At 45.0% G+C, this 57,671-nt stretch carries 50 protein-coding genes and 1 other RNA gene (2 of these 51 only partly in view); 21 read left to right on the top strand and 30 right to left on the bottom strand.

Annotated features, from left to right (window positions below; translation table 11 throughout):
* Both ABQ275_RS03915 and dnaK read right to left on the bottom strand, forming a co-directional pair.
* Window positions 1–2,568 carry the 5' portion of a 4-alpha-glucanotransferase gene (locus ABQ275_RS03915; RefSeq protein WP_349316964.1) on the bottom strand. Its footprint begins 45 nt before the window's first position, so 2,568 of the gene's 2,613 nt are visible here — the first part of the coding sequence; it begins with the start codon at window positions 2,566–2,568; the stop codon falls past the left edge of the window.
* Window positions 2,569–2,673: 105 nt separating this feature from the next.
* Window positions 2,674–4,578 (bottom strand): molecular chaperone DnaK, encoded by a 1,905-nt coding sequence (gene dnaK, locus ABQ275_RS03910; protein ID WP_349316963.1) that lies wholly within the window; start codon window positions 4,576–4,578, stop codon window positions 2,674–2,676.
* A gap of 321 nt (window positions 4,579–4,899) precedes the next feature.
* On the opposite strand from dnaK, the gene ABQ275_RS03905 reads away from it, so the two are divergent.
* Window positions 4,900–6,264 carry an OmpA family protein gene (locus ABQ275_RS03905; RefSeq protein ID WP_349316962.1) on the top strand — a complete coding sequence of 455 codons (1,365 nt, stop codon included), beginning with the start codon at window positions 4,900–4,902 and terminating at the stop codon, window positions 6,262–6,264.
* Between the two features lie 194 nt (window positions 6,265–6,458).
* On the top strand, window positions 6,459–8,387 hold the full coding sequence (argS, locus tag ABQ275_RS03900) for an arginine--tRNA ligase (protein WP_349316961.1): 1,929 nt from the start codon (window positions 6,459–6,461) through the stop codon (window positions 8,385–8,387).
* A gap of 272 nt (window positions 8,388–8,659) precedes the next feature.
* On the opposite strand, the gene ABQ275_RS03895 is transcribed toward argS, so the two are convergent.
* The 3 genes from ABQ275_RS03895 to lepB form a co-directional block, all read right to left on the bottom strand.
* Window positions 8,660–9,583 (bottom strand): tetratricopeptide repeat protein, encoded by a 924-nt coding sequence (locus tag ABQ275_RS03895; RefSeq protein WP_349316960.1) that lies wholly within the window; start codon window positions 9,581–9,583, stop codon window positions 8,660–8,662.
* Between the two features lie 87 nt (window positions 9,584–9,670).
* On the bottom strand, window positions 9,671–10,159 hold the full coding sequence (locus ABQ275_RS03890) for a cytidine deaminase (RefSeq protein WP_349316959.1): 489 nt from the start codon (window positions 10,157–10,159) through the stop codon (window positions 9,671–9,673).
* Between the two features lie 125 nt (window positions 10,160–10,284).
* A complete protein-coding gene (gene lepB / locus ABQ275_RS03885) occupies window positions 10,285–11,481 on the bottom strand; it encodes a signal peptidase I (protein WP_349316958.1) in 1,197 nt (398 codons plus the stop codon).
* A 176-nt stretch (window positions 11,482–11,657) separates the two neighbouring features.
* Between lepB and ABQ275_RS03880 the strand changes: the two genes are divergently transcribed.
* Window positions 11,658–12,536, top strand: coding sequence for a MerR family transcriptional regulator (locus ABQ275_RS03880; RefSeq protein WP_349316957.1), 879 nt, complete (start codon window positions 11,658–11,660; stop codon window positions 12,534–12,536).
* On the opposite strand, the gene ABQ275_RS03875 is transcribed toward ABQ275_RS03880, so the two are convergent.
* Window positions 12,533–13,180, bottom strand: coding sequence for an alpha/beta hydrolase (locus ABQ275_RS03875; protein ID WP_349316956.1), 648 nt, complete (start codon window positions 13,178–13,180; stop codon window positions 12,533–12,535). The genes ABQ275_RS03880 and ABQ275_RS03875 overlap by 4 nt on opposite strands.
* Window positions 13,181–13,185: 5 nt before the next feature.
* Entirely contained in the window at window positions 13,186–14,370 is a 1,185-nt protein-coding gene (locus tag ABQ275_RS03870) for a sigma-54 dependent transcriptional regulator (protein WP_349316955.1), read from the bottom strand.
* 253 nt (window positions 14,371–14,623) lie between these two features.
* Between ABQ275_RS03870 and ABQ275_RS03865 the strand changes: the two genes are divergently transcribed.
* Complete coding sequence (locus ABQ275_RS03865; protein WP_349316954.1) at window positions 14,624–15,436, top strand: serine O-acetyltransferase; 813 nt, start codon at window positions 14,624–14,626, stop codon at window positions 15,434–15,436.
* Between the two features lie 30 nt (window positions 15,437–15,466).
* Entirely contained in the window at window positions 15,467–16,351 is an 885-nt protein-coding gene (gene cysM, locus ABQ275_RS03860; RefSeq protein ID WP_349316953.1) for a cysteine synthase CysM, read from the top strand.
* 125 nt (window positions 16,352–16,476) lie between these two features.
* Here the strand turns inward: cysM and ABQ275_RS03855 are convergent, their stop codons facing one another.
* Window positions 16,477–17,460, bottom strand: coding sequence for a pyruvate dehydrogenase complex E1 component subunit beta (locus ABQ275_RS03855; RefSeq protein WP_349316952.1), 984 nt, complete (start codon window positions 17,458–17,460; stop codon window positions 16,477–16,479).
* Window positions 17,461–17,693: 233 nt separating this feature from the next.
* Between ABQ275_RS03855 and ABQ275_RS03850 the strand changes: the two genes are divergently transcribed.
* Window positions 17,694–18,302, top strand: a complete 609-nt coding sequence (locus ABQ275_RS03850) for a hypothetical protein (RefSeq protein ID WP_349316951.1) — start codon at window positions 17,694–17,696, stop codon at window positions 18,300–18,302.
* 137 nt (window positions 18,303–18,439) lie between these two features.
* Here the strand turns inward: ABQ275_RS03850 and ABQ275_RS03845 are convergent, their stop codons facing one another.
* The gene (locus ABQ275_RS03845) at window positions 18,440–19,612 is read right to left on the bottom strand and encodes an acetyl-CoA C-acyltransferase (protein ID WP_349316950.1); all 1,173 of its coding nucleotides are present in this window, start codon (window positions 19,610–19,612) and stop codon (window positions 18,440–18,442) included.
* 18 nt (window positions 19,613–19,630) lie between these two features.
* Between ABQ275_RS03845 and dnaG the strand changes: the two genes are divergently transcribed.
* A complete protein-coding gene (gene dnaG, locus ABQ275_RS03840; RefSeq protein ID WP_349316949.1) occupies window positions 19,631–21,709 on the top strand; it encodes a DNA primase in 2,079 nt (692 codons plus the stop codon).
* A 9-nt stretch (window positions 21,710–21,718) separates the two neighbouring features.
* Here dnaG and ABQ275_RS03835 read toward each other — a convergent pair whose 3' ends face one another.
* Window positions 21,719–22,219 carry a dihydrofolate reductase gene (locus ABQ275_RS03835; protein ID WP_349316948.1) on the bottom strand — a complete coding sequence of 167 codons (501 nt, stop codon included), beginning with the start codon at window positions 22,217–22,219 and terminating at the stop codon, window positions 21,719–21,721.
* Window positions 22,220–22,222: 3 nt separating this feature from the next.
* Entirely contained in the window at window positions 22,223–23,044 is an 822-nt protein-coding gene (locus ABQ275_RS03830; protein ID WP_349316947.1) for a thymidylate synthase, read from the bottom strand.
* 327 nt (window positions 23,045–23,371) lie between these two features.
* On the opposite strand from ABQ275_RS03830, the gene ABQ275_RS03825 reads away from it, so the two are divergent.
* Both ABQ275_RS03825 and ABQ275_RS03820 read left to right on the top strand, forming a co-directional pair.
* Window positions 23,372–26,368: a SusC/RagA family TonB-linked outer membrane protein gene (locus ABQ275_RS03825; protein WP_349316946.1), complete on the top strand. Its 2,997-nt coding sequence runs from the start codon at window positions 23,372–23,374 to the stop codon at window positions 26,366–26,368.
* A gap of 29 nt (window positions 26,369–26,397) precedes the next feature.
* A complete protein-coding gene (locus tag ABQ275_RS03820; RefSeq protein ID WP_349316945.1) occupies window positions 26,398–27,708 on the top strand; it encodes a RagB/SusD family nutrient uptake outer membrane protein in 1,311 nt (436 codons plus the stop codon).
* Between the two features lie 115 nt (window positions 27,709–27,823).
* Here ABQ275_RS03820 and ABQ275_RS03815 read toward each other — a convergent pair whose 3' ends face one another.
* The gene (locus ABQ275_RS03815; protein ID WP_349316944.1) at window positions 27,824–29,005 is read right to left on the bottom strand and encodes a proline dehydrogenase family protein; all 1,182 of its coding nucleotides are present in this window, start codon (window positions 29,003–29,005) and stop codon (window positions 27,824–27,826) included.
* 183 nt (window positions 29,006–29,188) lie between these two features.
* On the opposite strand from ABQ275_RS03815, the gene ABQ275_RS03810 reads away from it, so the two are divergent.
* Together ABQ275_RS03810 and ABQ275_RS03805 are read left to right on the top strand one after the other, a co-directional pair.
* Window positions 29,189–29,989, top strand: coding sequence for a FecR domain-containing protein (locus ABQ275_RS03810; protein ID WP_349316943.1), 801 nt, complete (start codon window positions 29,189–29,191; stop codon window positions 29,987–29,989).
* A gap of 42 nt (window positions 29,990–30,031) precedes the next feature.
* Window positions 30,032–30,877: a dienelactone hydrolase family protein gene (locus ABQ275_RS03805; protein WP_349316942.1), complete on the top strand. Its 846-nt coding sequence runs from the start codon at window positions 30,032–30,034 to the stop codon at window positions 30,875–30,877.
* Window positions 30,878–30,963: 86 nt separating this feature from the next.
* Here the strand turns inward: ABQ275_RS03805 and ABQ275_RS03800 are convergent, their stop codons facing one another.
* The 6 genes from ABQ275_RS03800 to ABQ275_RS03775 all read right to left on the bottom strand — a co-directional run bounded on the left by ABQ275_RS03800 (window position 30,964) and on the right by ABQ275_RS03775 (window position 37,179).
* Complete coding sequence (locus tag ABQ275_RS03800) at window positions 30,964–31,989, bottom strand: sugar phosphate isomerase/epimerase family protein (protein ID WP_349316941.1); 1,026 nt, start codon at window positions 31,987–31,989, stop codon at window positions 30,964–30,966.
* Window positions 31,990–32,143: 154 nt separating this feature from the next.
* A complete protein-coding gene (locus ABQ275_RS03795; protein WP_349316940.1) occupies window positions 32,144–33,016 on the bottom strand; it encodes an alpha/beta hydrolase in 873 nt (290 codons plus the stop codon).
* A gap of 37 nt (window positions 33,017–33,053) precedes the next feature.
* The gene (locus tag ABQ275_RS03790; protein ID WP_349316939.1) at window positions 33,054–33,644 is read right to left on the bottom strand and encodes a TetR/AcrR family transcriptional regulator; all 591 of its coding nucleotides are present in this window, start codon (window positions 33,642–33,644) and stop codon (window positions 33,054–33,056) included.
* A 66-nt stretch (window positions 33,645–33,710) separates the two neighbouring features.
* Window positions 33,711–34,415 (bottom strand): LytTR family DNA-binding domain-containing protein, encoded by a 705-nt coding sequence (locus ABQ275_RS03785; RefSeq protein ID WP_349316938.1) that lies wholly within the window; start codon window positions 34,413–34,415, stop codon window positions 33,711–33,713.
* A 33-nt stretch (window positions 34,416–34,448) separates the two neighbouring features.
* Window positions 34,449–35,666, bottom strand: a complete 1,218-nt coding sequence (locus ABQ275_RS03780; RefSeq protein ID WP_349316937.1) for a DUF4407 domain-containing protein — start codon at window positions 35,664–35,666, stop codon at window positions 34,449–34,451.
* A gap of 1 nt (window position 35,667) precedes the next feature.
* A complete protein-coding gene (locus ABQ275_RS03775; protein WP_349316936.1) occupies window positions 35,668–37,179 on the bottom strand; it encodes a histidine kinase in 1,512 nt (503 codons plus the stop codon).
* A 173-nt stretch (window positions 37,180–37,352) separates the two neighbouring features.
* Here ABQ275_RS03775 and ABQ275_RS03770 point away from each other — a divergent pair, with 173 nt between their 5' ends.
* On the top strand, window positions 37,353–37,760 hold the full coding sequence (locus tag ABQ275_RS03770; RefSeq protein WP_349316935.1) for a Dabb family protein: 408 nt from the start codon (window positions 37,353–37,355) through the stop codon (window positions 37,758–37,760).
* Between the two features lie 9 nt (window positions 37,761–37,769).
* Window positions 37,770–38,264 carry a DinB family protein gene (locus ABQ275_RS03765; protein WP_349316934.1) on the top strand — a complete coding sequence of 165 codons (495 nt, stop codon included), beginning with the start codon at window positions 37,770–37,772 and terminating at the stop codon, window positions 38,262–38,264.
* Between the two features lie 30 nt (window positions 38,265–38,294).
* On the opposite strand, the gene ABQ275_RS03760 is transcribed toward ABQ275_RS03765, so the two are convergent.
* Window positions 38,295–39,764 carry a sialate O-acetylesterase gene (locus ABQ275_RS03760; RefSeq protein ID WP_349316933.1) on the bottom strand — a complete coding sequence of 490 codons (1,470 nt, stop codon included), beginning with the start codon at window positions 39,762–39,764 and terminating at the stop codon, window positions 38,295–38,297.
* Between the two features lie 194 nt (window positions 39,765–39,958).
* Here ABQ275_RS03760 and ABQ275_RS03755 point away from each other — a divergent pair, with 194 nt between their 5' ends.
* Complete coding sequence (locus ABQ275_RS03755) at window positions 39,959–41,890, top strand: gamma-glutamyltransferase (RefSeq protein WP_349316932.1); 1,932 nt, start codon at window positions 39,959–39,961, stop codon at window positions 41,888–41,890.
* A gap of 46 nt (window positions 41,891–41,936) precedes the next feature.
* Here the strand turns inward: ABQ275_RS03755 and ABQ275_RS03750 are convergent, their stop codons facing one another.
* The 5 genes from ABQ275_RS03750 to ABQ275_RS03730 form a co-directional block, all read right to left on the bottom strand.
* The gene (locus tag ABQ275_RS03750; protein WP_349316931.1) at window positions 41,937–42,629 is read right to left on the bottom strand and encodes a hypothetical protein; all 693 of its coding nucleotides are present in this window, start codon (window positions 42,627–42,629) and stop codon (window positions 41,937–41,939) included.
* Between the two features lie 464 nt (window positions 42,630–43,093).
* The gene (locus tag ABQ275_RS03745) at window positions 43,094–43,852 is read right to left on the bottom strand and encodes a methyltransferase domain-containing protein (RefSeq protein WP_349316930.1); all 759 of its coding nucleotides are present in this window, start codon (window positions 43,850–43,852) and stop codon (window positions 43,094–43,096) included.
* Window positions 43,840–44,580: a DUF2071 domain-containing protein gene (locus ABQ275_RS03740; RefSeq protein ID WP_349316929.1), complete on the bottom strand. Its 741-nt coding sequence runs from the start codon at window positions 44,578–44,580 to the stop codon at window positions 43,840–43,842. The genes ABQ275_RS03745 and ABQ275_RS03740 overlap by 13 nt, the downstream gene beginning before the upstream one ends.
* Window position 44,581: 1 nt before the next feature.
* Window positions 44,582–44,971, bottom strand: a complete 390-nt coding sequence (locus tag ABQ275_RS03735; protein ID WP_349316928.1) for a DoxX-like family protein — start codon at window positions 44,969–44,971, stop codon at window positions 44,582–44,584.
* A 117-nt stretch (window positions 44,972–45,088) separates the two neighbouring features.
* Window positions 45,089–45,496, bottom strand: a complete 408-nt coding sequence (locus tag ABQ275_RS03730; protein WP_349316927.1) for a helix-turn-helix domain-containing protein — start codon at window positions 45,494–45,496, stop codon at window positions 45,089–45,091.
* A 105-nt stretch (window positions 45,497–45,601) separates the two neighbouring features.
* On the opposite strand from ABQ275_RS03730, the gene ABQ275_RS03725 reads away from it, so the two are divergent.
* Window positions 45,602–45,982 carry a nuclear transport factor 2 family protein gene (locus ABQ275_RS03725; protein WP_349316926.1) on the top strand — a complete coding sequence of 127 codons (381 nt, stop codon included), beginning with the start codon at window positions 45,602–45,604 and terminating at the stop codon, window positions 45,980–45,982.
* Between the two features lie 9 nt (window positions 45,983–45,991).
* Here ABQ275_RS03725 and ABQ275_RS03720 read toward each other — a convergent pair whose 3' ends face one another.
* Entirely contained in the window at window positions 45,992–47,614 is a 1,623-nt protein-coding gene (locus tag ABQ275_RS03720; protein ID WP_349316925.1) for a serine hydrolase, read from the bottom strand.
* 517 nt (window positions 47,615–48,131) lie between these two features.
* Between ABQ275_RS03720 and ABQ275_RS03715 the strand changes: the two genes are divergently transcribed.
* Entirely contained in the window at window positions 48,132–48,890 is a 759-nt protein-coding gene (locus tag ABQ275_RS03715; protein WP_349316924.1) for an AraC family transcriptional regulator, read from the top strand.
* A 159-nt stretch (window positions 48,891–49,049) separates the two neighbouring features.
* Window positions 49,050–50,195 carry an NAD(P)/FAD-dependent oxidoreductase gene (locus ABQ275_RS03710; RefSeq protein ID WP_349316923.1) on the top strand — a complete coding sequence of 382 codons (1,146 nt, stop codon included), beginning with the start codon at window positions 49,050–49,052 and terminating at the stop codon, window positions 50,193–50,195.
* An 84-nt stretch (window positions 50,196–50,279) separates the two neighbouring features.
* Here the strand turns inward: ABQ275_RS03710 and ABQ275_RS03705 are convergent, their stop codons facing one another.
* From ABQ275_RS03705 to ABQ275_RS03685, 5 genes are all read right to left on the bottom strand, one after another.
* Window positions 50,280–51,020, bottom strand: a complete 741-nt coding sequence (locus ABQ275_RS03705; RefSeq protein WP_349316922.1) for a hypothetical protein — start codon at window positions 51,018–51,020, stop codon at window positions 50,280–50,282.
* Window positions 51,021–51,075: 55 nt separating this feature from the next.
* Window positions 51,076–51,449: a transfer-messenger RNA gene (gene ssrA, locus ABQ275_RS03700) on the bottom strand.
* A 165-nt stretch (window positions 51,450–51,614) separates the two neighbouring features.
* On the bottom strand, window positions 51,615–52,964 hold the full coding sequence (rseP, locus tag ABQ275_RS03695) for an RIP metalloprotease RseP (protein WP_349316921.1): 1,350 nt from the start codon (window positions 52,962–52,964) through the stop codon (window positions 51,615–51,617).
* Window positions 52,965–53,051: 87 nt separating this feature from the next.
* On the bottom strand, window positions 53,052–54,218 hold the full coding sequence (locus ABQ275_RS03690; RefSeq protein WP_349316920.1) for a 1-deoxy-D-xylulose-5-phosphate reductoisomerase: 1,167 nt from the start codon (window positions 54,216–54,218) through the stop codon (window positions 53,052–53,054).
* Between the two features lie 89 nt (window positions 54,219–54,307).
* Window positions 54,308–55,804: a GH3 auxin-responsive promoter family protein gene (locus ABQ275_RS03685; RefSeq protein ID WP_349316919.1), complete on the bottom strand. Its 1,497-nt coding sequence runs from the start codon at window positions 55,802–55,804 to the stop codon at window positions 54,308–54,310.
* A gap of 394 nt (window positions 55,805–56,198) precedes the next feature.
* On the opposite strand from ABQ275_RS03685, the gene rplU reads away from it, so the two are divergent.
* The 4 genes from rplU to ABQ275_RS03665 form a co-directional block, all read left to right on the top strand.
* A complete protein-coding gene (gene rplU / locus ABQ275_RS03680) occupies window positions 56,199–56,501 on the top strand; it encodes a 50S ribosomal protein L21 (protein WP_349316918.1) in 303 nt (100 codons plus the stop codon).
* 51 nt (window positions 56,502–56,552) lie between these two features.
* Window positions 56,553–56,831, top strand: a complete 279-nt coding sequence (gene rpmA, locus ABQ275_RS03675) for a 50S ribosomal protein L27 (RefSeq protein ID WP_079468897.1) — start codon at window positions 56,553–56,555, stop codon at window positions 56,829–56,831.
* A gap of 64 nt (window positions 56,832–56,895) precedes the next feature.
* Window positions 56,896–57,315 (top strand): hypothetical protein, encoded by a 420-nt coding sequence (locus ABQ275_RS03670; RefSeq protein WP_349316917.1) that lies wholly within the window; start codon window positions 56,896–56,898, stop codon window positions 57,313–57,315.
* 132 nt (window positions 57,316–57,447) lie between these two features.
* Window positions 57,448–57,671, top strand: the 5' portion of a protein-coding gene (locus tag ABQ275_RS03665; RefSeq protein ID WP_349316916.1) for a helix-hairpin-helix domain-containing protein. The gene runs 1,465 nt beyond the window's last position; only the first 224 of its 1,689 coding nucleotides appear in the window; its start codon is at window positions 57,448–57,450; its stop codon lies beyond the right edge, outside the window.

The raw sequence follows: 57,671 nt of genomic DNA, 5'->3' as shown, positions 1-57,671 counted from the left end.
CGCTTTTACCGCCGGCACATTAATCCTTTCTTCATCCGGATGTTGTGCCGGTATATGGCCTGCTGCTGCGAGTAAATCCTGTATTTGAAATATACGCCACATGGCGTTAGCATGCAAGTGTTGTTGTATGATCTCCCTGATCAGCGTTGCATCTGCCTGTACAGGAGCAGGGGTATGGTGTTGCAGCACCTGCCGGTAATATTTTTGGGAGATGCCTGCATTTTCCAGCCACCAGCCACGGAGTGTACTCATATCATGGGTGGATGGCGTTAAAACAGACAGGTATGGCGCCTGGGAGATGTTGGCAAATGTAGCACCCGGCTCTTTGGGCATCCGCTGGATCTCCAGGCTTAGAATGCCCTGCGCTTTCATCACACCGGGTACACAATGCGGTACCATGCCCAGGTCTTCACCACATATCAGCATACGGGTAGCGCGTTTTATGACCGGGAGCTTGTGCATGGCTTCTTTTCGCCAGCAACGTTCCTGCCGTACATAAAAATAATGATGGTACAAGGTTGATAATTTCTCCTGTGTATCGTTATCCAACGCAGCAAAGGAGGCGGTAGCGGCCAGGTCGTAACGGGGGTGGTATATAGTTCTGCCCTTGTCAGTTACCTTTATCAGGAGTACGTCCGCAATCAGGTTATAGAGCGCCGTTTCCACCGCTTCCGGCAGTTGCAGCGCCTGTACTTTACGTTGGGTATCAAATGCCGGCAGCAACTTGTAGCACCCGTCACCAGCAGGTTCCAGGTAGGTTGTTTTCATGATGCCCGCATAATTTCCGAAGGCTTTTTCCAGCACTTCCTGCGTAATCCAGGGCCTGCAATATCTTTCTTCTTCAAAATCAATCCCGCGTTGCAGCATTTCTTCCCGGCTAACGGGAATGGCTGGATGAAAATATCCCAGTAGGCCCTGTACAGCGTCTTCGGGTATTTGCCAGATACGAAAGAAGCCCAGGATATGATCGATGCGGAAGGCGTCAAAATAAGCAGACATATGCCGGAGGCGCTCCTGCCACCAGTCGTAACCGTCTGCAGCCATCAGCTTCCAGTTATAGGTGGGAAATCCCCAGTTCTGCCCCTGCGTGGTGAAAGCATCCGGTGGGGCGCCTGCCTGCATGTCCAGGTGATATAGCTGTGGATTCATCCATGCATCCACACTGTAGCGGGCAACGCCGATAGGAATATCCCCTTTCAGTGCAATACCGCAACGGTGTACCGCTTCCACAGCATCTTTCAGTTGCAGGTGCAGGTGGTATTGTACAAAAAAATGATAGTGCGCTGCTTCCGCAGCTTTGGCATCTGTTATCACCAACCGGTTTATATCCGTATAATCGTATACGTTATACTCCGGCCATTCCGGATATACGCAGGTTTTATAGGTATCCCGCAGGTAACAGAATATCGCATACGGCAGCAGCCAGTGCTCATTGGCAGCAAACCACTGCCAGTAAGCGCGTGTTTGCAGCTGCTCTCCCCCCGCATCATATAAGGCTTTGAGATAGGCCAGCTTAAAGGAAAGCACGGCTTCATAGTCCACGGCATCCATTTCGTTGAGCCGTTCCCGTAATGAATCAAATTGTCGTTGCAGCGGATGCGTATCAGGAAGCCTCCCTACCAGTTGCAACCGGATGTACTGCGGGTGCAGGGCAAAGGAAGAGATAGCGGAATATGGATAAGAATCCCGCCACGAATAAGTACTGATCGTATCATTGACCGGCAGCACCTGGATGAGCTGTAGCCCTTGTTGCTGCGCCCATTCCGCCAGCCGGGGCAGGTCGGCAAATTCACCGGTACCAAATCCTTCATCGCTGCGCAGACTAAAAACCGGTACCGATACACCAGCGCCTTTCCATTGAGGATATTCCGTCCGCATAAAGCCATCATGCCGGATCACCTGTTGCCCGGTTACAGCAACAGTTGGCAGCTCCCGGTTATCCCCTGTTTCGTATTGCAGGAATGCTTTGGTAGCAAGATCCCAGATACCGTATTTATATTGCAACGGTATGTCCTGTACAGCTAACACCAGCGCAGCGGTAAACCAACCCTGGGCATCATATTCCATCAGCAGCGGCTGTGTGGTATCCCAACCGCCCAGTTGCGGGGCGCCGCCCAGCAGGCATACGGTCTGACTGGCGGGCAACAGGGGCGCCTGCACCCGGAATATATGCGTTGCCGTTAGGGTGCCTTCAATAGTGGCAGCGGGTCGCTGAAAAAAAACGCGGGTAAAAGGAGCGGTCAGCCACGCATGCTGTACCTGCGTGGGGGCATTCCAGGTGTCAGTGAAGATCAGCTCCTGGTGTTGTCCCGGAGTGATCCGGATCTCTCTCACGCTACCTTCATATTCCACTTCTTCCAGCTCTCTTAAAATATATTGGTATTGTAATGTAAAGGTATCGGCGGCAGCCAGTTGGATCTCTGTATACCACCATTCTTCGTTGAGCCACCGGAGTGGGTGTGCGTGTTGTGGCACGTCGTTACCCAACGCAGGTATGTTTCCGAGCAGGTACAGTTCCTGCCCGTGGTAAGTATGATAACGAAGATAAAACCGGATTTTCTGCTGCATCTGAACCCTGCTATATCAGAACAAATTAAGAAATAAACCAATAATACCGGCAACAAAAAAGCCTCCTGATATGAATCAGGAGGCTTTTGTTTATGAGTAGCTTAACTATTTCACTTCTTCAAATTCCGCGTCAGTTACGCCATCGTTAGCAGCACCTGGCTGGCCCTGTTGCTGGCCTGCATTTGCCTGTGCACCTTCGGGCTGACCCTGGGTGGCCTTGTACAGCTCTTCAGAAGCAGCAGTCCAGGCAGCTTCCAGTTCTGCAGTTGCAGTATCCAGTTGTGCGCTATCCTGAGATTTATGTGCTTCTCTCAGCTTGTTAAGGGCTGTTTCGATGGTTGCTTTTTTATCAGCAGGTAATTTCTCACCATATTCTTTGATCTGTTTTTCAGTCTGGAATATGAGGCTATCTGCTTTATTCAGCTTTTCGATCTGTTCGCGTTGTTCTTTATCGGATGATTCGTTTGCTTTCGCTTCCGCTTTCATCTTTTCGATTTCTTCTTTGCTCAAACCGCTACCAGCTTCGATCTTGATGTTCTGTGTTTTACCGGTGCCTTTATCCTTTGCAGTTACGTGCAGGATACCGTTGGCATCGATATCGAAGATCACTTCGATCTGTGGAACACCACGTGGAGCCGGAGGAATATCACCTAAAATGAAACGTCCCAGTGTTCTGTTCTGAGCAGCCATTGGCCTTTCACCTTGCAGTACATGGATTTCTACGCTAGGCTGACTATCAGCTGCTGTAGAGAATGTTTCTGATTTTTTGGTTGGGATCGTGGTATTGGATTCGATCAGTTTGGTCATTACACCACCCATTGTTTCGATACCGAGAGACAGTGGCGTAACGTCCAGTAACAGTACGTCCTTCACTTCTCCTGTTAATACACCACCCTGAATCGCAGCACCTAAAGCCACTACTTCATCCGGGTTTACACCCCTGTTTGGTTTCTTTCCGAAAAATTTCTCTACTACTTCCTGAATTTTAGGAATACGGGTAGAACCACCCACCAGGATAATTTCGTCGATTTCGGAAGTATTCATTCCGGCATCTTTCAGTGCTTTACGGCAAGGCTCCAGTGTTCTTTCCACCAGGCTGTCGCTCAACTGCTCAAATTTTGCGCGGGTTAATTTTTTCACCAGGTGTTTAGGAACGCCATCCACCGCTGTGATATAAGGAAGATTGATTTCTGTTTCTGAAGAAGATGACAATTCAATCTTGGCTTTTTCTGAAGCTTCCTTCAAACGCTGCCATGACATTGGATCTTTATGTAAATCTACTGCTTCGTCTTTCTTGAATTCATCTGCCAGCCAGTCCATGATCACTTTATCAAAGTCATCACCACCCAGGTGGGTATCACCATTGGTAGATTTTACTTCAAAAACGCCATCACCTAATTCCAGGATAGAGATATCAAATGTACCACCACCCAGGTCAAATACAGCGATTTTGCTGTCGTGATGCTTTTTATCCATACCATAAGCCAGTGCCGCAGCAGTAGGCTCATTTATAATACGGCGTACGGTTAAGCCGGCGATTTCACCTGCTTCTTTGGTAGCCTGACGTTGTGCATCGTTAAAGTAAGCCGGTACGGTGATCACCGCTTCCGTCACTTCCTGGCCTAAGTAATCTTCAGCCGTTTTCTTCATTTTCTGCAGGGTCATCGCAGAAATTTCCTGCGGCGTATAGTATCTGCCGTCAATATCTACACGCGTGGTGTTGTTGTCACCGCGCACCACTTTGTAGGACACGTGATCGATTTCACTGGACACTTCGTCAAAATGACGGCCCATAAAACGCTTCACTGACATAATGGTATTAACGGGGTTGGTTATAGCCTGACGCTTTGCAGGGTCACCTACTTTCCTTTCTCCGTTTTTCAAAAATGCCACTACAGATGGGGTTGTTCTTCTTCCCTCATCATTGGCAATCACCACCGGTTCGTTACCTTCCATAACGGCAACGCATGAATTGGTAGTTCCTAAGTCAATGCCTATTATTTTTCCCATAGTATTAAGATTCTCCTTTAGTTGTAAGTAAAAGTCGTATTTGTCTTACGTTTGTCAATGATTATGCCAAGCAAAAAAATATGAAATTATGTCAGTCAGGTGCCCTATATTTGATTCAGATATACTTTTAACGTACGGATCTTCTGGTTTTGTCATGCTACCCAAACCCTCAAATCTCAAAATCCGTCCATACGTAAAACAGTAAATACGTAAACAACACATCGTTCTTAACCTTCGCCCACCTTTTACAGCTATTCATTCCTGACCTCATCATTTACATTTTATCAGTCTAAGCAAATTGTGCAACCTAACCGTTATTTTATGAACAAATCCATTCTCTGGCAAGCTACATGCTTGCTCATGGCCGCCCTGCCCCTGACCGGCAATGCCCAGGACTTACCAGCTGCTACCCCCGCATCCTCCAACGTGCAGCTTTTTAACGGACCCAAAGACTTTAAAACATGGTCCATTGGCGTTAATGGTGGCGTATTGGCACCCGTTGCTCCCACTGGTGGCAGTAACGACTTCTCCAAATGGAAAGGATCAGCCGGGTATGGCGGCTATGTAAAATACCAGATCCTTCATTTCCTGGCCCTGCGGGCAGACTATGTAGGCGGAAAATTGCAGGCCGACAACAGCAAAGCCCTCGGCAATGGGTCGATGCCTGTCAGCCCCTACGAATCATATGAAACCAAATTAAAATGGTCCGGTACCCTGAATGCCGTGTTTAATATTACAACTGTCAACTGGTTGTTCCGCAAAAACTTCGTACTGCTGTATGGCTCTGTGGGCGGCGGTTTAGCCGGATATAGCCCTACCCTGACACCAACAGGAGGAGGCAGCACCTTCGATTATAAAGCCGATGGAAAGAGTATTAAAGAGCTGATCATTCCCGTTGGTGCAGGACTGAAATTCAGGCTCTCTGAATTTATAAACCTCGATCTGGGCTACACCATGTACTACACCGATGGTGACAACCTGGACGGTTATCCTAAACCCCCAAACAAGGATAAATACTCTTACGGCTACGCCGGACTGGAATTCGCATTAGGCACGAAAGGCAAGCCGCAACTGCAATGGCATAACCCTGCCGCTGCCACCTATGACGAGCTGGAAGCACAGAAAAAGGCTTTAAACACCGCATTGGACGCTGCCAATCAGAACAATGCCAGGTTGGCTGCTGATGTGGATAAACTGACAAAAGACAGCGATGGCGACGGTGTTTCCGACTTCTTCGATAAATGCCCCGGCACACCTGACAGTGCAAAAGTAGATGGCTCCGGATGTCCGCTGCCAGTTCCGGTAGTTCAAAAAGAAGAAAAAGTGGTGATCACAGAAGAAGATACCCGCATCGTGAAAGAAGCCATTCAGAACCTGGAATTCGACTTCGCCAAATCCAGCATCAAACCACATTCCTATGCGGCGCTGGACCGGGTAGCCGATCTCCTGAAACGCAAAAACCTCAATCTCAAACTGAGCGGACATACTGACAACGTAGGCAGCAAGGAACGTAACCTCGCCCTGTCAAGAGAAAGAGCCGAATCTGTAAAACAATACCTCGTGGAAAAAGGCGTAAACGCCTCCAAGATAGAAGCCGTAGGTTATGGCATGACACAACCTATCGCCAGCAACAAAACAGCTGCCGGCAGACAGAAAAACCGGAGAGTGGAGTTCACTATTTTTTAGGGGCCTTCAATAATATTTAGGGATTTATTGATTTACGTATTTAGGAATTTGAAATGCAGCGGAGATCTGGTATTGATCATTTCCGCTGCATTTCAAATTCCTAAATACGTAAATCAATAAATCCCTAAATTATTTCTGGAATCATCTATCCTTTATCTATACTATCTTTGCCCCTCGATTAATCATTTTTCAGCATGAGTGTTGTACAATCTATCAGAACGGCTGCCGCAGCCGCCATCAAATCACTTTACGATCAACAGGTAGCAGAAACAGATATTTCCATCAATATTACCAAACCTGAGTTCGAAGGCGAATATACCATAGTCGTTTTCTCTTTCACAAAATTCAGCCGGCAAAAACCGGAAGAAACCGCACAACGCATCGGCGAATACCTCGTCACCCACCACCCGGAACTGATTGCAGGATACAACGTAGTAAAAGGTTTCCTCAATCTCGGTATCAATAATACTTACTGGACACAGTTCCTGCAACAACATTATGCTAACGTAAACATAGGTATCCAACCCGCCAATGGCAAAAAAGTAATGGTGGAGTATTCCTCTCCCAATACCAACAAGCCTTTGCACCTGGGGCACCTGCGTAATAACTTCCTCGGATATTCCGTCTCGGAAATTTTGAAAGCCAACGGATATGAAGTCATCAAAGCCAACCTGGTAAATGACCGCGGTATCCACATCTGTAAATCGATGCTGGCCTGGCAGATCTTTGCGCATGGCGACACGCCGGAATCCAGTGGTATCAAAGGTGATCACCTCGTAGGTGACTACTACGTAAAATTTGAATCCGTACTGAAAGAACAAGCGGAACCCATCATAGACCGTGCATTGGAAAACGATTTCCAGGATTTTGAAAGCACAGAAATAGAAAAGCTGGAGAAGCTGGTAAATGCACTCCACAAGCCGGAAGTAAAAGCCGACAAAGAGAAATCTGCCAAGATTATGGATGACATCAAAGAGATGTCGCGTAACAGGGCCGAAATCATGCAACAGGCTAAAAGCATGTTGCAGCAGTGGGAAGCAGGTAACCCGGAAGTGCGTGAACTGTGGGCTACGATGAATAGCTGGGTATACAAAGGCTTTGATGAAACCTATAAGCGCCTGGGCATCGACTTCGATAAAATGTACTACGAAAGCGAAACCTATCTGCTGGGTAAAGACCTGGTAACAGAAGGATTGCAGAAAGGAGTACTGTTTAAAAAAGAAGATAATTCTGTATGGATAGACCTCACTGCCGATGGCCTGGATGAAAAGCTCCTGCTTCGTGGCGATGGCACCTCCGTATACATGACACAGGACCTGGGTACAGCGCGTTTGAAATACGAGGACTACCACATGGATCAGAGTATCTATATCGTGGCAGATGAACAGAACTATCACTTCAAGGTGTTGCAATTGATTTTGCAAAAGCTCGGGGAACCTTCTGCACCGGGCATCTTCCATCTCAGCTATGGCATGGTGGAATTACCACATGGCCGCATGAAAAGCCGGGAAGGCACCGTAGTGGATGCGGATGATATGATTGTGGAGATGGTTGTCACTGCCGAAGAAAAATCAGCGGCAGCCGGTAAAAAACATGCCGATTTTGCGGCAGACGAACTGGCAGCGTTGTATGAAACAATTGGCCTGGGTGCCATGAAGTTTTTCCTGCTGCGGGTAGATCCTAAGAAGAGAATGATCTTCAATCCGGAAGAGTCTATCGATTTACATGGATTTACAGCCACCTTTATTCAATATGCCCACGCGCGTATAAAATCTATTCTCCGCGATGCAGGTTCGGTAGCGGAGCTGCACAACTTCCATTATAGCGGCGATCTGTTGCCGCTGGAGAAACAACTGATTGTGCTGAACGAACAGTTTCCGGGCGTACTGGCAGAAGCCGGCCGTGAAATGAATCCGTCTGTTATTGCCAGTTATATATTCCAGTTGGCGCAGTTGTTCAACTCTTTCTACGCAGAAAAAGTTGATGGTGTGCCCACGCATTCCATTATAAAAGCGGAAAGTGAAGAGAAGAAAAAATTACGGTTACAATTGATCATGCTTACAGCACATACTATTGCGCAGGGCATGAAAATGCTGGGGATCAGGGTACCGGAGCGCATGTAATAAAACGTTCACCCAAAGAAGTAAAAAAGCAAAGATGGCAAAGGATTCTATCCCGCCATCTTTGCTTTTTTTGTTAATAAAAAAACGCTGCGGACCTGATGGTCCCGCAGCGTTAGCAGCTTGCAGCCGCCGTGGCCGAAACTGCTGAAGAAAATACCACAGTAAGCAGCGCAGCGAAAAAGGAGCTTGCCTATCCTTTATGCGCTGTTTTATATCCCTCTACACTGTGGCAAATATTATCTGTACAAAATTGTCTTGTTCTATGCTATCAGTTACTTTATGTTTGTCTTATCAAGGCCCAGGGACAGGGCTTTATCGCACAGGGCGCCGCCTTTCACTTCCTCACCATTACCTATATACGATTTTCCAAGCATAAACATAACAAAAGCATTTGTAGGTTGCAAATACAATACTTGTTCATATTGTAAGGAGGCTTCCTTAAAATTGCCTTTGTCGTACCAGGCACGTGCCAGGTTATACATGATCTGTTCATCACGGGGATTGATAGCCTGTGCTTTACACAAATAATCAATGCCTTTATCTGTTTGCTGTAACCGCAACCAGGTGACGCCTGTATTCAATAAAAACAGTGCATCCTGTTTGTAACCCAGTGCTGCGGCCTTTTCAAAAGAAGTGGCTGCAGCAGAAAAGTCTGCTGTATTAAAAAACATCATGCCCAATTCATACCAGGCATTCGTGTGTGTGCTGTCTATTACGAGGTCCTCCCTGTAATAGTGTATGCTTGCCCGGTAGTCGCCCAGTTGTGCATAAATTTGCGCCAGCTGGTAAGGAATGAGCTGATTGTCCGGCTCTTCATTTCTGGCCTGCTGTAAGGCTTCTAATGCATTTTCATATTGATGAAGATGATAAAAGCTCAATCCTATCAGGCGGCTCACCATTTCCGCACCCAGTTGCTGTGCCTTGCGGCTGTACAACAAAGCAGCTTCATATGATTTCCTGTCAAAGTAAATATCTCCCAGTTCACTATACGCAGCAGTAAAACTGCTATCGGCGCTGATGGCTGCCACAAAGCGTTGCAGCGCGGCCTCCTGGTTGCCTGATTTTTTGAAGGCCATGCCTTCTTTATAAAGATCACGGGCTTTATCATGTACAACAGGAACAGGATGCGCCAAAACGGTGTTGACGGCAATTCCAAGCATCAGTAGGTGAATACACAGGATAAGTCGACGGGTCATTTGAACGGTGGCGGTTTTCAGCTTCCGGACAAATATAAATATTTATTTATTTTTATATTTATTTATTTTACTATTTAGATAAAATAGTTAGGTATTCATGGCATTACCGGAGAAAGAGAGCGGCAACAGATCGTTGGCACGGCTGATGACAAACACCTGACCGCTGAGGCCACCCAGGATCAGCCTGATCGGCGTTTGTTGCTTCATTTCATATTCTGCCAGGGCCTGACGGCACATACCACAGGGAGATATGGGGTGGGTACTGGTACCATTGAGATTATGATAGCTGATGGCAATGGTATCGATAGGTATATCCGGATACACAGATGCCGCGGAAGCCAGGGCTACTCTTTCTGCACATAACCCGATAGGAAAAGACGCATTCTCCTGGTTAGAGCCGGCTATAATCTCCCCATTCGCCAGCTTGATCACTGCACCTACCTGGAAGCGGGAATAAGGCGCATAGGCATGCTGCGTTACCTCACGTGCTTCCTTCAACAACCAGGAATCAGTATCTTCCAGACCGTTAATATCATTGTATACCAGGTATTCGAAATGTTGGAGTTGTTTTTCCATATTAGCAAACATCTAGGGTGCTGTACGCATCATCATTACCAGGGGGCTGCAGTGGGGTAAAGACAACTACGGACCGGCAATATGCCAGTCCGTAATTTACTTTAAATTATATTTCCTGCAACAGGTTACCTGATATTTTTGAAGAGACGGCTCCAACGGATGCCGCTTTCACCATAACTCATCCAGATGAGCCAGGCCTTGCCTACTACGTGATCTTCGGGTACAAAGCCCCAGAAGCGGGAATCCAGGGAATTATTACGGTTATCCCCCATCATCCAGTAATAGTTCATTTTAAAAGTATAGGAGTCAGCTGCCTGTCCGTTTATAAAAAACTTACCATCTTTTCTTTCGAGGGTATTGCCTTCATACACGCGGATGATACGGTCGTAGATGGCGATATTGCTGTCATCCAGCTTTACAGTAGCCCCTTTCTTGGGAATATACAGCGGACCAAAATTTTCATCCGTCCATTTGTAATGAGCGGTATCATGCGGGAACACCATGTTGTAATTGAAGTCCATATAATTGGCATCTTCATAAACAGTGATGTTCTTTACGATCGGGAATTGTTTCAGTGCCGTTACATTTTCCGGTGTCAGGTTATAGAGATACCTGGTTCCGTCAATCGGGTAAAAATCAGGCGCAGTAGTAGCGATGCCCAGTTCTTCCAGGCGGCTGGTATTGAGCTGGTCGCCGGTCGTTTCTACCACATATTTATGCTGGCTGCCGGAAGGTACCGGTGCCGCCTGCCCATTGATGTATACAGCGCCGTGAACGATTGTTAAGGTATCTCCCGCTTCTGCCATACAACGTTTGATGTAGTTCTCCCGTTTATCAACCGGGCGGTGGATCACTTCAAAAGAATTATGCACGGCCTGCCAGCCGTTTTGCCTCACCATGTTATAGTAACTTGGGTCTGGCGACTCAATAGCCACAGTATCTCCTTCCGGAAAGTTGAATACCACCACATCATAGCGTTTGATATCAGTAAAACCGGGTAAGCGCCTGTATTTCCATTGAATAGCTTCGGAATAGGCTTTTGTAGATTTAGTAAAAGGCATCGTGTGATGCACAAATGGCATGGCCAATGGCGTCATGGGGATACGGGGACCGTAACTGATCTTACTCACAAACAGGAAATCGTTTACCAGTAAGGTTTTCTCCATGGAAGGCGTGGGAATCGTATAAGCCTCAAAAATAAAAGTGCGGATAAGCGTGGCGGCTATAATAGCAAAAACACCCGCGTCTAACCATTCCCTTGCCGTAGATTTCTTCTTCTTTGGCTGACTTTCCTTATTTTTTTTCCAAAATGCCAGGTTCATTCAAGTGCGCTTATTAGATGCTTAAAAAGGCAAATATAATATTCTGTTGGCAGCCCGTAGCTTTTCCTTGTAAAAGTTTTCTTAAAAGTTGCTTAAAGATCTTTTCTTTTTACTCATTATCTTTTATATTAATTTGTTAAATCGAACTTTAAAATGCAAAAATTTGTTGGATATCTATGCCTGGAATAAACTCTTTTACTATAAAGGATATTGAGCACTTTACCGGTATAAAAGCGCACACGATACGCATCTGGGAACAACGGTATCAGCTGCTTCCTCCCAAAAGGAAGGATACCAACCACCGTGTATATGATAACAAAGACCTGAAGGGCTTATTACGTATTGCCTACCTGTACCACCACGGGATGAAGATTTCCCGTATTGCCGCCTTATCTGAAGCACAACAGAATAAGTTGTCCGTAGAAATAGCTGCCGGCGACAACCAGTATGAACTGTACATAAACGAGCTGATTGAAGCCACGCTGGACTATGACCAGCTTCGTTTTGAGATCATTTTCCAGCAGTTGGTACAACTGGCCGGCTTTGAAAAAAGTATCACCCACGCCATTTATCCCTATCTTGAAAAAGTAGGCATATTGTGGCTTACAGGCAGTGTTACCCCTGCACAGGAACATTTCTCTTCCCAGATTATCCGCACTAAAATACTGGTGGCAATTGATAGCCAGGAAATGAATGATCAGGCAGATGATCACTTTCTGCTGTTCCTGCCCGAAGGAGAATTTCACGAAATCCCCCTGTTGTATGTGCATTACCTCTTAAAAAAGCACCGTAAAATAGTCACGAACTTTGGTGCCAACATACCATTGAGCGACCTGAAACCCTTTGTGGCAGCCAAAAAAGTGACACATATTTACACACATATGCTCACCAACATGACCCGCAAAGCGATGAACAGCTTTGCAGAAAAGCTGGGCAACATGTATCCGCATATCAATATCCTCCTGTCTGGTCCGCAAACAAAGCATATCAGCATGTCATTACCCGCCAATATGCGGATCATGCATTCATTAAAGGAACTGGAAAGGATGCTTTAAAGATTGGCTTCCAATATGGCATTGATTTCCCTGGCCCGGTTTAATACCATAAAGTGGCCGCCGTCAGGGATGACATGGGTAGGTTTTACAAATTTGATGGGAAAAGGCATGTCTTTGGCGCCATGAATATGCACCAGCCCTTCGGGAATGAAATCATTTTCCCAGTGTAAAACGGTATTTACAGCCCAACGCAGGTAATGATAGTCCCGCTTCGCGAGATATTCCGACACCAGCTTTTTCTCTGCTTCGGTTTCTATATTCAGAAATTTTTTGACAATAATATCCCTTTGCCGGTAAAGGATACTGTCAGGAAGATGTTGCAGTCCCAGTTTTCTCACCCAGTTGTAATATGGTGGCTTCTCTGCGGTAGTTTTAATGCTGGAGAGCAGGATATTTTTCTCCACGGGTATCTGCCGGGCTATTTCCAGGCTCATAATACCGCCAAAGGACACACCTATCAGGGAAACCGGTCCATCAGCAGTTATGCCCTGCGCCATACGGGCGGCATAACTACTGATAGGCTCGTTCTCCAAAGGAGCTATCCAGGGCAGAAAATGTACCTCATAGCCGGGCGGGTAGCACAGGTTATTAAAGATGCGCTCATCCGCACCTAATCCGCTGATAAGATACAGGTGTCTGGACATGATACTCAGGAACTGATTTTTTTCTTGTCGCGGTTTGGTACTACGAAATCATCCACATCTTCTGTGCTGATGGTTTTGCCGGAGAGGATCACCAGTCTTTCCACCACATTGCGCAGTTCGCGGATATTACCGGACCAGTTATGGTTTTGCAATGCCTTCATGGCATCTTTGTCTATTGCCTTGCGGGCAATTCCATATTCGTTGCAAACGGTGTCCAGGAAATTATCTACCAGCAGGGGCACGTCGTCCCGGCGGTCATTCAGGGAGGCTACATGAATGAGGATAACGCTCAACCGGTGGTAGAGATCCAGCCGGAAGTTTTTTTCCTCTACTTCATGGAGCAGGTCCTTATTGGTAGCTGCTACTACCCGTACATCCACACTTATTTCCTTATCGCCGCCTACACGGGTGATCTTACCTTCCTGTAATGCACGCAGTACTTTAGCCTGCGCGCTGAGGCTCATATCACCTATTTCGTCGAGGAAAAGGGTACCGCCGGTAGCTTGTTCAAACTTACCGATGCGTTGCTTTACAGCAGAGGTAAAGGACCCTTTTTCGTGGCCAAACAATTCGCTTTCTATCAATTCACTTGGAATGGCCGCGCAGTTCACTTCCACCATAGGACCGGCGGCGCGGTTGCTGCGTTCATGCAGCCAGCGGGCTACCAGTTCCTTTCCTACCCCGTTGTCGCCGGTAATCAGTACGCGGGCGTCTGTGGGAGCCACTTTTTCAATTGTCTCTTTAATTTTGAGGATAGGCGCGGATGAACCGATCATATCCGGTACTTTATTCACCTTGCGGCGTAAAGTTTTGGTTTCTGTTACCAGCGTGGTTTTATCCATTGCATTGCGCAGGGTAATGAGCAGGCGGTTCAGGTCCGGTGGTTTGGAGATATAGTCGTAGGCGCCTTTTTTCACGGCGTCAACGGCAGTATCAATATTTCCGTGGCCGGAAACCATGACAATGGGTATATCAGGATTCACTTCCCTGGCTTTCTCCAGGAATTCCAATCCATCCATTTTAGGCATTTTGATATCGCATAGTACGGCATCATATTGTTTTGCCTGGAACATTTTAAATCCTTCTAACCCGTCCGCAGCCTCGTCTACTTTATATCCTTCATAGCTCAATATTTCCGTCAGCGTTTTGCGGATGCTTTTTTCATCGTCTATTATTAAAATGTTAGCCATAGTCAGATTTGAGATTTAGCATTACTGGTATAGTCCCGTAATTAACAGCGCCAAAATTAAATCGAATTTTCGGATTTTAAGACTTTACCATTTTGATGGTTTGATATTATACATTATTATACTATCTCCGGTAAAATAACAAAATCCGAAAATCAAAAAATTCGAAAATGAAGATATAGTCCACTAACTTTACCGGATGTATGTCTATTTTTTCCGTAAACAAATGAATTCGTATCTGTAATTCTATCCGCATATGAGCGATTTTTTCGAAGAACTGAAGCGGAGACACCAATTGGCGGCAGCAAATGCTTATCCTGCCACGGTTGCAGTAAGTGATTTTGCCAACAACCTGATTAATTGGTTATTCCCTGAACATACCGGCCAGGTGATGGCCGACCCTGTACTGCTGGAGCAATACGGGCGGCAGCTGGAAATACAGCTGGAATTATTGTTGCAACCCATGCAGCATCAGTTACCCGCCAGCGCGGAAATCATCAGCCGCACTTTCATGAACAAAGTACCAGTGATATATGATGAGTTAACGAAAGATGCGGAAGCTATTTTCCAGGGAGATCCTGCGGCCACCTGTTTGTATGAGGTGATCCGCGCCTATCCCGGGTTTTATGCGATTGCATTTTACCGGATGGCCCATGCCCTTTGTGAACTGAAGATCCCCTTGCTGCCCAGGATGATCACGGAACTGGCGCACGCCCGTACCGGTATAGATATACATCCCGGTGCTGTGATAGCGCCGTGGTTCTGTATAGACCATGGTACCGGTATTGTGATCGGTGAAACATCTGTCATCGGGCCACACGTAAAGCTGTACCAGGGCGTAACACTGGGGGCGCTCAGTATCGAAAAAAGCATGGCGCGCAGCAAGCGGCATCCCACTATCGAAGAACATGTAGTTATCTATGCCGGCGCCACCATCCTGGGCGGCGACACTATAATAGGTCACCACAGCGTAATTGGTGGAAATGTATGGTTGATCAGAAGTGTAGAACCTTTTTCGAGGATCTACTACAAAGCAGAACACAAGTTCTCTGAAACCAACCAGGAATAAAAGGTAATCCAATTCTAAAAAACATTTATAATGGCTTCTATTCTGGATCTCGTCGGTAATACGCCGATGGTGGAATTAAAAAATGTGTCCGTAAACCCGGATGTAACAATTTATGCCAAGCTGGAAGGGACGAACCCCGGAGGGAGTGTGAAAGACAGGGCTGCTTATGGTATGATCAAAGGTGCGCTGGACCGGGGCGAAATCAAGCCGGGCATCAAGCTGATTGAAGCAACCAGTGGTAATACAGGTATTGCGCTGGCGATGATTGCCAACATCTTTGGTATTGAGATTGAGCTGGTGATGCCGGCAGACGCCACGCAGGAGCGGGTACTTACGATGGAAGCCTATGGCGCCAAAGTAATACTGACCCCTAAAGAGCGGTCCATGGAAGGTTCTATTGACTATGCCAATGAGCAGATAGCCAAAGGCGGTTACTTTATGCTGAACCAGTTTGCCAACCCGGATAATTCAGGTATGCACTACAAAACCACCGGTCCTGAAATATGGAAGGATACGGCAGGTAAAGTGACGCATTTTGTAAGTGCTATGGGAACTACAGGCACCATTATGGGTGTATCCCGGTACCTGAAAGAACAAAACCCCGCCGTACAGATAGTCGGTTGTCAGCCTACAGACGGCGCTAAAATTCCCGGGATCCGCAAGTGGCCGGAGGCATATCTCCCTAAAATATTCGACAAATCACGGATAGACCGTACGATGGATATTACAGAAGAAGAAGCCAGAACAATGACCAAACGCCTCGCAAAAGAAGAAGCTATTTTTTGTGGAATGAGCAGTGGTGGTGCTATAGCAGCGGCGGTAAGGATATCAGCAGAATTACGTAGTGGCGTGATTGTTAGTATTATCTGCGACCGGGGAGACCGGTATCTTTCGAGTGATCTTTTTCAGAAATAGGAGAAAAATTTAGGGATTTCTTGATTTACGAATTTAGGAATTTAGAATGCAGCGAAGGTCTACGTAAAATCTTCGCTGCATTCTAAATTCCTAAATTCGTAAATCAAGAAATCCCTAAATTTTTATTATTTCTTCATATACATTACTTCCTTCACCAGTTTCACCGTACGCTCGATATCGGGCAGGTACATTTTAACCAGGTTAGGTGCATAATGCATAGGTGCATCTATGGCAGTGATACGGCGCACGGGAGCATCCAGATAGTCGAAACCTTCTTTCTGGATACGGTAAGCGATTTCAGAAGATATGCTGGCGAAAGGCCATTGTTCTTCAACGATTACGAGGCGGTTTGTTTTTTTCACGGATTCGAGGATAGTGAACCAATCCAGCGGACGAATGGTACGAAGATCGATCACTTCAGCTTCGATGCCTTCTTTGGCCAGCTCTTCAGCTGCACCCAACGCTACTTTCATCATTTTGTTGAAAGAAACGATGGTTACATCCTTACCTGCACGTTTGATATCTGCTTTGCCGATGGGGATGATATATTCCTCTTCAGGAACTTCACCCATATCGCCATACATCACTTCACTTTCCATGAAAACTACCGGGTCGTCGTCGCGGATAGCCGCTTTCAGCAAACCTTTTGCATCATATGGATTAGAAACAGATACTACTTTCAGGCCGGGAATATTGGCATAGTAGCTTTCAAAAGCAGTGGAGTGCTGCGCACCCAGCTGTCCGGCAGAACCGTTTGGTCCGCGGAAAACGATCGGGCAACCAACCTGCCCGCCACTCATGGCCAGCATTTTGGAAGCTGTGTTAAGGATCTGATCCAACGCCAGTACAGCGAAGTTCCAGGTCATGAATTCAATTACCGGACGCAGGCCGTTCTGAGCAGCACCTACCCCAATGGCAGTAAATCCAAGTTCTGCGATCGGCGTGTCAATAACACGTTTTGGACCAAACTCATCCAGCATCCCCTGGCTCACTTTATAAGCGCCATTATATTCGGCTACTTCCTCCCCCATAAGGAATACCCGTTCATCACGGCGAAATTCCTCCTGCAGGGCTTCTCTTAAGGCTTGTCTGAAAGCTATCTGACGCATGCTATTCTTAATAAAGTTTGAAAGTTTAAGTGCCTGATTGTCGTAAGGCAGGGCAAAAATATCGTTTGTTGGTGAAAATGCAAAGTAAACACCCGATTATAATTATTATCCACCCTGCACTCCCGTCAGATACCCGTTTTTTTATTTTTTGATCTCCGATCTCAATTAATTACAAAATTATTATATATTTATATTTTACAATTAATTGCCTTGCTGACTATTTCCCTATTACTATGATCACCTTTACTATCCTCACCATCTGCTTCCTGGCCGCCCTTTCCTTCAAAATCAAGAAAGTGAAAGCGCCGGTATTACGTACCCTTACCTGGTACCTCCACCTTACTTTCCTGGCATTTTCCGTGCTTTGCTTCCTCCTGATGCTCAACGACTATGGCTTCAAAGGCACGCAAACAGAAAGGGTATTTTATTCTCTCTATGCCGGCACGGGCATGCTGCTCTATGGTCTTTCCAAACCGGACAACGATGCCAGGTACGCCTACCTGCTATTCTTCTTCGGCTTTCCCTTCCTGCTGCTGATAGGACTGCTCCTCCCTCCTCTCCGCACCATTACACTGGTAGCCATGTTCACTTTCCTGTTCGACAGCGACTTCCACAGATATAAAATTGATGACGACTATGCCCTGCAAGCAAAAACCAGTGGCATTCTGTCTGCCTACCCCATGTACAGCCTGATTACAGATAAATATTTATTTTTTGAGAAGATAACACCCGAAGTGGTGATCCCCCGGGAACCGGTACACACCCTGAAAATGAATAAGCTGGGAAATGATAGTGTAAGGATCCGGCTGAACAGAATAGATACCGTGATCCATATTAAGTGAACAATGATGTAGGAATTTAGGAATTTCTTGATTTTGAGATTTCGGGATTTTGTTTCTATGGCATATCTGCAGAAGAAAAGTATATATGCCATAGAAACAAAATCCCGAAATCTCAAAATCAAGAAATTCCTAAATCCCTACATCCTTTCTATGATGATCGCGCTGGCGCCACCGCCGCCATTACAGATGCCGGCTACGCCGTAGCGGGCGTTTTGCTGGTGAAGGATCGCATTCAGGGTGACAACGATCCTGGCGCCGCTGCAACCAATGGGATGCCCCATGGCTACTGCTCCACCCCAGACATTTACCTTATCGAGGGAAAGACCCAGGTCTCTCGCATTGGCGATAGGTACACAGGAAAATGCTTCGTTTACTTCAGCAAAATCCATATCGGTGATTTGCAGGTTAGCTTTTGTAAGTGCCTTATCGATTGCTTTCACGGGTGTAGTGGTAAACCATTCCGGTGCCTGGGAAGCATCCGCAAAACTGATGATCTTAGCCAGCGGCTTTAATCCCAGTGCTTTCAGCTTTTCACCGCTCACCAGTACTACCGCTGCGGCTCCGTCATTGATATTGGACGCGTTGGCAGCAGTAATGGTACCGTCTTTCTGGAAAGTAGGCTTCAGGGAAGGTACTTTTTCGAAGATCACTTTTTTATAATCTTCATCTTCTGATACCGTTACTACCTGTTTGCCGGGAACTTCCACGGGTACGACTTCATTTTTGTAATATCCTTTTTCCCAGGCGGCGGCGGCACGCTTGTAGCTTTCAATAGCATAGGCGTCCTGCTCTTCACGGGTGATATGATACCCGGTAGCGCATAGCTCCGCGGCATTGCCCATATGGAAGTCCTTGTAGGGGTCCCAGAGGCCATCCCGGATGATACCATCAATGATATTACCGTGACCCAGTTTATAGCCCGTACGGGCCTTATCCAGATAGTAGGGAACGGCGCTCATATTCTCCATGCCACCAGCCACTACTACGTCGTTATCACCCAGCAGAATGCTCTGCGCGCCCAACATAATCGCTTTCATACCGGAAGCGCATACTTTATTGACAGTGGTACACGGCACGTTGTTGGGGATACCGGCTGCGAGGCTGGCCTGGTTGGCGGGCGCCTGCCCCAGGTTGGCGCTGATCACATTGCCCATGTATACTTCATTCACCTGGTCTGCACTGATACCGGCCCTTTCCAGTGCCGCTTTCATGACGGTGGCTCCCAGCTTTATTGCTGAAACGCCCGCCAGGGCGCCATTGAAAGAACCAATAGGGGTACGTGCCGTGGCTACTATAAATACTTCTTTCATCTGATAAATAAGATTGGTTTGGCTATCAAAATTAATCTATCAAATATATGGAAAGATGATGAATCAATGGGGATGATCAAACAGGGACCGGAGAATTTATCTTATGTTTGTAGTTGGATTAAGACCGTGATATCTCAAAACTCCATACAACAAATCCTCAGCCGCATAGATATTGTGGAAATAGTGGGTTCCTTCGTGAAATTGAAAAAAAGGGGCGCCAACTACATGGGCCTGTGCCCTTTTCATAACGAAAAATCACCCTCTTTTACCGTATCTCCCAGCAAAGAGATCTATAAGTGCTTTGGTTGCGGCGCCAGCGGCAATTCCATCAGCTTTATCATGGAGCATGAGAAGTACTCCTATGTGGAAGCGATCAAATGGCTGGCACAGAAGTACCAGGTAGAGATCGAGGAAACAGAAGTGAGTCCTGAGCTGAAGCAGCACCAGCTGATGGCAGACAGTCTCTTCATCATCAACAACTTCGCCCGCGAATACTTTACCGATACCTTGTTCAACAAGGAAGAGGGACAGAATGTGGGACTCAGTTATTTTGAAGAACGCGGCTTCACCGAGGAAACAATCCGGAAATTCCAGCTGGGATATTGTCTTAACACCTTCGACTCTTTTGCAAAAACGGCGTTGGATAAAGGCTACAACCTGGAGTACCTGCAAAAAACAGGGCTGGTCACTATCCGTAACGATCAGCCGGCAGATAACTACCGGGGGCGTGTCATCTTTCCTATTCACAATCAGTCCGGTAAAATACTGGGCTTTGGTGCGCGTATCCTCGTCAAGTCAGACCGGGCGCCGAAATATATCAATTCTCCCGAAAACGAGATCTATGTAAAAAGCCGGGTACTGTATGGTACCTACTTTGCGCGACATTCCATTGATAAACTCAATGAATGTTTGCTGGTAGAAGGCTATACCGATGTGGTATCCCTGCACCAGGCCGGTGTGGAAAACGTGGTAGCCTCCAGTGGTACCTCGCTCACACAGGACCAGCTGCGCCTCATTAAAAAATATACCAACAACCTCACCATCCTGTATGATGGTGACAGTGCCGGTGTAAAGGCCGCCTTACGCGGTCTGGACATGGCCATAGAGGAAAGCCTCAACGTAAAGCTGGTACTGTTGCCGGATAAAGAAGATCCGGACAGCTATGTACAGAAAATAGGCGCCGCTGCTTTCCGCACTTTTATTGATGAAAATAAACAGGACTTCGTACTGTTCAAGCTGCAACTCAGCATGCAGGAAGCCGGTACAGACAGCAATAAGAAATCACAGCTGGTAAATGAAATTGCCGAAACAATTTCCAAGATAGATAAGGCAGAAGATTTTACCCGTCAACAGGATTACATCCGCCAATGCAGCCAGCTACTCAAAATTGATGAGCAGGGACTGATTGCGCTGGTGAATAAATTCATCCGGGAGCGGCTTGTAAAACGGGAGCAGGCCAATACCCGCAATAATGCGGCTGCCCCACCCGATGATGCCCTCAGTGAAGAAGCCATCGCCGCCATGGAAGCGGCAGAAACAGGCTTCTCCGTATCCTCCCTGCTCAACAGGGACGAAAAACAGGAAAGGGAACTGGTAAAAATACTGCTGCGCTTTGGGGATATGGCTTTCAGTGAAGAAGAACAAAATACAGTAGCCGATTATGTGTTTCGCCTTCCCTACGACTTTGAGTCTCTGGCAGATAGTGAGATGGTAAAACGGATCCTGCGCGAGTACAAGCAATTGTATGATGCAGGAAATACACCCGATAAAAAATGGTTCCTGTATCACCAGGATATGGAACTGAGTAAATATACCGCCGAAATCCTGGAAGACCGGGAAGCCGACCTGAGCATCAACTGGAAGGAAAGGTTCGAAATAGACACCGTTTATGGTGATAATGCCTACCTGAAAGACACCATTTCCACTACCAACTACCTTATCCTTCGCAAGATCAAAAGACTGATCATTGAAAACCAGGAAGAAGCCGAAAAAGCAACAGAAATGGACCAGATCATGCGATGCCTGGAAATGCAGGTACACCTGAATACACTGGAAAAGGAACTGACCCAGGGATTGGGTACCGTTGTTTTCAAATAGCCGTTACCGTTATGAATTTATTCTTTCCCATACCTGGAAAGAAAAAGGGTACTGATTCTTCTCATCCCACTCATCATGCCGCTCATCGCTCACCAGGTTCCATTCACTGCCATGAATAGCCGGAAAGAATGCATCTCCTGGCACAACTGCGTACACCCTTGTAAGATAGATGCGTTGTACTAACGGCCACGCCTGCTCGAAAATCTGTGATCCACCGGTAATAAAAAGTTCGGTTCCTTCAAAAGTATTGGCTTTTGCAATGGCTTCCGGAATGGAAGGCACTACGAACGCGCCTTCGGGATTAAAATCATGCTGCCGGGTAATAACAATATTTGGCCTGCCCGGTAAGGGTTTGCCCAAAGATTCAAAAGTTTTGCGACCCATAATAATGGGCTTGCCCATAGTGGTGCTTTTGAAATATTTCAGATCAGCCGACAGGCGCCAGGGCAACTGGTTGTTGATACCGATCACATTGTTTTCCGATACGGCTACGATAATGGATACCATCATAATTTATACAGCTACAGGTGCTTTTATGGCGGGATGAAACTGGTAGTTCACCAGTTCAAAATCTTCATATTTAAAAGAAAAAATATCTTTTACTGCCGGGTTGATCTTCATCACGGGCAGCGGGAATGGTTGTCTGCTCAATTGCAGTTCCGCCTGTTCCACATGATTACTGTACAGGTGTACATCGCCGAAAGTATGGATAAAGTCGCCTGCTTCCAGGTCGCATACCTGCGCCATCATCATCGTCAGCAAAGCATAAGAGGCAATATTGAAAGGTACGCCCAGGAATACATCTGCACTACGCTGATACAGCTGGCAGCTAAGTTTACCGCGGGTTTCCCCTTTAGCGGCATCCGGTGGCGTTACATAAAACTGGAACAGGCAATGACAGGGGCTCAACGCCATTTTGGATAAATCGCCCACATTCCAGGCGTTTACGATGATACGGCGTGAATCGGGGTTCTTTTTAATGGTATCCACGGCCATGGAAATCTGGTCAATCACTTCCCCATCGCGGGTTTCCCAACTACGCCATTGTTTGCCGTATACAGGTCCTAGGTCACCGTCCTTATCCGCCCATTCATTCCAGATGCTCACACCACGTTCCTTTAACCAGGCGATATTGGTATCTCCGTTTAAAAACCACAACAATTCGTAAATGATAGATTTGAGATGCAGCTTTTTGGTAGTTACTACAGGAAAGCCTTCCTGAAGATTAAATCTCATCTGGTAGCCAAAACAGCTGGTAGTACCGGTTCCGGTACGATCTGTTTTAACGGTACCCTCTTTTATGATATGTTGTAATAAAGATAAATACTGCTCCATAAGGCGGCAAGTTACGAAGATTTGGAAGTAAAAAATATAAGATAAATAATGCAAATAAAAAAGGAGGTTATCATGTCAAATTTCCGTAAACTAACATAGAATTCTCATGTTACAACAAGTCAGGACACCGGAAATACCTGAAATTCAGCCCCTCATTTGAAAAACCACAAAACAGCCGGAGCTGAAAGGGAACCACCAAAGCAAGTTAAGCAATATAAAACGACCAAAATTCTGAAACAAACTGCTATCCCAAAAATTTAAATTTCATTTCAGATGATGCTGTAACCGCGTTTTATCTATCCATAACAATCTAAACCATTTCATGCTATGCTTCTACCAAAATCCGGCATGCTGGTATTGCTTTGCCTGTGCAGTACCCTCGCATTGTTTGCGCAACAGAACATTTCGGGTAAAATAAGTGATGCCGTTAACGGCAATCCTATTCCCGGCGCAACTGTGCGCATCGCCAACAGTAATAAAGGCACTATTTCGGATGCCGGCGGCGTTTATTCGCTGGTTGTTCCGGCCAATGCTTCCAGCCTGATCATCAGTTCCACCGGTTATAAAACCAAAACAGTATCCTTACCACCGGGTACTGCTGTGGTGAATATATCAATGGACGAAGATTTCGCACGGCTGGATGAGATAGTGGTCACTGGCTTGGCCACCACCATCAAGCGAAGCAACCTCGCGAATGCAGTAGCCACTATTTCCAGTAAAGAACTGAATGGTGTGGCGCCTGCGCAGACCTTCGACGCAGCACTCAGCGGCAAGGTACCCGGGGCACTCATCACCGCCAATTCCGGCGCGCCGGGAGGCGGGATCTCCGTAAAACTGCGTGGTATTACCTCTGTTTTTGGCAACTCCCAGCCCCTCTATGTGGTGGATGGGATCTTCTTCAACAACAGCAGCATTCCCGCAGGACTGAATGACGTAACCGGCGCCGCTACTGCCGGTAATCCCAACAACCAGGATAATCCTTCCAGCCGTATTGCGGACCTCAACCCGGAAGACATCGAAAACATTGAAATCCTGAAAGGCGCTTCCGCCGCAGCGATGTATGGCGCCAAGGCCGCAGCCGGCGTAATTATCATCACCACAAAAAAAGGAAAGGCCGGTAAAAGCAAGGTTACCGTCAACCAGGAAGTAGGCTTTACGAAAGTCCGCCACCTGATAGGCGTGCGTACTTTTACCGCTGAAACTGCCGCCGATCTGAAAGGAGATGCCAGCAGCAACGACCCCGAGGTGATCGCCAACCGCGCCTGGATTAAATCCAAATTCGAAGCGGCACAAAGCGCCGGAAAAATATTTGATTATGAGAAAGAAATCTTCGGACAAACCGGCCTGGTACTGAATACCGGCGTGGCCCTCAGCGGAGGCTCCGAAAAAACAACCTTTTATCTCGCCGGTAATCGCAGACAGGAAGATGGTATTATAAAAAATACCGGTTATTTCAACAACTCTGTCCGGCTGAATATAGATCACCGTATTAATGATCGTATATCCGTTTCCGTTACTACCAATTATATTAACTCTTCTTCCGACCGCGGGCTGACCAACAACGATAACAATGGGGTTAGCTATGGAGTAGCCTTATCTACCACACCCGATTTCGTGGACCTGCATCCCAATGCGCTGGGCGAGTATCCACGCGATTCCTTCGCCAGCTCCAACCCTATCGAAACCCGCGACAAGATGATCAACAACGAAGGTACTAACCGCTTCGTAGGTGGCGGCAACCTAGATATCCGGTTGCAGCAGAGCGACCACTCCACTACCCGGGCCATCGTGCGTGCGGGCGTGGATTATTTCAACTTCAAAACAACCGCCCTCTTTCCCCGCGACCTGCAATTTGAAGAGAAAGCGCAACAGGGCCACTCTATCCAGGGCAACACCAATAACATCAATACCAATCTGGCCGGTTTCCTCGTCAACACGTTTACACCCAGTGAAGCGGTCAGTCTTACCAGTACGGCCGGCGCCACACTGGAAACGGGTTTTATGGACAACATCGTAACAGTGGCCACCAACCTGGTGTCGGGACAAAGCAACCTCGATGCCAGCGGTAATACCACTACCCGGCAGTTCCGGCAAAAATACCGCGACAACGGTATCTTCGTACAGGAAGACCTCTCGTTGATGCAAGCCTTTACCTTCAGTGCCGGCGTACGTTTCGACCGGTCTACCAACAACGGCGACTATCTTAAACATTACGTATTCCCTAAAGGCGCTTTCTCCTGGAACATCACCAAAATGAAGTTCTGGAATATGGATAATGTGGATAACCTCAAGCTGCGTATCGCTTATGGGCAGTCCGGCAATGTGCCGCCTTATGGCAGCAAATTTACCGGCATGCTGGGAAGCAATATAGGCGGCTTCCCCGGCGTATTGGTGGATAACCTGCTGGGTAATGCAGACATCAAGCCGGAGCGGCAATCCGAGCTGGAAACAGGGCTTGATATCAGTATCTTTCATGGCCGTGTAAGCCTGGAAGCCACTTACTATAACAAACGGATCTACGACCTGTTATTACGCCATGCTTTGCCCGGCTCTACCGGCTTTGCCAACGAATGGAAAAATAGTGGTGACCTCACCAACAACGGTGTTGAACTGGGCTTAACCCTGATCCCGGTAAATACACCCAATTTTAAATGGACTTCCAACATCAACTGGTGGCGCAACAAGTCTAAAATAACCAGGCTCTTAATTCCTCCTTATTCTGTTGGTGCATTTGGTAACTCACTGGGTACTTTTTACCTGGAAGAAGGTAAATCAGTCACCCAGATCAAAGGTAATGTAGGACCGGATCTGAAGCTGCTCGGCGATGCGGAACCCAAATTCCAGATGAGCTTCTATAATGAACTGACCGTTTTCAAAAACTTCTCGCTGCGGTTTCTTATTCACTGGAAAAAAGGAGGCGATAACATCAACCTGACACAATTGCTGACAGATGGCGGCGCCACCTCCGCAGATTATGATGACCTGATCGATGGCGTTAAAGCAGGTGTTTTCAGACCCAGTGCAGGAGATGCCGGTATCTATGTGCAGGATGCTTCGTATGTGCGTATCCGTGAGGTAGGAATTTATTACAATGTGCCATTGAAAAATACCAATGTGGTGAAGGCGATCCGTCTGGGTGTATCTGCCAATAACTTTTTCACGTGGACCAAATATGTGGGTTATGATCCGGAGGTATCCAACTTCGGCAGCAATACCATCACTACCGCGCAAAGCCGTGGCAGCAACGGGTTATCAACAGGTGTGGACGTAACGCCTTTCCCTGCTTCCAAGAGAGCCAGCTTCCATGTTGGTGTTGATTTCTGATCATTATCTATCTATCAAAACTGTAACGTATGAAAAAGTTTATTGTATATATATTAGGAATTCTGACAGCGGTCAGCGCCTGTCAGAAAGGGGAGATTAACAGTTTGAATACGCCGGTGGTGGGTGGCATTATCACCGACCCAACCCGGAGCGATCTGTTCAACCTCGTTACCGGTGCTGAATCGGGGATGCGTAATAACGTGGGCACCTATCTGGACGGAACCGGTGTGATAGGCAGGGAGATCTACCGCTTGTCCGGCTCGGAGCCACGATGGACAACCGATATCCTCGGCGGCGGTACCAAACTGCTGGACAATAACACCTTTTACATCACCAATCCCTGGGCTTCCAGGTACCAGGTAATGCGGCAGTGTTTTATCCTGCTGGATGCCATTAAAACCACCCGCAACGAAGTAGCAACGGATGCACAAAAGAAAGCATTCACCGGCTTCGCCAAAACGCTGATCGGGTATCAGCTGTTGCTGAACATCAACATGACAGATTCCAACGGCGCCAGGATCCCGGTATCCGACAATAAAAATCTCGGACCTGTGATCACAGACCCGGGTGTAGTACTGGATTCTGTTTTAAAATTCCTCGAAGACGGCAAAACAGACCTCACCGGATCTGAAGTGATCTTTCCCTTGTCTGATGGTTTTGCAGGTTTTAAAACAGCAGAGGGACTGCTCAGGTTTAACCGCGCTATTGCAGCAAGGGTTTATCTCTACAGAAAAAACTGGACCGCTGCACTAACGGCACTCAATGAATCTTTCTTTAATCTCAACGGGGATTTTAACATCGGTGTTTATCATTCCTTTTCTACCAATGGCGGCGACCTTCCTAATCCGTTGTTCCTGCCGCCCAATTCTACCGGTGAAGTAAGGGTGGCGCAACCTTCCTTCGCGGCCGATATAACACCCGGTGATAACCGCATCACAAAAACCGCCATACGCACGGCAACAGCCAGCGGCAGCGGTTTAAGCAGTAACCGGGATGTGGTGATCTGGACATCATTAAATTCACCTATCACTATTATCCGCAACGAAGAACTGATCCTGATCTATGCAGAAGCAAAGATCCAGTCCAACGCTTTCCCCGATGCGATCGTCGCTTTAAACCGTATCCGTATAGGGCATAACCTGCCGCCATATGCAGGCGCTGCTACACAAGCCGCACTGATTACAGAAATGCTGAGACAAAGACGTTATTCCTTGTATATGGAAGGTCACCGCTGGATAGATGTGCGTAGATATCATCTGCTGAATACATTGCCTATAGACCGGGCAGGTGATGATATATGGGCGAGGTTTCCGTTGCCGCAGAGCGAGAGCAACATATAAATTGATTTTCGGATTTTTTGATTTTTTGATTTTGAGATTTGAAATGCAGCGAAGACTATAATATACCTGCAATCTTCACTGCATTTCAAATCTCAAAATCAAAAAATCAAAAAATTTAATTGAGGGCTCTTCTCCTCAACTCCTTTCTTATCAGCGCCAGTTCTCTTCCCATTTGGCCGGCGATGGAAGTGTTTTCCTGCGCCCGGCGGATGAGGTAGGGCACCACATCTTTTACAGGACCGTAAGGGAGGTATTTGGTCACACTATAGCCGGCATGTGCCAGGTTAAAGGTGATGTTATCGCTCATGCCCAGCAGTTGTGAAAAGCTCACATGTGGGTGGTTGTGCGGAATATTTTTATCATCCATGGTACGGGCAGCCAGCATACAACTATCTTCGTTGTGTGTACCGATAAATACAGCCAGTTCCTCTACATGATCCAGGCAGAATTTCACGGCCTCATTGTAATCTTTATCAGTAGCGGCTTTGCTGGGTTGTATAGGTGTAGGATAATTATTTTCGGCAGCGCGTTTATTTTCCTTTTCCATGTAAGCACCCCTTACCAGTTTGGCACCCAGCAGGTATCCGCCTTTAACGGCCTTCTCCAGTGATACCTGTAAAAATCGGTAACGGTCGTGGCAATACAGCTGGAAAGTATTATAAACAATTACTTTCTCTTTGTTAAATAATGACATCATCTCCTCCGCGAGGTCATCAACCGGTTGTTGAATCCAGGTTTCTTCCGCGTCTACCAGCAAGCCTACATTGTACTGTGCTGCTGCTTCCGCAATCGCAAATATACGGGCGTGTACACGCTTGTATTCCTGTTGTTCCTGGCTGGATAATGTTGCAGCACTATGTATTTTTTCCAGCAATTCAAACCTGGCAAAACCGGTAATTTTAATAGCGATAAACGGAATATCCGGTCTGCTGGCAGCATATTCAATAGCACGGATAAATTCAGGTACCGCTTTATCATAACTGTCTTCCCCTTCCATCGCTTCCACACCGTAGTCCAGTGCTACACCTACATGGTAGTTGCCCAGCTGTAAAGCCGTATGCGCTGCTTCTTCCAGGTTTTCGCCTCCGCAGAATTGTGAGAAGATGGTATTTTTGATAATGCCTTTAATGGGCAACCTCAGTTTGAATGCCAGGGGAGTAAAGATAGCACCCATTTTCACCAGCCATGGTTTTCCGATATTACTAAAGAGAAAATTGGCTTTTTTCAATGCGCTGTCGGTCTTTGCCTCGAATGCAATAGCCGTATTATCAAAAGATAAAGTTAGCTGCTTTTCCATGGGCCGCAAAGTTAGGGTGCGTCTTCCTTTTAAACAAAAATCATTATAGTATCAGCCTATATATTTAACCAGCTAAACAGATATTGTCTATTGCTTCACAGAAATTGTTATAGCGCAAAGATTGGCTCCTCTTTATTTTAGTTACTTTTAGGTTTATTCTCTTAAATACAAAATTACCGGAATATGCAATTTAAATCTGATACTATCAGAAAATATCGCGGCTTGCTGTATGCTTTACTTTTGCTGGTTTCCGGCGCTCTTGTGCTGTTAACCTGGAAATCCAGAGAGCCACAGGCAGCTGATACCACAATATTGCAGACACCGGGTGTAAAATACATCTCTCATCAGGGTGAAACAGGCCACCGCACCGTGGTTACACTGCCAGACAGCTCTGTTGTCATCCTCAACTCCGCTTCTGTATTACAGGTGCCGGAAACCTACGGTAAAGGCCAGCGAAACGTGATACTGGACGGCGATGCCTTTTTCCAGGTAACACCCGGTACAGACACTTTCACGGTTACTTCCGATAAACTGACAGCAACCGTACTGGGCACGTCCTTTAAGATGCGTTCTTTTTCCAGTCAACAGGGTGCTACCGTTTACCTGTTGACAGGCAAGATCCGGGTTGCCAAATCATACCACTCTCCTACTGATAATCAACCTGAAATACTGGAACGCGGACAGATGGTACTTGCCAATAATGAAATAGACCTGATGGAGAAAGAAACCTATCATCCGGAAGAACTGGAAGCCTGGGTATCTGATACCCTTACCATCAGGGAAGCTAACCCAATGGTGCTGTCCCGTACACTGGAAGAATGGTTTGGTGTGGAAATAGAAATGAAGGGAGATGCCTCAAAAGCCCCTGTAATAACAATGGCCGCGTTTTACCATGCTACCCTGGAAGATGTGTTGAATAATCTTGGCCAACAGCAAGGCTTTACCTACAAGATCCGGAAGAATAAGGTGATACTTACTTATTAATCCTGGTCAATTTCGTAACTTATCCTAGTAAATACTACTCATATGAAAAAGCTATCTTTTCTTTTCCTCTCCCTGGGCATAGCCATGGGGGCTACGGCACAAACAGCGCCCTGTTGTCATACCGATGCGGTGACTGAGTTTGCCGGATTGGCCAGCCGGGAAGATTTCCGCATGGCACATAAAGATCCGCTGCCTTATGTATACCAGGGCACTGCGGGCGAAAGCATCACTTTTAATACAACAGATGGCAACCCTGCACACGGGTTCCTATTCAAAGCCAAAAAAACAACAGATAAATACCTGTTTGTATACCAGGAATGGTATGGCCTGAATGACTACATCAAAAAAGAATCTGAAAAGTTTTACAATGACCTGGGTGGAGAAGTGAATGTGCTGGCGCTGGATATGTACGATCAGAAAGTAGCTACCAACAGGGAAGATGCAGGCAAACTTATGCAGGGCGCTTCCCGGGAAAGGCTCACTGCTATTATGAAAGGTGCGCTGACCTATGCCGGTACATCTGCTAAAATAGCTACTGTAGGCTGGTGCTTTGGTGGTGGGTTGTCATTACAATCCGGCCTGCTCAACGGTGCGCAGAATATAGGAGATATCATGTATTACGGTATGCCGGAGAAAGATGTGGAAAAACTGAAAACATTGAATGCCCCGGTACTGGGCTTTTTCGCCAACAAAGACAAAGGCATTACACCACAGGTGGTAGACGAATTCGAGAAAAACATGAAAGCAGCTGGTAAAACGTTAACGGTTAAACGTTATGACGCGGATCACGGCTTTGCGAACCCCAGCAATCCTATTTACAATAGTGAAGCAACAAAAGATGCTTATACACATGCAGTGGCATTTCTGAAAAAGCAGTTTGGATTATAAGAGAGATGAAAATATAATACCGGAGATAGTATAGAGAAAGCCGTTTGGAATAATTCCAAACGGCTTTCTCTATACTGTTTTATGTACTATACTTCAGCACCCATTTTCAGCAGCAGTTCTTTTGTTTTCCTTACACCTTCTTCTTCGGAGAGTACTTCACCTTCGTATTCAACACCAATGTACCCGGTAAATCCGGCAGCTTTCACTATCTGCAATACTCTTTTATAGTCGATGGTCGTTTCATTTCCGGCAGCATCAAAATCAAATGATTTGGCACTTACCCCTTTGGCAAAAGGCATCAGTTCCTGTACACCTTCATAACGATCATATTCTTCCAGGCAGGTAGTTTTAGCCCACGCTTCCGGCGTATTGTTTTCCGGTTTGGATCTTTTAATACAGAAATTACCCAGATCCGGTAAAGTACCGCAGTTAGGCATATTCACATTTTTCATGATGCCGCTCAGCCATTTACCATTGGATGAATTACCGCCATGGTTTTCCACGATAACGTTGATATCATGTTCCTTTCCGAAAGAAGCCAGTTTAGCGAGTGATTCCGCAGCTGCTTTAGCTACATCTTCGGGCTTGCCCTCTCCTGCTGCATTTACACGGATAGCATGACATCCCAGGTATTTGGCTGCTTCCACCCATTTGTAGTGGTTTTCTACTGCCTGCAATCTTTTCTTCACATCCTGATCTCCCATTTCACCTTCGCCATCACACATGATCAGTACACTGCGTACGCCATTGTCGTCAGCGCGTTTTTTCATGTCAGCGAGGTAAGACTGGTCCTTCGCTTTGTCTTTAAAAAACTGGTTAACATATTCCACACCGGAGATACCGAATTCATTTTTTGCGCGGGCAGCAAAATCGAGGTGATTCATTTTACCGGCAAACAATGCTTTGTGGAAAGACCATTCCGCCAGGGAAATCTTAAAGAAAAGGTCTTTGGTAAGTTTTGATCCCGCATCAGGAGCGGCGGAACTGTCCTTTTCACTATCGGTGGACTTACCTTCATTACAGGCAGCCAGCACAGAAGGCAGGATACCAAGGCCCATAGTGTATAATCCCATTTGCCGCAGGAAATTACGACGATCATTTGCTTTACTCATATAACGTGGGTTTTAGATTTTATATGGCTAAAAATATTGTTTTCAGCGGGGTAAAGCAAGTTTATTGCCAGAAACTTTACAGGTGGTAAAAAAAAGATGTCGAATAACTGTTTTAATGACAGTTATTATTTTGCAGATTTTTTAGAGAGATGTATCAGCCTCCGTTCAGGAATTGCAGGATACCCCCGATCACCGGGGCCTGACGCATGATACGGAAATGCCCTTCACCGGTAATCCGGAGTGATTGGATGGCCGGGTACTGTTGCAGGAAGCCGTCTATTTCATGTACATCTACCAGTTCATCGGCCGTATCATACGCGATAAAAATTTCGTTGGCTTTGATCTGGTCTATGTACCGGTGCAGGTCCAGTTCCCCAAGATCTTCCTTCAGTTTGTGCCGGATCAGTTGCAACAGGGGCGGCATTACTACCGGATGAATATTGAACAGGCGGAATGTTTCCTGAAAAAATACGGGGGCGCTCAGTGAGGCACTCAACATAATCAGCCGGGGCACCTGTACTTCTTTACGCGCCAGTGTAAGGGCTGCATTCAATCCGCCCAGTGAATGGCCTATAATGGCATCCAGTGGGCCCTCCTGCCGGATCACCTGTTCCAGTACATGCATCCATTGTACCAGGTTGGTACGTTGACCACCGGATAGCCCATGCGCGGGTGCATCATAGGAGATCACTTCATAGCCGCTGCTTACCAGGCTATGGATCAATTGTTTAAAATGAAACGGGCTACCACCCCATCCATGCAGCAGCAGTATTTTTTTCCCGGAAGTACCCCAGCGATAAAGGGTAATGGGCAACGGTGTATTATCAAATGCATAACTGCTCACAGTGGTTTGACTGATGCTGGCGCTGTCCCGCAGCTGCGTGTGTGTGGAGCGTAGTTTGCGTGCTGGCGGTGTACAATACAAACGGTAAAAAAGCCTGGCGGTAAGGACCGGAAAGGGCTTGCTGATCCCCGATAGCAGGAATGCAGTCATTCTCAGTGATAATGGTAAAACCTGGTGTTGCATAATTTAGACCGATTGGTTTATTTTATGACATAAAAAATCACTTGGTGTGACGTTTGATTTCTTTTCTTAAAAAGTCCAGTACAACCAGCATTTGTTTATTGTTATTCATCATGCCGGTAATGAGGATAGCGCCTTCGAGCATGGCAAACATGAGGATGGCGAATTGCTTCTCATCCCAGTCTTTTCTGAACTCGCCCGTGTCTTTACCAAACTGTACAAGTTGTTCAATACGGGATTCGAAGTAGCGGATCAGGTCACTTACTTTCTTTTTTAGTCCGGGGTTGGTATCATCCGCCTCGGCGCCGAAGTTGATCATAGGGCATCCGCCTGCCACTTGCCGGCCGTCAGGATAACGGGCATAGTACGTAAAAAGTGCTTCAAATTTTCCGATGGCGGTGGCTTCGCCGGCTGTTATCGCTTTCAGGCGTCGTTTTTCCTGATCGGCGATATAGTCAAATACCTCCATCACCATTTCTTCCTTGGAGGAGAAATTGCCATAAAGGCCGCCCTTGGCTAGTTTGGTGGCTTCCAGGATATCACTGATGGCCGTACCGGCTATTCCCTTACGGTTAAAAATAGGCGCCGCCGTTTCAATGATAAACTGCCTCGTTCTTTCCGCTTTTCCCATAGGGAAATAAAATTAAACCAATCGGTCCAAATTATAAAAAATATTTTTTAAGGGGGAGATAAATACCTACTTATTCAGTATTTTTTCGATGGCCGGGCCATAAGCAGCACCAATAGGAATGGGAATGTTTTTAATATAGAGCGCATTCCTGTCTGCCCGTTCAATTTTATTATTAGCAACAATATAAGAACGGTGTACACGGGTAAAAAGCAATGCAGGCAACAGGTCCACCGCCTCCTGCATAGACAGCCGCGAGATCAGCCTGCGGTCTTTCAGAACAAAATTCACATAATTCCCGGCGCTTTCCAGGTACAGGATATCTTCCAGTATAATCTTATACTGTTCGTATCCGCTCTTTAAAAAAATATAGGGTGGTATGTCTTTCGCGGGAGTTGGTACACCTTGTTGTTTCAACTGCCAGAGGCTATGCGCCTTGTTGCAGGCTTTAATGAAACGAATAAGGGAAAAAGGTTTCAGCAGATAATCGATGGCATCCAGCTCAAAGCTTTTCACGGCATGCTCGGAATAGGCTGTCGTAAAAATAGTCATGGGTGGTTGCGGCAGGCTGCTTAAAAAGTCCAGCCCCGAAATATCCGGCATTTTGATATCGAGGAAAAGCAGGTCTACTTTTTCTTTACTCAGAAAATCCATGGCTTCGAAGGCATTGGTAAAAAAGCCTTTGATATCGAGAAAAGGCACCATTGCCGCATGATTTTTTATAACAGCCAGGGCGACGGGTTCATCGTCAATGGCAATTGCAGTAAGCTTCATATCGCAACATTTTCCGGTGAGCAAGATAGGGATTTACAAAATTTTACCCAGTAACAATTTTTTGGCCTGCTGCCACAAGTGGCTGTACTGCCTCGTTTCGCGGCGCTGCCATTCCTTCACCAGTTCATCTGCTTCCTGGCGGCGTAGATCATGGGTGGAGGCAAAGAGATGATCAACCGTCGCTTTATCAGCCGCCAATGCAGCAGTCTGATAATGTTCCAGCAATTCTTTTCCTGCGGCCACCTGCAGCTTTGCAGCAGCTATACCCTGTGCAGTAGCACTGGCCAGCTTTTCATCATATTCCCCTCTCGGCATCAGCACCTTGCTGAGTAACGGCATAATTTCAATGAGGGTGATAATAAAGATGATAAGCCGGTAACGTTGCTGTAAAGGTGGATGATCTTTGATAAGATCATGCAGGGCCTCTATCTGTGCGAGAAAACCATCTGTCAGTGTACGCACATAAACCGTTTCCTTCACACTATCTACACTGTGCATATTGGCCATTTGCGCCTGGAGTTGCTGCTGTTGCGGCTCCCAGGCTTTTTGCATGGCCTGTAGCTCGTCATCAGATTTCAGATAAGCAGATTTTTTAACCCGCGCGATGTCCGACTCTCCTATCCTGCCTGACCCGCCGGTACCATCTGTTTCCCTGATATATCCATCTTTATAAAACTTCAGTTCCGCTTCCTTTTGCTGCAGTTGCAGGCGCCCCCTTTCAAGCGCCTGCTGCAGTGTGTTACGCTGACCGGTGTTCAATTCCATCAGTTGTTCCCGGAAAGCATCTATTTTAGTTTGTTTATTAACCTCCAGCTGGGCAATAATATCTTTCTTAAACAGCATTAATACCACCGGCTGCGAAATAAAAAGACCAATAGTAACGGCCAACAATAAACGAAAAGCCACCGGCATAAATCGGGTGTTACCATTACCCCGTGACATTGCCGCAATCAGGGTACGGTCTATCGATAAAATTGCAAAACCGAAGAACAGCGCCAGTCCCAATACCGCCAGGTCATCCGCTACAATGGTAGAAAAAAAATAACCCCATGCCAGCGTGGCAAACATCCAGGTAACGAATACGGATAAACCGATAATACGATACCGCTCTCTCTCCGTCCGGCATTCTTTCAACACATCTGCATCCGCAGCAGCCAGCCACCACAGGAAGCGCGTCATGCCATCAGGCTCCTGCTCCCCGCGATCTTTTATTTCGCCATTCTCTATGCGTAATGCGTCCTCTTTCTTCATCTTACCTGCTTACATCAATCGTTAAGTGAACAAAAAATTCCGTGGCAGTATGACGGATGCTCAGTTCATGCCTGTCAGGATACAACAAGGCAAGCCTTTCTTTCACGTTATTAAGACCAATGCCCATGCTATCGCGCTCCGGATCATTTTCCGGCCGCTGGTGCACACTGTTGTATACATCAAAAAAGATCTGATCACTATTACAACTCAACGATATTACGATCCTGGAACGATGCCGCAAGCTGATACCATGTTTGAATGCGTTTTCCACAAAAGGGATCAGGAGCATGGGCGCAATATCATGTTCACAATGACTTTCATCAATATTTACTTCTATCAGAATATCGGGAGAAGAGAGTACGCGCAAACGTTGTAAGTCGATATAATTTTGCAGGTACGCCACCTCTTTGTCCAGCGGTATTTTTTCGAGATGATTATCATGCAGCATAAAGCGCATCATGTCACCCAGTTTCTGAATGCCTTCGCTGGTACGGGAGGCATCTTCCTGTAAAGCAGTACCATACAGCGTATTCAGGGCATTAAATAAAAAGTGGGGATTGATCTGTGCCCGTAAAACATCCAGGTTAGCAGCAGAATGACCCAACGCCTTTTGCAGGTTGACCACAGTAGCATCCTGTTTTTGCCTGGATTTAAATAACCACCAGCCGACCGGTAAAACGCCCAGTACACAGCATACAGTGCCCAGCGACATCACTGCTGCTACCCACTCTCCATGACGACGCATCAGTGCGCCCAAAATAATGCCCATCAGGATATTCACCGCTGCAATGGTGAGTACAATATCACGTGTAAATATTTTTTTGTTATGATGCACATTCGTATAGTCAGGAAATACTTTATAAAACAGGATAAAAGCCACTGCTATCAAGGTTGGGCCGAAGAAAAGCACCACCCAGAAAAAATCCCACGAATCATTGAAGGCCAGGCATAATAACAACAACAGGATACCTGCCGACACCATCAATTCACGCCCCATTCTCCGGTAATAGGCATTACTTGTCATATACTTGTGCAGGTAATCGAAATAGGCATTTTTCAGGATACAATATACCACGTACACCACCGCATAAAATATGGTACTGATAAAAGCAGATTTGGCAAAATGCATATGCGCGCCTCTAACGGTTTTGTATACACCCAGCAGGTAACCATTATAATAGGAATTAGCCACCATGATGCCGATAAAGAACATCAGCATCGTTGTGAACAGGAGCGTCATTCCCGGCCACCAGCGTTTTTGTTCCAGGAATTTTGGTACAATGATAAAATTCACCGCCAGGAAAGTAACATATACCAGAATGATACGGGCCATGGAAGGCAATAAATAATGGATGTAATAATCAAATACCTGGTGGTATTGACTGAATTTATGTCCGTATCTGGACTGTAATTCGAACACATTATTTACGATGCTCGGATAGAGGAGCGAAAACATCAGTAAAAGGAAGATTCCTGTTACTACGCCAAATTCCATTTTCCTGAATTGATCCATAAGAGGGAAATATTTACAGCAATATTAACAATTGCACCTATACGGGGAGCCAAAATGGGATGAAAATGGTAGAATCCGGGCTGAATTGAATGTAAATGGTATTAAGCCAGCTGATCTTTTCAGAAAATAAATCAATCATCTTTACTACTTTCATCTCTTCAATCTATATAATCATGAAAACATCCAACAGGAGAAAATTTCTGGGTACTGCTGCTGCCCTCTGCGCCGGCACTGCCGCTGCAGCCATGCCAATGGTCAATCGCGACAGAAAGTATCCTTTAGTACATCATGTATTTTTCTGGCTTAAAAATCCGGATTCTATCGAAGACCGCAATAAACTTGTGGCAGGTGTAAAAACATTGTCGAAAATTGAAACCGTACGCGAACTGCGTGTAGGCATAGTGGCGAGTACAGAAAAGCGTGATGTGGTAGACAGCAGCTGGGGCGTATCGGAACTCATTTTCTTTAGTGATCTGGCGGGCCAGGCCACCTATCAGACACATCCTATACACCTGGAATTTATCAAAAACTGTAGTCACCTTTGGGAAAAGGTAATTGTGTATGATGCAATAGATGCTTAAAATAATCTTATGGCAATTGAATACTGGATGAGAGGGCCGGTGGAAAACATCCCGGCCTTACTGCAACCCGTGGCCCATGCCCTGTTGCAGGCGCAGTTTGAAATTAATGAGATAATGACCGCATTCCCCGAATCATTACTGTGGGAAAAACCTGCCGGGGCAGCTTCTCCGGGCTTTCATCTCCAGCATATAAGTGGTGTACAGGATCGATTATTTACCTATGCAAAAGCACAACTGCTACAGCCTGATCAAATGGATGCGCTGACAGCCGAAGGGAAACCCGGGGCCACACTACCTGCATTGCTGGACCGGCTTAACCAGCAGGTGAGCAAATCCCTGGAACAACTGTCTGCTACAGATCCCGCAACGCTCACCGATTTTCGGGGAGTGGGCAGGAAGCAGCTTCCAGCTACTGTGATGGGCCTTCTATTCCATGCAGCGGAGCATACCATGCGGCATACCGGGCAGTTACTGGTAACTGTAAAAGTATTAAAGGGGCAATAAAAAAGGGCCCGTAAACAGGCCCTTTCAAATCTATTTTTTTGGTAAGCTATATTTATTTTTCTCCGTGATAGATGGCCATTCATCTGTACGGAACGGGCCAGCCGGATAACCTTCTTTGTTATAAAGATTTCCGTCTGATGCATTGTTTGCCCAATTGTATCTTACCGCTACCGGAGTGGCTACATCCTTGCTGTATACCTGTACTTTACCGTCTACAAGGGCTGCTTTGGCAAAATAGAAGCGTTTGTCAGCGCCAGCTATTTCAAATCCTTTGAGGTAGCCATATCTATCTTTTGCCATCAGACCGCTGCCTTCCTCTTTAAAAGAAATAACCGCCTTATTACCTGCAACAGCGAATGACTGATATACTGGTCCGCCTGGTACTACCGGTTTCGCATACACGTTTTTCAGTGCATTTACGGCCAGTCGTTTTCCAACGTCCTGTTTATTCCTGGGATGAATATCATATGCTTCACCGATATCGGTGGTTACTGCCATGCCGGTATTGGGCAGGGAGAGGGTGAGTGTTTGCGCCTCTCTCAATTCGGCCCAGGTGCTGCCACCGTTGCTGTCGTTACCCTTGTTATGTTTCTCTGCATCAAAGCTGGCCAGCTGCACAAAATAAAAAGGAAAATCACCTTGCTTCCACTGCTTGCGCCAGTCTTCAATCATGAGCGGGAAAGATTTGCGGTACTGGTAAGCACGCCAGGCATTACTTTCTCCCTGGTACCAGATAGCACCCTTGATCGCAAAAGGTAAGAGCGGGTGGATCATGGAGTTGAACAAAGCACTGGGATATTCATTGGGGCCTTTGATGGAGTCGATACCCAGGGGTTTGCTCATCATCTCACTAAATTCATCGCTGCTTAAAAAGCCTTTGTTGCTGATCCAGGCTTCTACCTGGGTACCACCCCAGGAAGTGTGGATCAAACCGATAGGCACCTGCAGGTTATTATATAATTCCCTGCCGAAGAAATATCCCACGGCAGTGAAATCGCCTACATTTTCCGGTGTGGCCGTTTTCCAGCTGGATGGCTTCATCAGATCAGATAATGGTTCTTTTGCTACCGTCCGTGCAACCGTAAATTCCCTGATCAACGGATAATTGGCTGCTTTGATTTCTTCCGCTGCATTGTTGGCACCTTTTACCTGAAATTCCATGTTAGACTGTCCGGAGCAGATCCATACATCTCCTACCATCACATCCTGCAGTGTGGTATTATTTTTTCCATTAACGGTCAATTCAAAGGGGCCACCGGCAGTTTCTTCTTTCAGTTTCACCATCCACTTACCATCACGGTCTGCTTTAACGGTTTGTTTTTGTTGTTTGAACAGTACAGTGACTTTTTCATTTTTATCTGCCCAACCCCAGACATAAATAGGTTGGTCGCGTTGCAGGACCATACCATTGCCGAATAATTTTGGAAGCGTAACATTGGCTGATAAGCTGTTCACAAGGAACAGTAAGGCTCCCAGAACGAGCCACGTTTTGTTTTTCATGTTTGTAGAAATATTTAAGAGATGTGTTCCTGATGAACGATAACGCGCATAAGTGTTAAATGAACAAACAAAATAAAAAAAAATATCCGCTGGTGCAATACCTATCATGATAGCTTTCCGGCAGACTTTCTTAAATTAGTGTATCGGTTGTATATTCACGTACAACCTTATCTACGCTAAATCTTACTTGCTTTATGAGACGCTTACTTTTCATGTTACTGCTGCTGGCTGTTTACACAGGCATGCATGCGCAACAAACACAGAAACCACCGCTGCATGGCAAAAACTGGATGGCTGTTACCGGCAAACCTTTGGCCGCCACGGCAGGCGCCATGATTTTTCAACGTGGCGGTAATGCGGTGGATGCGGCCTGCGCAATGCTGGCAGCCACCTGCACCATGTGGGATGTGCTAAGCTGGGGCGGTGAAACGCAGGCGCTCATTTATAATCCAAAAACCGGTAAAGTCATTGCCATTAACGCACTGGGCGTAGCTCCTACCGGCGCAACACCGGCCTTCTTCAAAAACAAGGGCTACGATTTTCCGCCGGAATACGGCCCACTGGCAGCAGTAACACCCGGTACACCCGGTGGTATTTGTTATATGTTGTCCGAATATGGTACCCTTAGCCTGAAAGAAGTACTGGCGCCAGCCATGGAAATGGCAGCAGGCTACCCGATGGAAGCCCAGACCGCCAACAGCCTGGAACGCAATAAAGCATACCTGAAACAGTGGCCTTACAGCAAAGCCATTTTCCTGACGCATCCCGGCGAAAAAAGAGAAGCACCGGAAGCAGGAGAAATCTTTGTACAAAAAGACCTGCTGGCCACCCTCACCAAAATGGTGGAAGCCGAGCAGGAGGCACTGAAAAAACATAAAAGCAGAAAAGAAGCCATCATGGCAGCTTACAACCGCTTCTACAAAGGAGATATTGCCAAAGAATTTGTACGTGGCTGCCAGGAACAGGGTGGTCTTATTACCCTGGAAGATCTCGCCAACTGGAAGCCGGTGGAAGAAGAACCGTTACATGTTAATTACCGGGGAATAGAAGTGTATAAACTCCAGGAATGGACACAAGGACCTGCGTTGTTACAAAGTCTCAACATCCTGGAAAATTTCAACCTGAAAGAAATGGGATATAATTCTACCAGCTATATCCATACGTTATATCAAACGATGAACCTCGCATTTGCCGATCGTGATTTTTATTACGGCGACCCAAAGTTCAACAACGACCGCGCGATCAAAGGATTACTCAACAAGGAATATGCAAAAGCAAGGGCACAACAGATCAACACCGCGCATAATGACGTTGATGCAGGTCCCGGTGACCCATATCCTTATATGGGAAAAACAAATCCCTATCTGCATTTCCTGGAAGAACGCAGCTCACTCACAGATACCACCAGCGGCCGCAAGCCCGGCGGTTTTGTACCAAAACATGATGCCACCACTTTTTCACCACCCATCAATAACGGTCATATGTATGCAGCCAATACTACCGACAGCGCCTATATGGACCGTCTCTGGCGCGGTACTACCAGCGTGGAAGCGGCAGACAAAGATGGTTGGGTGGTATCCATCACCCCCAGCGGTGGCTGGATACCGGCTTGCATTGCCGGTAAAACAGGGGTGGGTATGAGTCAGCGCCTGCAGAGCTTTGTGCTGGATTCTGCCATTTCTCCGTTTAATGTGATCGCTCCGGGCAAGCGTCCACGGGTAACATTAACACCTTCCATGGCGCTGAAAGATGGCAAACCGTTTCTCTCCTTCGCTGTGCAGGGAGGCGATACGCAGGATCAGAACCTGTTACAGTTTTTTCTGAATGTAGTGGAATTCGGTATGACCGTACAACAGGCTACAGAAGCAGCCAACATCAACTCCAATCAATTATGGCTTTCATTGGGAGGTACGACTATAAAAGATCGTGAACCCCGCCCGGGCAGCATCCTGTTAAACAATAATACGCCTGAAAAAACGCGGATGGCACTGGAGCAGATGGGTTATCACCTTAGTTTCGGTGAGCGCACCAGCGGGCCTGTAAATGCCATTTTCATGGATCGTGTACATGGCAGTTTATGGGGAGGTAGTAGTAATCACGGAGAGGATTATGGAATAGGATGGTAGGGAAAAGACCAGGATCAAATTACTTTGATCCTGGTCTTTAATTTTTTTATTTACTCCATACTTCATGAATCGGGTCGCCTTTAGAACTGAGTCCGCTGTGGTCCCAGTTGTTGCCGGCTACTTTTCCTTTGAAGCTGAGAGAAGCGCCTACTCGGCTGCTGTCGCGGGAAAAGAAATCAATATTTTCTGTGTAAGTACCATTTTCAAAAGTGTAGGTACCTCCTCCGGTGCCAAAGAACTCGCCGGTAGCAGTATTAATGGCTACCCATTGAAACCTTTTGCCGGTAAGGATCTTCACCGTTTTTCTTGCACCTGGTTTAATAGGATTCATTTTTCCATCCATTTCCCTGGCCGAAATCCGCCAGTTACCGGCTAATGGACCCTTTCCTTCATCTATCCTTGTCCACTCCGTTTTTTCTCCATTATTGGTGGTTGTGAGACGCCCCTTTTCCATGGCCACCTGTGTGGTGGACTGCTGGCCAACCTGTGATTTTTCTTCCGTATTAAATTCTATCAAAATATCTACCTGTCCTTCTCCGGCAGGTTTCCAGGTACCTCCCAAAGTGGCGATGAAGTTCTTTTCATGATAAGCAGTGATGCTAAAATAGGCAGGGGTGATCAGCAGCACGCTGTTAACCTCTCCGGAAGTCGATTTCCAGGCGCCCACAAGGGGGTCCTGGGCTTTCAGCCCCAGGGAAAAGGAGCAGATAAAAGCTATCAGTAACGCAAATGTTTTCATAGTAAGCTGTTTAGATGTATAAGTTATCAATTTACTGGTGTAAAAGCAAATCGGGATAAGCAAAGTAATCTCATAGCACAAGTTCTCAGATCAGGTATGCTGCAAAAAATATAACGCTTAAATATACCCAAAGCAGCGAAGACAAAATATGTACAGACGTTTCCAGCACCTTGCCTTTCCAAAGCTTTGAAGAATAGCCAAAAAATTGGACAAACAACCTGATTAACCAGAAAACGCCCAGTCCCAACGCTATTTTCTTTCCAAGGCCGGTAGCTATTAATTCACTGGAGGAGGTTAAGCATAAAATACCAATTAAAAAGACCACAAATGCAATGAAAAAAGTATGGATATACATCAACTGCCGGTTAATCAAACTCAATGAGTCCAGTTCTTCGGACCACTTGAAATACTTTGGAAAAATTGCATGTACAAAAGATAAGATAATTAAAAGGACTCCTATAATTTTAAAATGTAGTTCCATTCTTCTCAAGTATAAAGGTTGAAATAAACGGCGTAAGTTTTATCTCCTTTTGAATTTCAAGTTGTGCTGCCTGGAAGGTTTTGAACCAGGTAGATTTTGAATAGAAATGAAAGAATCCAATATTGTATGCTAAAAAATTAGCGGTATCTCTCAGGTGTTCAACAATAAAAATCTGCCCTGTTGGTTTTATCACCCTTTTTAATTCCTTAAAAAATGCTATCCGTTCATATTCATCCCTTATTTCGTGGGCAGACAGCATTACAAATATTTTATCAGCAGCATTATCTGCTATTTGTAAATCCGTTGTTTTTACCTGTAGCGTGCCGGGGAATATGGGATACGCTTTTCTGGCCCTTTTTATTGAAACCTCTGTATGTTTTAAGGGATCATAAAAGTCAAGCGCAACGAGTGCTGTATGCTTAAACCTGTTACTTAGTATAATACTTGTTTCATCGAAACCAGCACTTATATTGATGATCCTGCGTTCCGTTTTCAGTACATTTAACCAATTAAAATTGTAAAGCCCAGATAAGTCATATATGTAGTAGGACACAGCTAAAGAAATGATATTGATACCAAGGATTAAAAAACAGACAATGTATAAATAACCTTTAAAAGGGGCGTCGATACTATTTATCAATAAAAATAGCAGGAACAAAAAGCCCCATGATAGAAGATAAAAATGCCAGTTAAAGCGGACAATATTTGATACTCCCTGAAAGGGTGTCCTCAGTTTTTCCATACCTCAGTTTTTCCTTTTTTCCAATAGTAAGGAACATCTTTAATGATAAAAGCATTTGCCAAAATGGTTCCTTTCAGTTGTAGTGTCTGAAGGAATGAAATGGCATGATCAATTACCCTTACTGGTTTTGGCACCCAGTGCTCTCTGACACCTTCAATAATTAAAACTTCCCTGGTGTTTGAATTATAGGTAAATGTAAATGGCAATGGACCTGCAAATCTTCTGGCTTCTTTCCAGTCAGCAAATGGTGAATTTTCAGGCAATGAAATTTCGCCGTCGTCTTCTTCGATTTTTATTGTAAAATCTGATTGTACTGATTTTATTGCTGTATTACTCCCTTGCCTGGTCAGCGTAATATCAGTGGTTGTATAATTGTAATGGGTGAAAATATTCCCCATAAATGCCATTTTTCTTTTGTCAGTTTCGGATTTAAGAATATATAATCCCCTTAATCTTTTCCCGGCAGTATTGGTATATTTAACAAAAACCCGGTAGCCTGTTAAGAAGAAGTCATTGCCCATAAATTTTGGAAAACCTTTCGGTCTTAATCCTTTCGTCTGAACCATTGCCACTGCAAGGAACGCCCATTTTTCATCAAAGGTGTGTAGTACTAAACATGGCGGAATGAGTGCCTGAAGCTGTTCTTTCGGAACGGCGAAAGTCAGTACGAGTGAACTTTCAAAAAATGCTTCAACTGCAAATGGGTGGGTTTTCAGGAACGAGTTCATGTTAGCTTTGTGAAACGATTCTTTTGTTCAGATAAAATTCGTTGACATAAACCAAGATAATAAACAAAAAAGCAAAAATTGAATTGGCTTTTCCCCAAAGCAACAGATCGGGTACCAGGATAAATTCAAGTGCGTTCATGGTTGCCACGATAATAATTTGTGCAAATGCATTTAAACGGGATTTAATACCGCTCAGTATCCAGACTCCCATTCCTGTTTCTAAAAGCCCTATCATAAGTATCAAAGGTCTGGAATAGCTATCACCCAGTATTCTTGCAACAATTTGTTCGTGGCGGGGGACAAGGTTCAATACTTTACAAAAAAGTCCGTTTATAATCCAAACTGAAGCAATGCAATAGGTTAGTATTTTATGTGTTTTGTTGCTTGTCATTTTCCAAGTTTCTGGCACCCCATACCATTCGGAGGTTTGGGTAGTAATGTAGTATAATATTATGACCAATTTTTATATTATATAGAAATGAAGTTCACACATACCACAAAGCAGCTATCAAGTAACCTGCTTTTTCAGCTTTTCAAAATACTCTTTAATAGCCCCGGCTTTATCCTTCTTTATTTTTTTCCCGAGCTCTTTACGAGGGCAATTGGCATTATATTTTGCGCCCCAATCCATCATTTCAATGATTATGGGCAACAGGTCAATTCCCTTTTTTGTAAGGCTGTAAATAAACTTTGACTTGTTCGTTGGCGACACCCGTTTTGAAAGGATATGCTCAGCCTCAAGAACACTCAACCTGTTAACAAGAATATTTGTAGCAATCTTTTCCTCTGATCCCAGAAATTCGCTGTAAGATAATTTCCCTCTCAGCATAATATCCCGGATAATAAGCAACGACCATTTATCCCCAAAAACATCGAGGGAACAACTGATTGGACAATCTGACCTTACTTTTCCCATACTATTTTTTTTAAAAGTACTTGCAATTTAAAATAACTTTATATCTTAGTACTTGCAAAATGCAATAACAAAGATAATTATTATTATACCCTAAAAATAGAAAAAATGGAAAACTCAACATCAACCAGGCAATTGCTCGAAACTTATTACAGCGGTTTTGCCCAAAAGGAAGGTTGGGAACCAGTCATCTCCGATGACTTTAAATTTATTGGCGGCGACATGACAAAAACAGCTCCTACTGTGGGAAAAGCCGCCTATATCGAAGTCATTAAACGGTTCTCCCGTGTGTTTCAAACCATGCGCGTAAAAGAAATGATTATTGAAGGCGAAAATGCCTGCGTCATTGGAAATTATGACTATAAATTTCCTAATGGTGTAAGCATCAATGGTAATGTAGCCGAGATCTGGAAGGCGAAGAATGGAAAACTGGACTCACTGAGTATATTCTTCGACACCGCTACTTTTGATAAGAATACGCCAAAGTAATCTTCATCCTTATGGTGTAAGTATTCCTATTCTGGTGTTTTCCAGTACACCATTCAGTGTTGGGCGTTTGCCTGCTGACGGCACCATTGCCGTGAGGCTGCCATGGAAATCCAGGGTTACCGTCTGTTTATTGAAATGACAGGTAATTGTTTCCTTGTGCGGGCTTTCAATATACCTGCATACAATTTCCAGGGTAGTGGAGTCTTTCCATACATAACTGGCTGCTACCTTTGCCGGCGGTAACCCCACTGTGTTCCCTTTTGCGATATCTGTGAGTTTGGGAGGTGTTCCGGGCATCTGTGTAGTTCCCTCCACCCATTGTAACAAACCGCAGTCAAACTGGTAGCGTGCGCTATCATCTTTCAAAGTAAACTGGCACCTGTTATTACGGAAAGAGAAAGATACCTGCTGTATGTGTGCATCGTTTGCGGCAATGTTGAATGTTTTACCATTTATTTGCCGGGCAATGGTATGTGGGACATTTTTACCTGCCGGTAAAAGTGCCAGTGCTGCCAGTTGCTGTTTTAATTTATGCGTTTCCGTTATATTCTCCGGTAATGTGTCATTTTTCATGGCAGGTAATAAATATTTCCATACCAGCTCCAGCTCCGCCTGCATATCCGCTGTTTCACAGGTAATAGCGATCACTGCATTCTGGTCGGGCATCACGACAATAAACTGACCGAAGGCGCCATCTGCCCTGAAAGCATTATTGCGGCATCTCCAGAACTGGTAACAATATCCCTGTTCCCAATCCTTTGCTTCTGCAGCCGGAGGAACATTCGGGCCCGCCGGACCTATTTTAAAACCCGTTGCTTCCTTCACCCAGGCCGCTGGTATTATTTGCCGGCCCTGCCAAATTCCCTGCTGAAGATATAACTGGCCAAACTTTGCCATATCCTCTGTTTTCAGGCTCAATCCCCAGCCACCGGTATTAATACCTTCGGGGCTTCTTTCCCAGGTAATTCCCTGTATCCCTAAAGGAGCAAACAACCGCGGTTGCAGATAGTCTATGACCCGCTGACCGGTAACCCGCTGTACGATAGCAGAGAGCATATAAGTTGCCAGAGAATTATAAAGGAATTTGGTGCCAGGTGTATCCAGCACAGGCAAGGCAAAAAATTCTTTTACCCAGTTACGCTTATCAATCACGGTAAACGTAGGATCCGGTCGTTGTCCAACAGACATGGTAAGCAAGTCTTTTACCGTCATCTGTTGCTGAAAGGCACTCAGCGTATCGGGTACATCCTGGGGGAAAAAAGCAGCCACTTTATCGTCCGTTTTAAGCAGCCCTTCCGTTATCGCGAAACCAACCGCTGTGGAGGTAAAACTTTTGCTGGTAGAATACATGGTATGGACCAGATCGGCGCGATAGGGGTTCCACCATCCTTCCGCAATTACTTTACCATGCCGTACCATCATCAGGCTATGAAATTCAATGCCCGATGCCTTTACAGCATCCAGGAAGTGGCTGATACCGGCAGCAGACACGCCTTGTGAGGCGGGTGTACTTCTGGGTAATGTTACCACCCCCTGGGCTAAAAGACTACTACTTATCTTTAAAAAGAAACAAACCGCAACAAGGGTAAAAGTCTTACCAGTCTGTTTCCAATATTTATGATGCTGGATCATGCTATAGCTTTATTGAATACAATTCTATGGAAAATTAAGGTAACCTTATAGTATATATCTGTCTGCTGAATAAAAAAACCGCTCACTTGACAATAAATTTATGCCATTTCTTTAGCGTCTTATGTGATTGCTATTTTTTTAATCCATTTCTACGAATCAATGAAGTATATGTTTAGAAAACAGGTATAGCATAATTCAATCGATTTTAGAAAAGTTGAGATTGAAATTAACAACTGCAGTAAATATTAATAGTCTTCTACTTCAAATTGATTGAGATAAAGTTAGCGTATCCATTCAACAATTTTAGCATTATGATTTATAAAAGAAATACACAACAATGAAAATCGAAATAAAAAAGACTACAAATTATCAATGTGAATACACCATAACAAGCATTGAATTTTGTGGTACTATTAAACTTTAGTACTAAATTTGGGCTGACATTTTTCCAATGTCCATCTGCCCGCCAAGCCCCAAAAGATGGACGCTATGTGACACCAACAAATGGATAGACAAAATGGACAATGACCTGCATTACAAACTCGTAAAACCCGATAAACCGCTTTCGGAATTTGTGGATAGTTTTTGGTTTTTGCACAATCAATCCGCCAGCAATAAAGAAACAACAGGCTTGCCCGACGGACGCATTGATCTATTTCTTTTTCAATCGCCTAATGAACCTTTCCGTATTGTACTTCTTGGCCTGGGTACACAGCAACACGAATCAGCCACCATACTTGCCAATGGTTTGATATTTTCCATTAGTTTTAAATTGCTTGCAGTAGAATATATTTTTCGTGACACTATTTCAGACATCGTAAATAACGGAAAACTTTTGCCCAATGATTTTTGGGGTTTTACGGAAAATGATTTACAGGATTTTGATCTTTTTGTAGAAAAAGCTACGCAAAAAATTAAATCACTTTTGCCGAATGAAATTGATGAACGCAAACGCAAATTGTTTGAATTGATTTATGCAACAAAGGGTGGAATTACAGTAAAAGAACTTTCTGAAAAAGTGTTTTGGAGCAGCCGCCAAATCAATCGTTATTTCAATCAGCAATTTGGTATTTCGCTAAAATCATATTGCAACGTATTAAGGTTCAGGGCTTCATTAGAACATATTGCACAAGGAAAACTTTTTCCGGAAGAAAATTTTGCTGACCAAAATCACTTCATCAAAGAAATAAAGAAATTTTCGGGTGTGGTGCCGAAAGAATTATTTAAGAACAAAAACGACCGATTTATACTATTATCATCGCTTACCTCAACATAATTTTGCGGTATGAATCTTAAAACAAAGTGAACATAACTTTATAGATAATACAAATACTTCTTTCCGCATTCTTTATTATGCCGGATTTTGGGAAAATTAATGGCGCAATAAAAATGTGCCACACTTATCACACTTTATAATATACTTTCAATCATAAAAATGTTAATACAAAATAAACGAATCGCCATTGTTGGCGGGGGAATGGCCGGACTGACCTTAGCCCGGCTGTTACAGATGCAAAATGCTGACGTAAAAGTTTACGAAAGGGATGTCAATCGTGATGTTCGTGTTCAGGGCTCTACTTTGGATCTGCACGAAGGTTCCGGTTTGGAAGCCATGAAACGTGCAGGCTTAATTGATGAATTTTATGCGCATTATCGCCCGATTGCGAGTAAAATGCGTATTGTAGATAAAAGCCTCCAAATAAAATTTGATGAACATAACAGCGGAAAGGCATTTTCAGAGCATCGCCCTGAAATTGACAGAGCGCCTTTGCGCAATATTTTGTTGAACTCACTAAAACCCGATACCGTTGTGTGGGACAGCCATTTCGTTTCTATGGAAAAACAAAACAATGGCTGGCACTTGCATTTCAAAAACGGGACAAGCGCATATGCCGATCTGGTCATTGCCGCTGACGGAGCAAAGTCAAGAGTGCGTCCGTATTTAAGTACCGAAAGCCCTGTTTATTCAGGTATTACTTTGATTGAGGGGAATATTTACCATGCAGAAAATAATGCAGCGAAACTTTTTGAATTTACAAAAGGCGGAAAAGTTATGGCTTTTGGTAATGAACAATTCATAGGGTACGGCACAAAAGGCGATGGCTCGATTATGTTTGTTGCAAGTTTTAAAGGCCCTGAAAATTCGCTTGAGCAAAGTGGTATCGATTTTAAAAATAAAGAACAGGTTTTTGCATGGTTTAAAGTGGCGTATGCAGGTTGGAGTGATGAATGGCATGAATTTTTTACAAATGACGATGTACATTTTATTCCACGGCCCCAATATTATTTTCCATTAAACCAAACCTGGGAAACGCAGGAAAACCTTACGATGATAGGCGATGCGGCCCATTGTATGCCACCATTTGCTGGCGAGGGCGCAAATGTAGCAATGCAAGATGCGTTTGAATTGGCGGAATGTTTAACGAATAATAAATTCAGGGATATTAAAACCGCCATCTCACATTTTGAAAAACAAATGATTATAAGGGGTGCAGCAGCCACGCAGGAGACCTTAGAAAACAGCGAAATAATGCACTCAAAAACCGCGCTGGAACAAATGCTGATATTTTTTAGTCATTGAAAGACGAACAATAAAAACAAGATAAGCAAGTCAGTTACAGGGATGTAATAGCGTCAAAAAACAAAACCTTCTCACAAATGCATATTAAGCTCTTTGCATCACATAGAATACTGTATCAATAAAAAACAGGACATCTTCTTTGGCTATGACATTTTCATCATGCATATCTTCCAACAGCAACCCAAACTCCTCATTATAATAATCTTGCCGTCTAGTATTCCTAAAATCATTAAAAGTCAACAACTCTTTAATATCTTGAAGTTCAGCTTGTCCGCCTTCTATAAATGGCTGTTGTAATATAATACAAAGGCTCTCATTGATTGCTATAAATCCTAATAATGAATAGGCTGTATTGGGGAAAAGTAAGTTGTGAATTACCAGGCTATTAAAATATTCTGCCCAGGTTGCATAGTAGATAGCATCATTTGTTTTAATAACATGTCGCTTATCAGGCGAAAGATAAACCTTCGCTTCTCCACCTTCAGTCAAATACTCACTTCCTGCCGGCAAAGATGATAACCAAAGACCTGCTTTTTCAGCGTGCGACTTTAAGAAAAGAGCCTGCTTTTCTTTGAGAATTGCCCTACTTTCGAATTCTCCTTTAACAGTTGGACCTGTTTCAAAGCTTGTGATAAGGAGATTTCTGATTGCTGTGCAATGATCTTCTTGCCCTTGGAGGCAAGTTCCCCTAACGATATTTTGAAGTTTTTTGCGGATTTCATCAGCGATCATTTCAACAATGATAAGAAAAATACCTAAGAATGGAAAATGTGGTTGAAAATCAATATATAACGGACGATTATGCACATAAAAAAGGCAGCTCATTACGAACTGCCTTTCAATCTTTTTACCTGTTTCTGGTAGTCCCAGATTTCAAGTTGGGTGGAGATGGCGGGAATCGAACCCGCGTCCAAACATATTCGCCGAAAGCTTTCTACATGCTTATTTACGCATTGGTTTGTCGGAACCTGGCAGGGGCGTAACGAACCAACCTAGTCCTTATCCGTTGTAGCTTCAGTATTCACTCACAGAAACTATGAATACCTATCCCTATGGTTTGATGATTCGGCGGCGGAAGTCGCATAAGGCGACAACTTCAAGCGGCTATAATGGGTGTCTAATCTCTGATTAGGCAGCCATGGCGTAGTTAGATTCGCCAATTAGAGTTTGAATATTCAGATTATCGTGCTAATTATCCAACGCACGGCATGCTTACACTTTCAAAGATCTATGCTGTCTAAACCAGGCATCCCCGATGTTTAAATAGCTCACAAAGATACGCAAAAAATACCAGGATTATAAGGATTAAAAAAGATTACCAAGATGGGTGTTTTGTTGTTTGTCTTTTAAAGAATCTAAAACAACAAAACACCCATCTTGGTAATCTTTTTTAATCCTTATAATCCTGGTCTACCTGGTCTAGGCGAACCACTTACTTATAATGTTTCTCCAGAAATCCAGTCCGTTTGCAAATAACAGTAAGCCAAACAGGATAACCATCCCCACTATTTGCGCATATTCCAGGAATTTCTCACTGGGCTTGCGGCCGGTAACAATTTCGTATAACAGGAACAATACGTGTCCCCCATCCAGTGCAGGAATAGGCAGTATGTTCATAAAGGCAAGAATAATGGATAAGAAGGCAGTCATTTCCCAGAACATCATCCAGTCCCACTGTTCAGGGAACAGGTTGCCGATGCTCATAAAGCCACCCAGCGACTCACTCACTTTCACTTCTTTGGAAACGAAGATCAGGCGTAACTGTTGCACATATTTCACCAGTTTGTCGATGCTTTTGCTGAAACCAGCCGGTATAGCCTCAAAGAAAGTATAGCTCCTTGTTTTGTAATCGAAAAACTTCTCAGGGTCCTGGTAATAGATCCCTAATTTGGCCGTTTCGCCGAGTTTGGCGGGGATGTTCAGGGTATCCTGTCCTCTTACCAATCCTACGGTTACTTCTTCGTTCTTATGCTTGCGCAGCTCTTTGGCGAAGTCTGTAAAATAAGGCAGGGATTGTCCGTTGAGGGAAATGATCCTGTCTCCTACTTTGAACTGGCCGTTTTGCTCTGCTACCGATCCTTTTTCAAATTTATCCACATAGTATGGAAAACGCACGTAGGCAAAAGGTTCCTTTTGCTTCAGCAGCTGCCGGATAAAGCCATCGGGGATAGCAATGCTCAGTTGCTGCCCGTCGCGTTCTACCTGGATGCTTTTGGCTTCGCGCAGGATCACTTCTCCGGGGATAGACCCAAACTGTTCTACCTTACGGTTGTCTATTGCCAGGATCTTATCACCATCCCGCATACCAATGCTTTGTGCCAGGGAATCTACTGTAACACCGTATTTCACAGCATCAGCCGGGAGGTATTTCTCACCCCAGTACCATAACATCATCGCATATATGAAAAATGCCAGGACGATATTTACCGTTACCCCGCCAATCATAATGATCAGGCGTTGCCATGCCGGTTTTGCACGGAATTCCCAGGGCTGTGGCGGTTTCGCCATCTGCTCTTTGTCCATGCTTTCGTCTATCATCCCGGATATCTTTACATATCCGCCCAACGGTAGCCAGCCTACGCCATACTCCGTGCCTCCTTTTTTAAATTTAAAAAGAGAGAACCAGGGATCAAAGAATAAATAGAATTTTTCCACCCTGGTTTTAAATAATTTGGCCGGGATAAAGTGGCCCAACTCATGCAATACAACCAAAATAGAGAGTGACAGTAACAACTGCCCGGCTTTCACCAATATTACCTCTGTAGTCATTTACTTGTTTCTGCTTTAATATGCCGGTCAATATATTAGATTTAAAACAAATCCCGGCAAAACGCTTTGTTAATTTATAATTTCAACTTATATAACGATCGAATTAATCAGGGAGGTAGCATGTTCGCGTGCAACACTGTCACACTCGTAATAATCATGCAGGGTAGGCGTTTCGATAAACGGCACTTTTCCCATTGTTTCCTCGATCACTTCTGTCATTTGCAAAAATCCTATCCTGTTTTTAAGGAATGCGTTTACTACCTCTTCATTGGCTGCATTCATTACGCAGGGAGCGTTTCCGCCTTTAAACATTGCCTCTGTGGCAATGGCAAGGTTACGGAAAGTTTTAATATCCGGTTGCTCAAAAGTGAGGGAAGGATAATTTCTGAAGGAAAACCGCGGAAAATTATTGGTCAGACGGTCGGGATAACCCAACGAATACTGGATAGGCAGTTTCATGTCCGGCAAGCCCATCTGGGCTTTCAGTGAACCATCCACAAATTGGACCATAGAGTGAATAATGGATTGTGCGTGTACAACCACTTCAATCTGTTCCGGCTGCAATCCGAATAACCAGCGTGCTTCAATCATTTCCAGGCCCTTGTTCATGAGGGTAGCCGAATCAATGGATATTTTAGCGCCCATGCTCCAGTTGGGATGTTGCAAGGCGTGATCTTTCTTAACATTGATCAGGAAATTGGGCTTTTTACCGAGAAAAGGTCCGCCGGAAGCGGTCAGGATCACTTTTTCCACTTTGCTGAAAGGTTCTCCCAGCAGGCATTGGAAAATAGCGGAATGCTCGGAATCTACCGGGATAATTGGCACATTCTTTCTGCGGGCAGTGGCCATTACAATATCTCCGGCAACAACCAGGGTTTCCTTGTTGGCCAGTGCCACCGGTGTTCCCTGTTCAATAGCGGATAAGGTGGGAGCCAGACCGGCAAAACCGGTAATAGCTGCCAGCACCATATCAATCGTACTCCAGGAGGCTACTTCCACCATTGCCTTTGCACCGGCAAAAACTTTGATGCCTTTATCAAACAATACGTCTTTTACCTGTTTGTATTTATCCTCATTGCCGATTACAACGGCATTAGGTTTGAATTTTAGTGCCTGCTCAATCAGCAGGGTGGCATTGTTTTGGGCAGTCAGTACTTCTACGCTGAACCTTTCTGGATGCGTCGCTATCACCTCCAGTGCCTGTATGCCAACGGATCCGGTGGATCCAAAAATGGCAATCTTACGTTTATCCATTACGGTGATTTACTTTGTTTCAGTTAACAAAAAAAGAACAATTAACTGCGGGCCATTCGCCGCCAGTTGCTACAGCTGTTCAGATACCGCTACTGTAAATACTGCGTCAGTTCATCTGCCAGCTTTCTGTCATTGCTTAAACGTGGCACTTTATTCTGGCCACCCAGTTTTCCAATAGCCTTCATATAATCGATAAAACCCTGTTTACGCACAGTTCTTATCTTCAGGGGTTGCAATATATTGCCGGTTAAAAGATCATCGTAATAAATATTCTTCTGTCGTAAATTCTGATCTACTTTTCTTGCAAAGGCTGTCAGGTCGTGTGGCATGTTTTCAAATTCCACAAACCATTCATGAAAAGGCAGTTCGCCCGAGGTTTGTACCATCGGAGCTACTGTAAATTCGGTGATGTGTACCTGTTCTTCTGCCGCTGCTTTCATCAGGCTATGCTCTACTTCTTCTCCGATCACGTGTTCGCCAAAGGCAGAAATAAAATGTTTGATCCTTCCTGTGACCAGCAACCGGTAAGGATTGGTGGAGATAAATTTTATCGTGTCACCAAGGTTATAACCCCATAATCCCGCGTTATTGTTGATGATCATGGCGTAATTTACACCTGTTTGCACATCTTTAAGTGACAACCGCGTAGGGTTTTCATCGAATATTTCCTGTGCAGGAATAAATTCATAGAAGATGCCTGAGTTGGTGTTCAGCAACAGACCTTCCTGTTCCTGTGAATCCTGGAAGGCAAAAAAGCCTTCGGAGGCAGGAAACGTTTCCAGCGTACGGATCGGCGCACCGATGGAAGCCATTAGTTTTGCCTGGTAAGGTTCAAAGTTCACACCCCCATAAACCAGCAAATCCAGGTTCTTAAAGATCTCTTTAATGCGTTTACCATCCGTTTTTTCTATCAAACGGTCGAAATACATCTGTACCCATGGTGGTATGCCACTGATGAGGGTCATATCCTGGTTGAAAGTTTCCTGTACAACCTTGTCCAGCTTCGTTTCCCAATCGTCGATACAATTCGTTTCGTAGGAAGGCAGCTGGTTGGTGCGCAGGTAGCGCGGGATATGGTGATTAACGATTCCGCTGAGGCGGCCGGTGGGTATTCCACCTACTCTTTCAAGCTCCGGGGAGCCGGAAAGAAAAATCATTTTTCCATCAGCAAAGGCACTGTTACCTGTTTCGCCCATATAGTTCAGCAACGCATTACGGGCTGTATCTATATGGTTAGAAATAGATTCCTTCGAGATAGGTATATATTTTACACCACTGGTGGTACCGGAAGTTTTGGCGAGATAGATAGGCTGTCCTTTCCATAACACGTTCTGTTTTCCTTCCTTGATCCGCTCTATATAAGGCTTAAATTGCTCATAATCCCGTACCGGCACAGCTTGCTTAAACTCATCATATGTGTGTACGGCCTCATATTTATGATCTGTTCCGAATTCTGTTTTTTTGCCTGTCTTTATCAGCTCCTCCAGGATAGCATCCTGGTCTTCCACCGCCCTGAGCATTTCCTTCCTGATCTTGTTATGAACAATAGAAGCAAATGGTTTGGCTAGCAGTGATTTAAACTTCATGCCCTTTATTTTATGATTGAGAGTATATTTTAATTTTTTGATTTACGGATTTAGCTATTTATAACGAAATAACTAAATCCGTAAATCAAAAAATCCCTGAATCTGCTTTTTTATGTAAACGACAAAAGTATACAAATTTGCGTTGGTTTGTACGGCAAGATAAGTGTTTTTACGCCTTTGTTATATAGCACAAAGAGGGGGATGCCGGGCTGTTGGATATAAAAGGTAATTTGTTAAAATATTATAAAATACAGGAAAGTACGTATCTTTGAAAACATTAAGCTTTTATCCGGCTTGTTATATTAGTTTACATATGTGAATTAAATAAAGGCCGGAAAACTTTGTCAATTGAAAAACAATTGATACTTTTGCGGAAATTATATTTTGGATAATTATGTTTGCAGTTGTAAAAATCGCAGGTCAGCAATTTAAAGTACAAAAGGACCAGGAAATTTTTGTACAGCAGTTACAAGGAAATATTGGAGACAAGGTGGAGTTTTCCGACGTACTGTTAACAGATAATGGCGGCACGCTGGCCGTTGGCACTGATGTAAAATCAGTAGTAAAAGCAGAGATCTTGGCACATGTTCAGGGTGATAAAGTTATCGCTTTCAAAATGAAGAGAAGAAAAGGCTTCAGGAAGAAAATCGGTCACCGTACTCACTTTACGAGAATCAAGATCAATGAGATAGCTTAATTCGTTTTAAGCTAAATTTATTTATTAGACAAAGTTTAAAGTAATTATACAATGGCACATAAAAAAGGTGAAGGTAGTGTAAAGAACGGCCGTGACTCCCACAGCAAAAGGCTGGGAGTAAAAATCTTTGGTGGTCAACCTGCTATTTCTGGTAACATTATTGTTCGTCAGAGAGGTACCGTTTACCATCCCGGTCAAAACGTAGGCGTTGGTAAAGATTTTACCATTTTCGCAGTTGCAGACGGTGTAGTGGAATTCAGAAAAGGTCGCGAAAACAAGACTTACGTTTCTGTTAAAGCATTTGACACCACTGCTCAGGCAGAAGCCTAATCAGTGTTAGCCATAAAGTTTTTTTATACCCAATATTTTTTTACTAACCCAAATTCAAAAAACAATGGCAACAATTAAAAAAGCGGCTGCTAAAAAAGCTGCGCCCAAAAAGAAAGTAGCTCCTAAGAAAGCTGCTGCAAAAAAAGCTGCTCCTAAAAAGAAAGCTGCTGCTAAGAAAGCTGCTCCTAAAAAGAAAGTAGCTGCTAAGAAAGCTGCTCCTAAAAAGAAAGCTGCTGCTAAGAAGGCTGCTCCTAAAAAGAAAGCCGCTGCTAAGAAAGCTGCTCCTAAAAAGAAAGCTGCTGCTAAGAAAGCTGCTCCTAAAAAGAAAGCCGCTGCTAAGAAAGCTGCTCCTAAAAAGAAAGCTGCTGCTCCTAAAGCTGCGCCAAAGAAGAAAGCCGCTGCTAAAAAACCAGTTGCAAAGAAGAAACCAGCTGCTAAAAAAGCACCTGCTGCTCCTTCTGCACCTGCAGCTCCGGCTAACTAAGATCGGATTTACAAAATGTAGTTATAAGGATCCTGGTATTTATACCAGGATCTTTTTTTTGCCTGGATATCAACGATATCAGCCCTCCGCCTAAAATCCGGAAATACTGCTACAATTATTTATTTTCGCGTTATGGATAACTATTCAATCGCCGATAACTTCTCCCTCCTCTCCAAACTCATGGATATTCACGGAGAAAACAGCTTCAAAGCCAAATCCTTTGCCAGTGCGGCATTTACTATAGAAAAATTACCGGTACAATTAAAAGATACCCCCCGTGATGATATATTCCGCATCAAAGGTATCGGGGAATCTACCGGTAAAAGTATCCTCGAAATGCTGGATACGGATAAGTT

Origin of the sequence: Chitinophaga sp. MM2321, assembly GCF_964033635.1 — a bacterium.
GTDB lineage: Bacteria > Bacteroidota > Bacteroidia > Chitinophagales > Chitinophagaceae > Chitinophaga.
This window is presented reverse-complemented; position numbering and strand designations above follow the sequence as displayed.

Bases quoted from the DNA above. Each gene is read 5' to 3' on its own strand.
- ABQ275_RS03880 (WP_349316957.1), top strand. From the start codon at position 11,658: ATGCCTGGAATAAACTCTTTTACTATAAAGGATATTGAGCACTTTACC.
- ABQ275_RS03905 (WP_349316962.1), top strand. From the start codon at position 4,900: ATGAACAAATCCATTCTCTGGCAAGCTACATGCTTGCTCATGGCCGCC.
- rpmA (WP_079468897.1), top strand. From the start codon at position 56,553: ATGGCACATAAAAAAGGTGAAGGTAGTGTAAAGAACGGCCGTGACTCC.
- ABQ275_RS03855 (WP_349316952.1), bottom strand. From the start codon at position 17,460: ATGCGTCAGATAGCTTTCAGACAAGCCTTAAGAGAAGCCCTGCAGGAG.
- ABQ275_RS03705 (WP_349316922.1), bottom strand. From the start codon at position 51,020: ATGAGCTGCCTTTTTTATGTGCATAATCGTCCGTTATATATTGATTTT.
- ABQ275_RS03870 (WP_349316955.1), bottom strand. From the start codon at position 14,370: ATGGCTAACATTTTAATAATAGACGATGAAAAAAGCATCCGCAAAACG.
- ABQ275_RS03795 (WP_349316940.1), bottom strand. From the start codon at position 33,016: ATGCAACACCAGGTTTTACCATTATCACTGAGAATGACTGCATTCCTG.
- ABQ275_RS03715 (WP_349316924.1), top strand. From the start codon at position 48,132: ATGGACAATGACCTGCATTACAAACTCGTAAAACCCGATAAACCGCTT.
- ABQ275_RS03720 (WP_349316925.1), bottom strand. From the start codon at position 47,614: ATGATCCAGCATCATAAATATTGGAAACAGACTGGTAAGACTTTTACC.
- cysM (WP_349316953.1), top strand. From the start codon at position 15,467: ATGGCTTCTATTCTGGATCTCGTCGGTAATACGCCGATGGTGGAATTA.
- ABQ275_RS03865 (WP_349316954.1), top strand. From the start codon at position 14,624: ATGAGCGATTTTTTCGAAGAACTGAAGCGGAGACACCAATTGGCGGCA.
- ABQ275_RS03780 (WP_349316937.1), bottom strand. From the start codon at position 35,666: ATGAAGAAAGAGGACGCATTACGCATAGAGAATGGCGAAATAAAAGAT.
- ABQ275_RS03835 (WP_349316948.1), bottom strand. From the start codon at position 22,219: ATGATGGTATCCATTATCGTAGCCGTATCGGAAAACAATGTGATCGGT.
- ABQ275_RS03775 (WP_349316936.1), bottom strand. From the start codon at position 37,179: ATGGATCAATTCAGGAAAATGGAATTTGGCGTAGTAACAGGAATCTTC.
- ABQ275_RS03825 (WP_349316946.1), top strand. From the start codon at position 23,372: ATGCTTCTACCAAAATCCGGCATGCTGGTATTGCTTTGCCTGTGCAGT.
- ABQ275_RS03670 (WP_349316917.1), top strand. From the start codon at position 56,896: ATGGCAACAATTAAAAAAGCGGCTGCTAAAAAAGCTGCGCCCAAAAAG.
- ABQ275_RS03875 (WP_349316956.1), bottom strand. From the start codon at position 13,180: ATGTCCAGACACCTGTATCTTATCAGCGGATTAGGTGCGGATGAGCGC.
- ABQ275_RS03790 (WP_349316939.1), bottom strand. From the start codon at position 33,644: ATGGGAAAAGCGGAAAGAACGAGGCAGTTTATCATTGAAACGGCGGCG.
- ABQ275_RS03810 (WP_349316943.1), top strand. From the start codon at position 29,189: ATGCAATTTAAATCTGATACTATCAGAAAATATCGCGGCTTGCTGTAT.
- ABQ275_RS03750 (WP_349316931.1), bottom strand. From the start codon at position 42,629: ATGAAAACATTTGCGTTACTGATAGCTTTTATCTGCTCCTTTTCCCTG.
- ABQ275_RS03895 (WP_349316960.1), bottom strand. From the start codon at position 9,583: ATGACCCGTCGACTTATCCTGTGTATTCACCTACTGATGCTTGGAATT.
- ABQ275_RS03850 (WP_349316951.1), top strand. From the start codon at position 17,694: ATGATCACCTTTACTATCCTCACCATCTGCTTCCTGGCCGCCCTTTCC.
- ABQ275_RS03800 (WP_349316941.1), bottom strand. From the start codon at position 31,989: ATGAGTAAAGCAAATGATCGTCGTAATTTCCTGCGGCAAATGGGATTA.
- argS (WP_349316961.1), top strand. From the start codon at position 6,459: ATGAGTGTTGTACAATCTATCAGAACGGCTGCCGCAGCCGCCATCAAA.
- rseP (WP_349316921.1), bottom strand. From the start codon at position 52,964: ATGACTACAGAGGTAATATTGGTGAAAGCCGGGCAGTTGTTACTGTCA.
- ABQ275_RS03710 (WP_349316923.1), top strand. From the start codon at position 49,050: ATGTTAATACAAAATAAACGAATCGCCATTGTTGGCGGGGGAATGGCC.
- ABQ275_RS03820 (WP_349316945.1), top strand. From the start codon at position 26,398: ATGAAAAAGTTTATTGTATATATATTAGGAATTCTGACAGCGGTCAGC.
- ABQ275_RS03735 (WP_349316928.1), bottom strand. From the start codon at position 44,971: ATGACAAGCAACAAAACACATAAAATACTAACCTATTGCATTGCTTCA.
- ABQ275_RS03805 (WP_349316942.1), top strand. From the start codon at position 30,032: ATGAAAAAGCTATCTTTTCTTTTCCTCTCCCTGGGCATAGCCATGGGG.
- rplU (WP_349316918.1), top strand. From the start codon at position 56,199: ATGTTTGCAGTTGTAAAAATCGCAGGTCAGCAATTTAAAGTACAAAAG.
- ABQ275_RS03745 (WP_349316930.1), bottom strand. From the start codon at position 43,852: ATGGAAAAACTGAGGACACCCTTTCAGGGAGTATCAAATATTGTCCGC.
- ABQ275_RS03690 (WP_349316920.1), bottom strand. From the start codon at position 54,218: ATGGATAAACGTAAGATTGCCATTTTTGGATCCACCGGATCCGTTGGC.
- ABQ275_RS03685 (WP_349316919.1), bottom strand. From the start codon at position 55,804: ATGAAGTTTAAATCACTGCTAGCCAAACCATTTGCTTCTATTGTTCAT.
- ABQ275_RS03890 (WP_349316959.1), bottom strand. From the start codon at position 10,159: ATGGAAAAACAACTCCAACATTTCGAATACCTGGTATACAATGATATT.
- dnaK (WP_349316963.1), bottom strand. From the start codon at position 4,578: ATGGGAAAAATAATAGGCATTGACTTAGGAACTACCAATTCATGCGTT.
- ABQ275_RS03755 (WP_349316932.1), top strand. From the start codon at position 39,959: ATGAGACGCTTACTTTTCATGTTACTGCTGCTGGCTGTTTACACAGGC.
- ABQ275_RS03770 (WP_349316935.1), top strand. From the start codon at position 37,353: ATGAAAACATCCAACAGGAGAAAATTTCTGGGTACTGCTGCTGCCCTC.
- ABQ275_RS03830 (WP_349316947.1), bottom strand. From the start codon at position 23,044: ATGGAGCAGTATTTATCTTTATTACAACATATCATAAAAGAGGGTACC.
- ABQ275_RS03740 (WP_349316929.1), bottom strand. From the start codon at position 44,580: ATGAACTCGTTCCTGAAAACCCACCCATTTGCAGTTGAAGCATTTTTT.
- ABQ275_RS03815 (WP_349316944.1), bottom strand. From the start codon at position 29,005: ATGGAAAAGCAGCTAACTTTATCTTTTGATAATACGGCTATTGCATTC.
- ABQ275_RS03730 (WP_349316927.1), bottom strand. From the start codon at position 45,496: ATGGGAAAAGTAAGGTCAGATTGTCCAATCAGTTGTTCCCTCGATGTT.
- lepB (WP_349316958.1), bottom strand. From the start codon at position 11,481: ATGAACCTGGCATTTTGGAAAAAAAATAAGGAAAGTCAGCCAAAGAAG.
- ABQ275_RS03725 (WP_349316926.1), top strand. From the start codon at position 45,602: ATGGAAAACTCAACATCAACCAGGCAATTGCTCGAAACTTATTACAGC.
- ABQ275_RS03760 (WP_349316933.1), bottom strand. From the start codon at position 39,764: ATGAAAAACAAAACGTGGCTCGTTCTGGGAGCCTTACTGTTCCTTGTG.
- ABQ275_RS03845 (WP_349316950.1), bottom strand. From the start codon at position 19,612: ATGAAAGAAGTATTTATAGTAGCCACGGCACGTACCCCTATTGGTTCT.
- ABQ275_RS03785 (WP_349316938.1), bottom strand. From the start codon at position 34,415: ATGAAGCTTACTGCAATTGCCATTGACGATGAACCCGTCGCCCTGGCT.
- ABQ275_RS03765 (WP_349316934.1), top strand. From the start codon at position 37,770: ATGGCAATTGAATACTGGATGAGAGGGCCGGTGGAAAACATCCCGGCC.